Origin of the sequence: Zoogloea sp., assembly GCF_041914405.1 — a bacterium.
Taxonomy (GTDB): Bacteria; Pseudomonadota; Gammaproteobacteria; order Burkholderiales; family Rhodocyclaceae; genus Zoogloea.
In genome coordinates this window covers 1-57,671 of the sequence record NZ_JAYSDK010000014.1, presented here as the reverse complement: position 1 = coordinate 57,671, position 57,671 = coordinate 1, and the positions used below count along the sequence as shown (strand labels likewise).

At 61.3% G+C, this 57,671-nt stretch carries 49 protein-coding genes and 2 tRNA genes (1 of these 51 running past the window's edge); 32 read left to right on the top strand and 19 right to left on the bottom strand.

Going from position 1 to position 57,671, the window contains the following annotated elements; all coding sequences use genetic code 11:
* From ACE3RX_RS10580 to ACE3RX_RS10565, 4 genes are all read left to right on the top strand, one after another.
* Positions 1–249, top strand: the final stretch of a protein-coding gene (locus ACE3RX_RS10580) for a DUF2189 domain-containing protein (RefSeq protein ID WP_374483138.1). 552 nt of this gene lie to the left of the window's left edge; only the last 249 of its 801 coding nucleotides appear in the window; its start codon lies off the left edge, out of view; it ends in the stop codon at positions 247–249.
* A gap of 138 nt (positions 250–387) precedes the next feature.
* Positions 388–1,095 (top strand): SIMPL domain-containing protein, encoded by a 708-nt coding sequence (locus tag ACE3RX_RS10575; RefSeq protein ID WP_374483136.1) that lies wholly within the window; start codon positions 388–390, stop codon positions 1,093–1,095.
* On the top strand, positions 1,092–1,529 hold the full coding sequence (gene dtd, locus ACE3RX_RS10570; protein WP_374483134.1) for a D-aminoacyl-tRNA deacylase: 438 nt from the start codon (positions 1,092–1,094) through the stop codon (positions 1,527–1,529). The genes ACE3RX_RS10575 and dtd overlap by 4 nt, the downstream gene beginning before the upstream one ends.
* Positions 1,480–2,055 (top strand): C40 family peptidase, encoded by a 576-nt coding sequence (locus tag ACE3RX_RS10565; RefSeq protein ID WP_374483132.1) that lies wholly within the window; start codon positions 1,480–1,482, stop codon positions 2,053–2,055. Before dtd ends, ACE3RX_RS10565 begins: the two co-directional genes overlap by 50 nt.
* Positions 2,056–2,074: 19 nt before the next feature.
* On the opposite strand, the gene hemB is transcribed toward ACE3RX_RS10565, so the two are convergent.
* Entirely contained in the window at positions 2,075–3,040 is a 966-nt protein-coding gene (gene hemB / locus ACE3RX_RS10560; RefSeq protein ID WP_374483130.1) for a porphobilinogen synthase, read from the bottom strand.
* A 420-nt stretch (positions 3,041–3,460) separates the two neighbouring features.
* On the opposite strand from hemB, the gene ACE3RX_RS10555 reads away from it, so the two are divergent.
* The 12 genes from ACE3RX_RS10555 (at position 3,461) to ACE3RX_RS10500 (ending at position 16,507) form a co-directional block, all read left to right on the top strand.
* Positions 3,461–3,541: transfer RNA gene (locus ACE3RX_RS10555), tRNA-Leu, on the top strand.
* Between the two features lie 136 nt (positions 3,542–3,677).
* A tRNA-Arg gene (locus ACE3RX_RS10550) sits at positions 3,678–3,752 on the top strand.
* Positions 3,753–3,936: 184 nt separating this feature from the next.
* Positions 3,937–5,181: a tyrosine-type recombinase/integrase gene (locus ACE3RX_RS10545; RefSeq protein WP_374483128.1), complete on the top strand. Its 1,245-nt coding sequence runs from the start codon at positions 3,937–3,939 to the stop codon at positions 5,179–5,181.
* A gap of 116 nt (positions 5,182–5,297) precedes the next feature.
* The gene (locus ACE3RX_RS10540) at positions 5,298–6,038 is read left to right on the top strand and encodes a hypothetical protein (protein ID WP_374483126.1); all 741 of its coding nucleotides are present in this window, start codon (positions 5,298–5,300) and stop codon (positions 6,036–6,038) included.
* Between the two features lie 143 nt (positions 6,039–6,181).
* Positions 6,182–6,412, top strand: coding sequence for a hypothetical protein (locus ACE3RX_RS10535; protein WP_374483124.1), 231 nt, complete (start codon positions 6,182–6,184; stop codon positions 6,410–6,412).
* A gap of 277 nt (positions 6,413–6,689) precedes the next feature.
* Positions 6,690–6,989 (top strand): hypothetical protein, encoded by a 300-nt coding sequence (locus ACE3RX_RS10530; protein ID WP_374483122.1) that lies wholly within the window; start codon positions 6,690–6,692, stop codon positions 6,987–6,989.
* Positions 6,986–10,081: a DUF927 domain-containing protein gene (locus ACE3RX_RS10525; protein WP_374483120.1), complete on the top strand. Its 3,096-nt coding sequence runs from the start codon at positions 6,986–6,988 to the stop codon at positions 10,079–10,081. The genes ACE3RX_RS10530 and ACE3RX_RS10525 overlap by 4 nt, the downstream gene beginning before the upstream one ends.
* Positions 10,082–10,629: 548 nt before the next feature.
* Complete coding sequence (locus tag ACE3RX_RS10520; RefSeq protein ID WP_374483118.1) at positions 10,630–11,229, top strand: hypothetical protein; 600 nt, start codon at positions 10,630–10,632, stop codon at positions 11,227–11,229.
* A gap of 326 nt (positions 11,230–11,555) precedes the next feature.
* Positions 11,556–11,960 carry a hypothetical protein gene (locus ACE3RX_RS10515; RefSeq protein ID WP_374483116.1) on the top strand — a complete coding sequence of 135 codons (405 nt, stop codon included), beginning with the start codon at positions 11,556–11,558 and terminating at the stop codon, positions 11,958–11,960.
* A gap of 578 nt (positions 11,961–12,538) precedes the next feature.
* Positions 12,539–12,814, top strand: a complete 276-nt coding sequence (locus ACE3RX_RS10510) for a hypothetical protein (RefSeq protein ID WP_374483114.1) — start codon at positions 12,539–12,541, stop codon at positions 12,812–12,814.
* A complete protein-coding gene (locus ACE3RX_RS10505) occupies positions 12,811–13,053 on the top strand; it encodes a hypothetical protein (RefSeq protein WP_374483112.1) in 243 nt (80 codons plus the stop codon). The genes ACE3RX_RS10510 and ACE3RX_RS10505 overlap by 4 nt, the downstream gene beginning before the upstream one ends.
* A complete protein-coding gene (locus ACE3RX_RS10500) occupies positions 13,037–16,507 on the top strand; it encodes a tape measure protein (RefSeq protein WP_374483110.1) in 3,471 nt (1,156 codons plus the stop codon). The genes ACE3RX_RS10505 and ACE3RX_RS10500 overlap by 17 nt, the downstream gene beginning before the upstream one ends.
* On the opposite strand, the gene ACE3RX_RS10495 is transcribed toward ACE3RX_RS10500, so the two are convergent.
* Positions 16,473–16,907 (bottom strand): hypothetical protein, encoded by a 435-nt coding sequence (locus tag ACE3RX_RS10495; RefSeq protein WP_374483108.1) that lies wholly within the window; start codon positions 16,905–16,907, stop codon positions 16,473–16,475. The two genes, ACE3RX_RS10500 and ACE3RX_RS10495, sit on opposite strands and share 35 nt — an antisense overlap.
* A gap of 355 nt (positions 16,908–17,262) precedes the next feature.
* On the opposite strand from ACE3RX_RS10495, the gene ACE3RX_RS10490 reads away from it, so the two are divergent.
* From ACE3RX_RS10490 to ACE3RX_RS10475, 4 genes are all read left to right on the top strand, one after another.
* Positions 17,263–17,472, top strand: a complete 210-nt coding sequence (locus tag ACE3RX_RS10490; protein ID WP_374483106.1) for a hypothetical protein — start codon at positions 17,263–17,265, stop codon at positions 17,470–17,472.
* A 94-nt stretch (positions 17,473–17,566) separates the two neighbouring features.
* Entirely contained in the window at positions 17,567–18,142 is a 576-nt protein-coding gene (locus ACE3RX_RS10485) for a hypothetical protein (protein WP_374483104.1), read from the top strand.
* Positions 18,135–18,545 (top strand): hypothetical protein, encoded by a 411-nt coding sequence (locus ACE3RX_RS10480; protein WP_374483102.1) that lies wholly within the window; start codon positions 18,135–18,137, stop codon positions 18,543–18,545. Before ACE3RX_RS10485 ends, ACE3RX_RS10480 begins: the two co-directional genes overlap by 8 nt.
* Positions 18,542–20,131, top strand: a complete 1,590-nt coding sequence (locus ACE3RX_RS10475) for a YfjI family protein (RefSeq protein ID WP_374483100.1) — start codon at positions 18,542–18,544, stop codon at positions 20,129–20,131. Before ACE3RX_RS10480 ends, ACE3RX_RS10475 begins: the two co-directional genes overlap by 4 nt.
* A gap of 228 nt (positions 20,132–20,359) precedes the next feature.
* On the opposite strand, the gene ACE3RX_RS10470 is transcribed toward ACE3RX_RS10475, so the two are convergent.
* The 3 genes from ACE3RX_RS10470 to ACE3RX_RS10460 are packed head-to-tail and all read right to left on the bottom strand — an operon-like array spanning position 20,360 to position 22,560.
* A complete protein-coding gene (locus tag ACE3RX_RS10470) occupies positions 20,360–21,013 on the bottom strand; it encodes a hypothetical protein (protein ID WP_374483098.1) in 654 nt (217 codons plus the stop codon).
* 3 nt (positions 21,014–21,016) lie between these two features.
* Positions 21,017–21,418, bottom strand: coding sequence for a hypothetical protein (locus ACE3RX_RS10465; RefSeq protein WP_374483096.1), 402 nt, complete (start codon positions 21,416–21,418; stop codon positions 21,017–21,019).
* A gap of 50 nt (positions 21,419–21,468) precedes the next feature.
* The gene (locus ACE3RX_RS10460) at positions 21,469–22,560 is read right to left on the bottom strand and encodes a hypothetical protein (protein WP_374483094.1); all 1,092 of its coding nucleotides are present in this window, start codon (positions 22,558–22,560) and stop codon (positions 21,469–21,471) included.
* Between the two features lie 787 nt (positions 22,561–23,347).
* Between ACE3RX_RS10460 and ACE3RX_RS10455 the strand changes: the two genes are divergently transcribed.
* Positions 23,348–24,694 carry a Fic family protein gene (locus tag ACE3RX_RS10455; RefSeq protein ID WP_374483092.1) on the top strand — a complete coding sequence of 449 codons (1,347 nt, stop codon included), beginning with the start codon at positions 23,348–23,350 and terminating at the stop codon, positions 24,692–24,694.
* Between the two features lie 366 nt (positions 24,695–25,060).
* On the opposite strand, the gene ACE3RX_RS10450 is transcribed toward ACE3RX_RS10455, so the two are convergent.
* Positions 25,061–25,831 carry an MgtC/SapB family protein gene (locus tag ACE3RX_RS10450; RefSeq protein ID WP_374483090.1) on the bottom strand — a complete coding sequence of 257 codons (771 nt, stop codon included), beginning with the start codon at positions 25,829–25,831 and terminating at the stop codon, positions 25,061–25,063.
* Positions 25,828–26,442: a GTP cyclohydrolase II gene (gene ribA, locus ACE3RX_RS10445; protein WP_374483243.1), complete on the bottom strand. Its 615-nt coding sequence runs from the start codon at positions 26,440–26,442 to the stop codon at positions 25,828–25,830. Before ribA ends, ACE3RX_RS10450 begins: the two co-directional genes overlap by 4 nt.
* Positions 26,443–26,743: 301 nt before the next feature.
* Between ribA and ACE3RX_RS10440 the strand changes: the two genes are divergently transcribed.
* The 4 genes from ACE3RX_RS10440 (at position 26,744) to ACE3RX_RS10425 (ending at position 33,156) form a co-directional block, all read left to right on the top strand.
* A complete protein-coding gene (locus ACE3RX_RS10440; RefSeq protein ID WP_374483088.1) occupies positions 26,744–27,088 on the top strand; it encodes a copper-binding protein in 345 nt (114 codons plus the stop codon).
* A gap of 113 nt (positions 27,089–27,201) precedes the next feature.
* The gene (locus tag ACE3RX_RS10435) at positions 27,202–28,437 is read left to right on the top strand and encodes a TolC family protein (RefSeq protein WP_374483086.1); all 1,236 of its coding nucleotides are present in this window, start codon (positions 27,202–27,204) and stop codon (positions 28,435–28,437) included.
* The gene (locus ACE3RX_RS10430) at positions 28,434–30,008 is read left to right on the top strand and encodes an efflux RND transporter periplasmic adaptor subunit (protein ID WP_374483084.1); all 1,575 of its coding nucleotides are present in this window, start codon (positions 28,434–28,436) and stop codon (positions 30,006–30,008) included. The genes ACE3RX_RS10435 and ACE3RX_RS10430 overlap by 4 nt, the downstream gene beginning before the upstream one ends.
* Positions 30,009–30,021: 13 nt before the next feature.
* Positions 30,022–33,156 carry an efflux RND transporter permease subunit gene (locus ACE3RX_RS10425; protein ID WP_374483082.1) on the top strand — a complete coding sequence of 1,045 codons (3,135 nt, stop codon included), beginning with the start codon at positions 30,022–30,024 and terminating at the stop codon, positions 33,154–33,156.
* A gap of 169 nt (positions 33,157–33,325) precedes the next feature.
* Here ACE3RX_RS10425 and lon read toward each other — a convergent pair whose 3' ends face one another.
* From lon to tig, 4 genes are all read right to left on the bottom strand, one after another.
* Positions 33,326–35,743: an endopeptidase La gene (lon, locus tag ACE3RX_RS10420; RefSeq protein WP_374483080.1), complete on the bottom strand. Its 2,418-nt coding sequence runs from the start codon at positions 35,741–35,743 to the stop codon at positions 33,326–33,328.
* An 86-nt stretch (positions 35,744–35,829) separates the two neighbouring features.
* Positions 35,830–37,101, bottom strand: coding sequence for an ATP-dependent Clp protease ATP-binding subunit ClpX (gene clpX, locus ACE3RX_RS10415; RefSeq protein WP_374483077.1), 1,272 nt, complete (start codon positions 37,099–37,101; stop codon positions 35,830–35,832).
* Positions 37,102–37,139: 38 nt separating this feature from the next.
* Positions 37,140–37,784 (bottom strand): ATP-dependent Clp endopeptidase proteolytic subunit ClpP, encoded by a 645-nt coding sequence (gene clpP, locus ACE3RX_RS10410; protein ID WP_374483075.1) that lies wholly within the window; start codon positions 37,782–37,784, stop codon positions 37,140–37,142.
* Positions 37,785–37,805: 21 nt separating this feature from the next.
* Positions 37,806–39,107 (bottom strand): trigger factor, encoded by a 1,302-nt coding sequence (gene tig / locus ACE3RX_RS10405; RefSeq protein ID WP_374483073.1) that lies wholly within the window; start codon positions 39,105–39,107, stop codon positions 37,806–37,808.
* Positions 39,108–39,494: 387 nt separating this feature from the next.
* Between tig and ACE3RX_RS10400 the strand changes: the two genes are divergently transcribed.
* From ACE3RX_RS10400 to ACE3RX_RS10390, 3 genes are all read left to right on the top strand, one after another.
* On the top strand, positions 39,495–41,417 hold the full coding sequence (locus ACE3RX_RS10400; protein ID WP_374483071.1) for a PrkA family serine protein kinase: 1,923 nt from the start codon (positions 39,495–39,497) through the stop codon (positions 41,415–41,417).
* A 65-nt stretch (positions 41,418–41,482) separates the two neighbouring features.
* The gene (locus ACE3RX_RS10395) at positions 41,483–42,751 is read left to right on the top strand and encodes a YeaH/YhbH family protein (protein ID WP_374483069.1); all 1,269 of its coding nucleotides are present in this window, start codon (positions 41,483–41,485) and stop codon (positions 42,749–42,751) included.
* Entirely contained in the window at positions 42,748–44,283 is a 1,536-nt protein-coding gene (locus tag ACE3RX_RS10390) for a SpoVR family protein (RefSeq protein ID WP_374483067.1), read from the top strand. The genes ACE3RX_RS10395 and ACE3RX_RS10390 overlap by 4 nt, the downstream gene beginning before the upstream one ends.
* On the opposite strand, the gene ACE3RX_RS10385 is transcribed toward ACE3RX_RS10390, so the two are convergent.
* Positions 44,280–45,560: a hypothetical protein gene (locus tag ACE3RX_RS10385; RefSeq protein ID WP_374483065.1), complete on the bottom strand. Its 1,281-nt coding sequence runs from the start codon at positions 45,558–45,560 to the stop codon at positions 44,280–44,282. The genes ACE3RX_RS10390 and ACE3RX_RS10385 overlap by 4 nt on opposite strands.
* Here ACE3RX_RS10385 and ACE3RX_RS10380 point away from each other — a divergent pair.
* From ACE3RX_RS10380 to ACE3RX_RS10365, 4 genes are all read left to right on the top strand, one after another.
* Entirely contained in the window at positions 45,540–46,535 is a 996-nt protein-coding gene (locus tag ACE3RX_RS10380) for a DnaJ C-terminal domain-containing protein (RefSeq protein ID WP_374483063.1), read from the top strand. The two genes, ACE3RX_RS10385 and ACE3RX_RS10380, sit on opposite strands and share 21 nt — an antisense overlap.
* 25 nt (positions 46,536–46,560) lie before the next feature.
* On the top strand, positions 46,561–47,823 hold the full coding sequence (locus ACE3RX_RS10375) for a U32 family peptidase (RefSeq protein ID WP_374483061.1): 1,263 nt from the start codon (positions 46,561–46,563) through the stop codon (positions 47,821–47,823).
* Between the two features lie 94 nt (positions 47,824–47,917).
* Complete coding sequence (gene rpmE, locus ACE3RX_RS10370; protein ID WP_079435088.1) at positions 47,918–48,136, top strand: 50S ribosomal protein L31; 219 nt, start codon at positions 47,918–47,920, stop codon at positions 48,134–48,136.
* 89 nt (positions 48,137–48,225) lie between these two features.
* The gene (locus ACE3RX_RS10365) at positions 48,226–49,866 is read left to right on the top strand and encodes an ArnT family glycosyltransferase (protein WP_374483058.1); all 1,641 of its coding nucleotides are present in this window, start codon (positions 48,226–48,228) and stop codon (positions 49,864–49,866) included.
* Positions 49,867–50,040: 174 nt separating this feature from the next.
* Here ACE3RX_RS10365 and ftsB read toward each other — a convergent pair whose 3' ends face one another.
* The 7 genes from ftsB to ACE3RX_RS10330 form a co-directional block, all read right to left on the bottom strand.
* The gene (gene ftsB / locus ACE3RX_RS10360; protein ID WP_374483056.1) at positions 50,041–50,316 is read right to left on the bottom strand and encodes a cell division protein FtsB; all 276 of its coding nucleotides are present in this window, start codon (positions 50,314–50,316) and stop codon (positions 50,041–50,043) included.
* Positions 50,317–50,363: 47 nt separating this feature from the next.
* On the bottom strand, positions 50,364–51,653 hold the full coding sequence (gene eno, locus ACE3RX_RS10355; protein ID WP_374483054.1) for a phosphopyruvate hydratase: 1,290 nt from the start codon (positions 51,651–51,653) through the stop codon (positions 50,364–50,366).
* 92 nt (positions 51,654–51,745) lie between these two features.
* Positions 51,746–52,585 (bottom strand): 3-deoxy-8-phosphooctulonate synthase, encoded by an 840-nt coding sequence (gene kdsA, locus ACE3RX_RS10350; protein WP_374483052.1) that lies wholly within the window; start codon positions 52,583–52,585, stop codon positions 51,746–51,748.
* Positions 52,586–52,596: 11 nt separating this feature from the next.
* Complete coding sequence (locus tag ACE3RX_RS10345) at positions 52,597–54,231, bottom strand: CTP synthase (RefSeq protein ID WP_374483050.1); 1,635 nt, start codon at positions 54,229–54,231, stop codon at positions 52,597–52,599.
* 122 nt (positions 54,232–54,353) lie between these two features.
* Positions 54,354–54,902 (bottom strand): hydrolase, encoded by a 549-nt coding sequence (locus tag ACE3RX_RS10340; RefSeq protein WP_374483048.1) that lies wholly within the window; start codon positions 54,900–54,902, stop codon positions 54,354–54,356.
* Between the two features lie 10 nt (positions 54,903–54,912).
* Positions 54,913–56,892 carry an acetoacetate--CoA ligase gene (locus ACE3RX_RS10335; protein ID WP_374483046.1) on the bottom strand — a complete coding sequence of 660 codons (1,980 nt, stop codon included), beginning with the start codon at positions 56,890–56,892 and terminating at the stop codon, positions 54,913–54,915.
* A 67-nt stretch (positions 56,893–56,959) separates the two neighbouring features.
* A complete protein-coding gene (locus tag ACE3RX_RS10330; protein WP_374483045.1) occupies positions 56,960–57,388 on the bottom strand; it encodes an acyl-CoA thioesterase in 429 nt (142 codons plus the stop codon).
* Positions 57,389–57,671: the final 283 nt, after the last annotated feature.

The following is a 57,671-nucleotide window of genomic DNA, read 5'->3' as shown; positions in this document are numbered from 1 at the left end:
GCGGTCAGCGTGGTCTCGATTCCGCTGATGCTAGACCGCAACCAGGATGCGATCACCTCGATGATCGCCAGCATACGGGCTCTGGCGCTCAATCCACTGCCGCTGCTCATCTGGGCCGCCCTGATCGTCAGCCTGACTATCCTGGGCTTTCTCAGCTTCCACCTCGGACTCGTTGTACTGATGCCCATCGTGGGACATGCCACCTGGCACGCCTACCGCCAGCTGGTGGAGCCGCTGCCACGCAATTGACACGGGATCCATGTGCTTTTCAGCGACACTATCCGGCCTCACCCAGGCCGGATAAGCACATGGGCTTTGCCAAGCGAGCCGGCCTGTGGCGAAATAAGCAGAACTTTTCCTGTTAAGTCATGCCCGGAGAGCATCACCGTGCGCAAAGCCATTTTCTTTTCAACAAGTCTCGCCCTGCTCCTTGCAGGCACTGTCGTCCACGCAGCGGAGAGTAGCACCGCCCCTGCGCTGCCGACTGCGGACATCTCGGTGGAGGCGAGTCGCGCCGCCCCCAATGACCAGTTCCGCGCCCAGGTTTATTACGAAACCAGCGAGGCGAGCCCTGCCGAACTTGCCCGCAAGGTGAACTCAGTCATCGCACAGGCGCTTCAGACTGCCCGCAGCTATCCGGCTGTGAAGGTTCGCACTGGCAACAACATGACCTACCCGGTCTATGGCAAGAACGTGCGCAACATCGAAGCCTGGCGGATGCGCTCGACGCTAAACCTTGAGGCCAACGACGCGCCCGCCCTGTCCGAGTTGCTCGGCAAGCTCCAGCAGAGCATGGTGATCGGCGGGCTTAATGCCGCCCCCTCGGCCGAAACCTGGAAGAAGATCGAAGACCAGGCCATCGTCGATGCCCTCACCGCCTTCGAGGCCCGGGCGAAACTGGTCGCCACCAGCCTCAGCAAAAAATGGAAGATCAAGCACGTGTCGGTCAACACCGGTGGCATCCAGCAGAAGCCCATCATGCCACTTGCCCGCAGTGCCGGCCTGATGGCCGCTGAAGCAGTGGCAGCGCCAATCGAAGCCGGCGACAGCACGGTCAGCGTTTCAGTAAACGGCCAGATCGAACTGCTGGAATGATTGCGCTGATTCAACGTGTCCTCGAAGCCAGGGTAACGGTCGGGGAGCGCTCCGTCGGCGCCATCGGTCCCGGGCTACTGGCCCTGATCGCAGTGGAAAGATCCGACACCTCGGCAAACGTTACCCGCATGGTCGAACGTCTGCTGGGCTACCGCGTCTTTCCCGACGACGAAGGACGGATGAACCGCTCGCTGATAGACACCGGAGGCGGCCTGCTACTCGTGTCCCAATTCACGCTGGCAGCCGACACAGCCAAGGGCACCCGGCCGAGTTTCACTCCGGCGGCCGCGCCGGATGTTGCCGAAGAACTGTTCAATGAAGTCGTGGCCCTGGCCCGCAGCCGTCATGCTTGCGTGGAAACCGGTGAGTTCGGGGCCGAGATGAATGTATCCCTTGTCAATCATGGCCCGGTTACCTTTCGCCTCACCGCCTGAGTGGGCGCGCCCCGGCCTGCTCTTCGCTCTGGCCGTGCTCGCAGGCTGCAGCCAGACACCGCAACGCCCGGCGGACTCATCCTCAGCGTACTCACGCCACTCGTCCCCGACAGCCCGTAACTGGATCACACTTCCGCAGCAGGCCGACGCTCAGGAAGTCGTTCTTTACGCCCTCGGGCTGCTCGACACCGGATACCGCTTCGGTGGCAAGAACCCATCTGCCGGCCTCGACTGTAGCGGAATGGTCAGCTATATCGTCGAGCAGGTCAGCGGACGGAAACTGCCTTACAACGCGGCCGGTATCGCCGAGCGTACCCGCCCCATCTCATCGGGAGCGATCCAGCCCGGCGACCTCGTGTTCTTCAACACCCTTGGGCGCGCGTATTCCCACATGGGCATCTATCTCGGCGATGGCAAGTTCATCCATGCTCCGAGCAGCAAGGGCAAGGTCCGTGTCGACCGTCTCGACAGCCGCTACTTCGCGGAACGCTTCGAAGGTGCCCGGACCCTGATGCCGGAGGGCTGACGCCTTCCGGCCCCGGCGCTCACTGGCACTCTTTCAGCCAGCGGGCCGCATCCAATGCGTAATAGGTGAGGATGCCGTCAGCACCGGCCCGCTTGAACGCCAGCAGGGCCTCCAGCGCGCAAGCTCGCTCATCCAGCCAGCCATTAGCCACCGCCGCCTTCAGCATCGCGTACTCGCCGCTCACCTGGTAGGCGTAGGTTGGTACCTGCAACTCGGCCTTCACGCGCCGCACGATGTCCAGATAAGGCATGCCGGGCTTAACCATGAACATGTCGGCACCTTCGGCGATATCGAGGGCCACCTCACGGATGGCCTCGTCGGAATTGGCCGGATCCATCTGGTAGGTGTATTTGTTGCCCTTTCCCAGATTGCCGGCCGAGCCGACCGCATCACGGAACGGTCCGTAGAAACTCGACGCGTACTTGGCCGAGTAAGCCAGGATGCGCGTGTAGATCTGCTGCGCGCCATCCAACTCAGCACGGATACGGGCGATACGGCCATCCATCATGTCTGAAGGCGCCACCACGTCGGCCCCCGACTGGGCGTGGCACAGCGCCTGGCGCGCGAGAACCTCCAAGGTCTCGTCGTTGAGCACGTAGCCGTTTGCGTCGATGAGGCCGTCCTGCCCATGAACCGTGTAAGGGTCGAGAGCCACGTCGGTAATCACGCCCAGTTCGGGAAAACGACGCTTCAGTTCGCTGACGACGCGGGGCACCAGACCATCGGGGTTGAAGGCTTCCTCCGCCCCCAGGCTCTTCTTGCCGTCCTCGACGACGGGGAACAATGCCAGCGCCGGCACGCCAAGCTGCACGGCCTCTTCAGCAACACGCAAGAGATTGTCGAGCGACATGCGCGCCACGCCGGGCATCGATGCCACCTGCTGCGTGACGCCCTGCCCTTCTAGAACAAAAACCGGATAGATCAAATCGTCGGCCGACAGCCGATTTTCACGCATGAGCCGACGGGAGAAATCATCCTTGCGCATGCGACGCATCCGGATACCCGGAAATACTGACTGAACTGGGCTCATAAAGATCTCAAGTACTTACATCTAGAAACGAAATGCCGCAGGAACTTTCTCCACCGGCCTCTACACTAATTAACAGATGGTGCTGAACCGTCTCCCGCTATACCTCCCTGAGCGGGTGCCTTGAGCAAGCAAGGCATTTTTTGACCCCCGGCGCTCCCCTTGCCGGGGGTTTTTTATTCCACCAGCACCAAGCGCGCCATGCTGCGCATCTGGACGGAAGGAATTCTAAGCCCAAGCCCCCGGGCTGACATCCCGCGATGCAACCCCAGGTGCCCCAGCGCGCTCGAAGTGTGGTGTTTTCAGAACACGCCAGCCACCGGAAGACTCGAAAGACTGGCAATAGCACCGCGCTGCCTTTACAATGCGAGCCCTTCAGCGGACGTGGCGGAATTGGTAGACGCACCAGATTTAGGTTCTGGCGCCATTGGCGTGAGAGTTCGAGTCTCTCCGTCCGCACATCAAACCCAAACGAGGCTGTCAGCGCCCGACGTCGGGCCGAGGCGCTTGGTGAGCAGGACATCCTCGTCCGCTTGTCGATACACGCCCATGGGCATGGCGCATCGCCGCACAGCAAGCTAGAATGCCGCCCTCGCTCTCCGTAGTTCAATGGATAGAACGGGCGCCTCCTAAGCGCCAGATACAGGTTCGATTCCTGTCGGGGGGACCAGACTACTGGTTCAGGCAGTCTCAAGCAGCATCAGAAACACACGAAAAGGCCCGCGGTTGCGGGCTTTTTTGTTTTCGGGGCGTATCATCCGATATCAGGAGCCCCCACCCAATCGCACGCATTGTGGGGGCTTTTCTAGGGGCCTTTTTGAGGCCCCCAGCATTCAGCGACAAAAAAGGCCCCCATGTCCCTGACTGATACCGCTATCCGCAAGGCTCTTCCGGCCGAGAAGCCGTACAAGCTCTCCGACGAAAAGGGGCTTTTCCTCCTCATAAATCCCAACGGCTCCCGGTACTGGAAGCTCAAGTACCGGTTTGCCGGCAAGGAAAAGAAGCTCGCCCTCGGCGTCTATCCGGAAGTCTCCCTGAAGCTCGCCCGGCAGAAGCGCGACGAAGCACGCCGCCTGCTGGATGCCGGCACCGACCCCAGCGAAGCCCGCCGCACCGAGAAGATCGCCCGCAAGGTGGCGGCCGACTCTTCCTTCGAAGTCGTCGCCCGTGAATGGCACGAGAAGCAGAAAGGCGAGTGGGTGGAGACGTACGCGGCCAAGGTGCTCACATCCCTGGAGCAAGACCTCTTCCCGAGCCTTGGGCGCCGCCCGATAGCCGAAATCAGCGCCGCCGAAATGCTGGCCACGCTCAAGAAGGTCGAAGCCCGTGGTGCCCTGGAGACCCTCAAGCGTGTCCGCCAGCGGGCCAGCGACATTTTCCTGTACGCCATCGCCACCGGCCGGGTGGAGAACAACCCGGTCACTGGCCTGCACAAGGCCCTGAAGACCGCATCGGTAAAGCACCGGCCCGCGCTGCACTCAACGGGGATGCATGAGTTCTTCATCCGCCTCGATGCCGTCCGAGTCACGGTTCAAGTGAAGCACGCCATCACGCTACTTGCGCTCACCTTCCTCCGGCCTGGCGAGTTGCGGGGTGCCCGCTGGGAAGAGATCGACCTCGATGCCGGTACCTGGATTGTCCCGGCCGAGCGGGACCGATCCCGCGGCTTGGTGGGCATGAAGATGAAGGAAGAGCACACCGTCTCCCTCTCCACTCAGGCGGTAGCCATACTGCGGGAGATGCAGAACATCACGGGCCATCGGGACCTGGTCTTCCCGAACCGCAACGACCCGAAGCGCCCCATGAGCGACGGCACCATCAACAGTGCGTTACGGGCCATGGGATACGCCGGCGACGAAGTAACGGGCGCCGGCTTCCGAACCACCGCAACAGGCGCGCTGCTTGAAATGGGCTGGCGTCCGGAAGTCATCGACCGGCAGTTGGCGCACCGGGAGCGAAAGGAAGTGTTCGGCGCCTACTCGCACCAGGCGGAGTATCTCGCCGAGCGTCGGAAGATGATGCAGCAGTGGGCGGATTGGCTCGATGCGGCAAAGAGCGGCGCCAAGGTCATCCCCTTGCACGGAAGTGCCGCCGCATGATCTAAAAATCAACCGAGCAGCACGCCGCGCCTAGGTCGGCCAACCGAAAACGGGGACACCTTCGCCCCGCTGGCGCGGCACCTTGTTGAAGGGGCACAGGAAGGAGTGCGGGTGTGATGACCTCAATTCAACGGCGTGTGGCATGGCAGGAAGCCCGTCAAAAACTGAATATCTCGAGTCAGGATGCTGACTGGCCAGAGTGCCTTGGTCTGAGGATCATCGGAGGCCTGTACGACCCAGGACACTCCGAGATATTAGAGAACGTCCTGCGCACAGCAGCTGATCGCGGCGAACTAGTCGTGTCTCGAGAAATTCGACAAGTAACCAGAACCGTTCAAGCAGGTGGCAAGGTAAGGGGGCATTTCGTTGGATTCGAGCGCGTCCCTCACCACTACGCCCTTACGGAATCTATCGAGGTGCCCATAGAGATCGTCACCGCTCACGCTGCTGACGTGGCACGCTATCTGGACGGTAGTGGCCTAGACCTGCCCCCTATTCTTCTGGCTTGGCTATCCCCTTTCCTTGGGCAAAAGGAACAACCTGCAAAGCCAGTCAAGAAGCTGGTAACCAAGTTAGAACAGTTCCACAACCTGCTGTCCCGAATTGAACAAGCATGGCTTTCTTCAGGGCGTGAGCAGATTGATAGGACGGACTGGCCGGGCACCAGTAAAGAACTGTGCGCTTTGGCCGGGCGATTGCTTCCTGAGACCTTCGGGAACGCCAACCCCGACAGCTTCTACAACAACTATTCGAAAGCAGCGAAGTTGAATTTCCACGGGGATGCAGGAGTAAGTGCCATCTATGCCGAACTATTTCCAGCTGAATCCCAAGCCGCACGGCGGACAGATGCCGCCTGAGCTTCTTAGGGAATCATCCTTTTTCCTTGTAAATGCACAGGATAGAACAGGATACAACTGAGCCTTACCCTGTTTTACTCAGCTGACTCGTTGAAAATGTGTGATTAGTGTTCGTGTCGCTCCCACTTTGAGGCGACACGAACATGAACCTTCGCATCATCCATTCCCCCCGTGATCTGGGGACGTCTGAGCTGGCAGTTCTGCTTCAGTCCAAAGGCTTGAGCGTCAAGCCTGCCAGCATCCGCCGTGCCCACTGCATCAAAGGCGAATACCTGGGTATCACCCCTCGCAAGCTCCCCAATGGCCGTTTGATCTGGCCGGGCGAAGCCGTGCGGCGCTTGCTCTCTGTCGAAGCACACGGGGGTGAAAAATGAAAAGGACCACCCCCTTCTCAACCTCGGTGGGCCCCGCTCTGCACGTTCCCGCGTTGGGCGCGGCGCCTGTCCCTGATGCGCTCCGCAACTTCGATGCTCTGCCCGACTCGGCCTATGTGCGTTTGCCGACCACGTCGGCTCTTTTCCAGATCTCACCAGCGACAACTTGGCGTTGGTCCAAGGCTGGGCGAATCCCTGCGCCGCGACGTTTCAGCGAGGGCGTGACAGCTTGGAACGTCGGCCAACTGCGTAAGGCGCTCCGCGGGGAGGCCTGGCAATGAGCATGTTTACGTTCCAGTCCGAAGATGACCGCATCCATGAGGTAGCTGTTGAATACGACGATAAACGCGGTGGTTGGTGGCTCGCCGGGCTCGGTTTCGATTTCTTCGCGCACGCATGCTTTGATTGCTTCGAAGCTAACGTGAAACGGGAAGGCAGTGATCTCGAGCTCAATATCAGGATCTCCCTGGCGGAATCCGGCACGAACGTCACTGAGGACGTGTTTGCATCCAAGTGCCTGAAAGAACTCGGGCGGTACTGGGATCTCTTCGGTGATCTGGAGGGCGACGCACCATGACCCTCTCCAGGTCCTTTGATCTGAACTCGATCCTCTCCCAGTTCCGTGCCGCTGCGGCCAGCCGAGGCCTGCTCCTGCCGGATCAAATCGACGCCACTGGCAAGCTGTACCGGTGCGAGCTGTCCGGAGGCCCAAAGGGCAAGAAGGACGGGGCCTATCTGCTGCACCTAGACGGCATTCCGGCTGGTGGCTTTCAGAACTTCAAGGATGGCCTTGAGTGGGAAAACTGGCGGGCCGACATCGGCCGCCAGCTCACGCCCGAAGAAGAGGCCGCCCACCGCACCCGCATGGAAGCCCAGCGGCCCGAACGGGAAGCCGAAGCCAAGGCCAAGCGCGACAAGGCCCGCCGGAAGGCAAACGGGATCTGGAACAGTGCCAAGCCGGCCCCGGACGATCATCCCTACCTGGTCCGCAAGGGCATCCCGTCCTATGGCCTGCGCGTCGGCACCTGGTCTAAGTGGTTGGAAGTCCGTCCGGATGAATGGGACGAGGTACGCATCCCCAACGCTCTGCTGGTGCCGATGCGCAGCCCGTCCGGCACGCTGCACAGCCTGCAGGCGATCTACGCCGACAAGGTGGACGGCCGGGACAAGGACTTCCTGCCGCACGGCGAGAAGCGCGGCAAGTTTCACCTGTACGGTGTGATCCTTCCTGATCAGCCCCTATGCATTGCCGAGGGCTGCGCCACCGCGGCCAGCCTGCACCAGGTAACCGGTTGGCCGGTTGCCGTGGCCTTCGACGCCGGTAGCCTGGAACCGGTTGCCCGCGCCCTGCAGGAGGCCTATCCGCAGGCCCGCTTCATCCTGTGTGCCGACGACGATGCCTTCGGCCACTGCCAGGCCTGCGAGGCGCCGGTTCGGGTAGCCCATGGCGACACCTGTCCGAGCTGCGGAAGGCCTCACAAATGCCGCAACGCGGGCCAGATCCGGGCGCATGAGGCTGCCCGTGCAGTCGGCGGCGTTGTCGCTCTCCCTGAGTTTGCCGACCCGAAAGGACGTTGGGCGGGCTACCAGGAAGCTGGCAAGGCTTCGACCGACTTCAACGACTTGGCAACCAGTACCCGCGAGGGTGAAGGCCCGGCCGCAGTGCGCCGCATCCTCCACGCGGCAGCGGCTGCGCTCCCAGCCCTACAGGGCGATGAAGTCCAGGTCGATGTGCCCACGCCGGCCACCGATGTGGAAAGCGCCACCAGCGCCCCGGAAACGGAGTCTGAGCCCCCTACGGACGAGACGTCCAAGCCCGCGAAGCGCGCCCGCACCAAAGGCAAGGGCAAAGCCGGCGCCATGCAGACGCCTGTACAAGGCGGCGAGCTGTTCGAACTGCGCGACGGCAACGAAGGCCACGGCGTCTATCGGCTGAAGGTGGAACGGCGTGGCGAGGGCTGGGAACAGGTCGAGCAGTTCGTCTGTGCCCCATTGGAGATCACCCACTTGGTACGCGATGCGAAGGGCGAAGGCTGGTGCCGGCTCGCCACCTTTCAGGACCACGACGGCCGGCGCCGCCGGGTTCTGGTCCCTGACGAGATGCTCGAAGGCGACGGCGCCGCACTCGCGCGGCTGCTGCGCGCCCATGGCTTGTTCATTGGCGACAACAAGGGCGGCCTCCTGAAGATGTACGTTAACCGGTCGAGGCCGGCACCGCGGGCACGCCTCACCGGGCGGATCGGGTGGCATGAGGATGTGTCGGAGCCCGGCCGCTGGTCGTTCGTCCTCGGCGGAGACCATGACCCGCTGTCAGCTTCGGGGGCCGAACTGTGGTTGCACCAGGCCAACGGCAGCGGGCATGCCCAGTTCAAGCATGCCGGCACGTTGGCTGACTGGCGCAACAACGTGGCCGCGCTGGCGGTGGGCAATTCCCGGCTGGCCTTCGCCCTCTCAACGGCCTTTGCCGGTGGCCTGTGTTGGCTGCATCCCAACGTGCCCGGCGGCTTCCACTGGGCCGGGGGTTCGTCCCTGGGCAAATCCGGCCTGCTCTATGCCGCGGCGAGCCTGTGCGGCCCGAAGGAGTACCGCAAGACCTGGCTGCAGACCGGTACTGCCGTCGAATGGCTGGCTGCCGGCCACTGCGATGCGCCGCTTCTCCTCGATGAACTCAAACAGGCGGGCAACCCCCGTGACGTGGCCCAGGCCGCCTACATGCTCACCAGCGGCCAGGGCAAGGGCCGCGGGCAGGCAGCCGGTGGCCTGCGGGAAACGGCGGCGTTCTCGCTGCTGTTCCAGTCGAACGGAGAGCTCGGCCTGACCCAGTTCCTCGAGGAGAATCAGGAGCGCGCCTACGCCGGCCAGGAGGTTCGGTTCTGTGAATTGCCCGCCGATGCCGAGGCCGGCTTCGGATGCTGGGAAACCCTGCACGGCCAGCCCGATGGTGCCCGCTTCTCGGAACACCTCCAGCGCAATGCGGCGCGGTACTACGGTACCGCATACCCCAAGTTTGTCGCGACGGTGATCGAACACCGAGCGGAGATGCCTGCCCAGTTCGAACAACTACGCGCCAACTTCGAGCAGCGCGCCCTTTCGGACAGAGCTGGAGGCCAAGCGATCCGTGCCGCAACCCGATTTGCCGCAGTGGCCTACGCCGGGGAGCTGGCCACCGAATGGGGCCTGACCGGATGGCCCAAAGGCGAAGCGGTGCTGGCCAGCATGCGCATGTTCAAGGACTGGCTGCGTGCCTTCGGCGGCGAAGAGAACCGTGAGCCGCGGAAGATGTTCGAGCAGGTACAAGTCTGGATACAGGCCCATGCCGGGGCTCGGCTGGAGGATCACCGACGCCCCAGCATCGTGGATACCCATGCTCCCCGGACAATGAACCGCGCCGGTTGGAAACGACCTACCAAGGAAACAGCCAGCCTCAATGAGCCGGATCACATCTTCGAGTATCTGGTGTATCCCGAGGTCTTCAAGCGCGAGCTGTGCAGCGGTTTCGACCCTCTCCAAGTGGCCAAGGAACTGAGCAAGCGTGGGGCTCTGAGAGTCTCTGTCGATGGTGGCAAGACACGCTTTCAGACCAAATTTCGCGAACCCGGTGCAGAGCGTGCAGGCTGGTTTTACCTGCTGACACCCCGCGTGCTGGAGGGCTTTGACGATGGGTGTTGACTGGTCCCTGATCGTGGATAAAGCCCTGGATGTGCATGCAGCCCACACCAACGGACCCAAGCTGTTCCCACAAAAGGTGGGAACAGCTTCTGGGGGAGTGGGAACAAAAACGGACGCCTATCCTATTGATTATAAAGAACTCGACATTGCGTGTTCCCACGTTCCCACTGTTCCCCTCGATTTTGAAGAGCTCAGGCTTGGGCAAACAGGAAATAGCAGAGCATCGTCATTTAAAGAGCCGGTTGGGGATGGGGTTGAAGGGCCTTCTGCGCCAGTACAGATCGAGGTCAAACAAGCATGTCGAACATGTGCCCATCTGCGCCGACCGGGCCTGTCCGAAGGCTACTGCAGTGCCCGCGACGATCTCCCCCTGGCCTACGGCCCGGGTCACCCCCTTCGACGCTGCCCCGATGACCGCGGGGCGCACTGCCCGGTGTTCGAGCGGGGGCCCCTGTAGGGAAAAAGTGCATAAGGGTACGGAGAGCCTCGATTTTGATGTAGGCAGCGCCTCCCGAAGTTACTGAAATCTTGACCAATGGCATGACGAGATGACGACCAAGCCAAACGATGCGGAAAACGGCCAGTTGCCCGGAGCACCGTCAACTTCACTGCTGCCCTTCGAGCCGGAAGACCTGGCACAGGGGCTCAGGGTCAGCCAGGCTGATTTTGCCCGGATGTGCAAAGTCAGCCGCCAGACCGTAAGCACCTGGGTGAAGAAGGGCAAGATCCGATCGGTCTTTCCGGATGGAACTATGGATCCACGCCAAGCTGCCCGCGAAGTCATCCGCAACACCGACCCTGCGCGATTGCGCGCCAAGGTATTCAAGGTGGCAACCGAAGATTCGGTGCAGCTCCGAAGGCGCGTAGTCGATCTTGAACGGCAACTGCGGGCCTCCCAAGAGCAGGCCACCTACCACGCCGAACGTCTGCATCGTTTTGTCGAGGTGCTGACCCAGGATCGGGCGAAATCCATTGTGAACGCAGGCCTCGAACGGTTTGCCGCGGAAATCAGCCTCAGCCTGGAGATAGCCACGTGGTATCTCAGTCGGTCCGATGTGGAGAGCCCTGGAATGACGGAAGACGAGTCGGCCGACAGTTCTGCTGGCCCCGGCCCCTTGTTTGATCACGATGAGCAGGCCGATGCGTAAAAAAGCCGTGGGAATACTGGGAACAGTGGGAACGCCTCCTGAGAAGTCAGGCACAGCACGGCTTCAGGAGCATTCATAGTGTTCCCACTATTACTTTTTAGAGTGGGAACAGTGGGAACAATAGGCCTCCATTGGAGGCAGTTCTATCTGCCCCTCTGGCATTCGGCTGACGTCTGCCTTTCGGGCTCGCAGTGATTGCGCGATGGCGTCTGAATCATGCCCCACCCGGTTTTTTGGTGGCGAGGGCCGGTGGTAATCGGTCATCTGGCAAGGGCCCTTCCGTTCCATATACTGGCTTCACAGCCTCCTCTCTAGATCGAGCAGCCATGCACTACACCACTGGATTCATCGAAGAACTTGGCGTCCGCTTGGGGACTGAAGCTACCGTGCGCCTCCTAGCCCTTCATGGAGGGAGCGCCATTCGCGTCCCTCCACAGGCCACCCTTGACCATCCACTTTGCCGGGTCCTGGGGGAAATCCCTTTTGACCGACTGGTGGACACCTGGCCGGACCACGTCATTGAAATCCCCAGTGCCGACGAAATCATTGACGGTTACCGACGTATTCGCTCCATTGCCCGCTTGGCTCGTGCCGGTATTTCTGCTGTAGAAATTGCTCGAATGCTCGCCATCAAACAGCGGCAAGTGATCAACCTCGCACATGAAGCGCTTACCCTGAAACTCTTGGACGCGGCACACCTTGATGCAATCAAGGGCGATCACCCGACCTAGACCCCTCGCTGTGCGCTGATCTGCGGCGTCACAAGCCGGTGCCAGCGCTCGTGGCAGCTACGGCAAAGGTATGACTGCGGCCACGCGGCAGCTTCCGCACCAAAAAGCGCCCATGGCGCCCAGTGATGCTCCTCCGCCCCTTCCTGCCCGCACACCTGGCAGGCAGGTCTCGACCGCGTCGGTCTGATCTCCCTGGGCTCCAGGCCGGCGGCCCGTACGGCCTTGGCACTCACGAAATGCTGGGTTCTGCTGCCACAGTGGGCGCACACGAAAAGGTAGGTAGTGTGCCCACCGCCATTGATGCACTTCCGAATTTCCCAGTCGGTCCAGTCGCATGTCTTGCAAGGGACATCGCGCCATTGAAGCTGATGCTGTGCCATAGCGTTTCCCCTCTCGAAAATAGATGCTTCCATTGAAGAGCAGGCAGCTGGATGCGGCCATGTGTGTTTTTCTCGCGGAATCGATGAGGCGCTGAAACGTAAGACTGGGCAGCGTTTCCCCGATGCAATCCATCCACAGGCGACGAACCATAGCAATTCATATCGTTTGGTCTTGTTCCATCACAAGTGATACAGACCATGCACGATCAATCGAACCCCTCGGGGGCACAGGCCCGAACGTCCTCTACCCTGCCGCCGCATATCGCGGCGCTGGGTGACAGCCTTCAAGATCTGCTGAGCCCCAAGGATCTGGCGGCACCTCCGTTCAACATCTCCACTGCGGCCTTCTACGCCTGGAAGCGGCAGAACCGTCTCGGCTTCGGGGATCTCGTCATCAAGCTCGGGCGGAGCAACCGCATTCGACGCCTCGATCTGCTGCTTTGGCTTGAAAGCCGGAAGGGAGTACGGGCATGAGCACGCAATACGAACTTCTGACCATGGATGAAGCCACGCATGCGGCGGTGAGGGACTACGTCCTGACCCTTGCTCGTGAATTGGCTGCCGGGCCCCATCCGTTCCGCATGGCCATTGGCCAAGTGATGGCCGGTGATCCGGATGCGTTTGTCCAGCTGATCGTGGCGACGGTCGAAGACATCGTCGGTTCGAAGACTGTTCCAGTCATCAAGGAGGTGGTCCGTGGCAATAGCCTATGATCAGACCGTCAAACTGACGATCTCCGCGCAAACCGAGGGCGACGAGAAAGTCCTGGCGCTCGCCCAACAGATTGAAGCCCTCGGCAAAGAAGGTGGCGAAGCCGCGCCGAAGTTTCTGGCGCTGGCCGATGAACTGAAGATCCTGGCCAGTCAGAAGGTCCGAATCGATGGGCTGGAAACCGCCATCTCCGGCGCCAAGCAGGCTTGGGGTGCCTTTCGCGAAGCCCGCCAGGAGGTGGAGACCCTGGATAAAGCCCTTGCCGATGCGAAGGGCGCCGGTGCGAGCCGGCAGGCAATTTCACTGCTTCAAGGTGAGCTGAAATCAGCCAACCGGGAACTGGCCTCCGCCGAGAAGGCGTGGACACGTCAGAAGGATGTGCTCGACTCCGCCCGCAGCTCGGCAGCGTCTGCTGGCGTCGATACCAAGAACCTCGCTGCCGAGCAGGCCCGCCTGACTTCGGCGCTCACCAGTGCCAGTCAGGCTGCAGCGGAACAGCAATCCGCCTTTGAGGCGCGCAAGGCCGCAATGGCCGCCCAGATGGCCGAGGAAGACCGTCTCGCCCAGATCGTCGAGATGAACAAAACCCGCCAAATGCTCGCCGCGCAAGAGTTGCTGGAGGTGGAGAAGCGGGCCTATGCGGAAGCACAGGCAGCCGCTGCCCGGGCGACAGCCCAGCGGGCGGAAGAGGCGGCAGCCGTGGAGGCCTACGCCAACCGGACGAAGAAGGCGTTGTCCGACGCCTTCTCCACGGCGGGCGTGCGCAGCACCGCAGCCATTGAAGCCGACATCCTGCAGGTCAATCAGGCCCTTCTGAAACTGGCCTCCAACGCCAAGGTGTCGGGCACCGATTTCGACCGTGCCTTTGCTGCAGGCCAAGCGCGGATCGAGGTGCTACGGGCCGAAATGGACTCCACGGGGGGCGCCTCCGCCCGCCTTTCCGCAACGACCAAGACGCTGTCCGGCGAGTTCGCCGGGCTGGTGGCGCAACTGGGCGGGGTCTATCTGGCCTTCCAGGCTGGCGGCCTGTTTGTGACAGCCAACGCCCAGGCCGAGAGCTTTGCCCGGACCATGACGCTGCTCACCGGCAACGTCGAGAAGGCCACGGCGGAAATGGAATATGTCCGAGCGGCGGCAAACCGGTTGGGCATCGACGTCAGCGAGGCATCCAAGTCCTATGCGCAGCTCACCGCCGCCACCAAGGGTACGGCCCTGGAAGGCGACGGCGCCCGCCGGGTCTTCGAAGCGGTTTCTGGTGCGATGGCGACCCTGGGCAAGAGCAGCGCTGAAACCAACGATGCCCTGCGCGCGGTCAATCAGATGGCCAGCAAGGGCACGGTCGCGATGGAGGAGCTGAAGGGACAGCTCGGTGAGCACCTGCCTGGTGCCATGAAGGCGGCAGCCAACGGCGCTGGCCTGACGGTGGCCGAGCTGACCAAGATGGTCGAGAGCGGAAGCGTGCTGGCCGAAGACCTGCTTCCGGCCTTGGCCAAAGGCCTGACCGACATGTACGGGGTCGGCAAGGCCAACAACGATACCTTTGTGGCGCAGTGGGCCCGCCTCAAGAATGCGATCACCGACACCATGCAGGTCATCGGTGATACCGGGCTATTCCGTGCGCTCGTCGTGGTGATCGAACAGGTGGGGATCGCCATTGGCGGGCTGACCGGCGCCTTTGTCCTGCTGGGGAAGACGTTCGGCATCACTGCCGGCGCCATTGCGACCTTCGATTGGAAGCACCCCATCGATTCCATTGCACGATGGAAGGAAGCAGTCAGCCAGGCTGCCGATGAGGTACAAGCCAAGCTCGACAAGCAGAAGAAGGCGGTTCAGGGCGCTGCCGACGCGCAGCAAGCAGCCGGTACTGCAGCCGAGGAGGCTGGAAAGAAGGCCGTGGCGTCATCCAGCAACTGGTTGCAGGTGGAGAACGCGTACACCCAGGTCGAGCAGGCCAGCAAGAAGCAGATCGACAATCTGAAGACCTTGAGTGAGGCCCGCGATGCGGAAGCCGCTTCCCTCAAGGCTTTCGCGGATACCTTCGGCACCCAGGTCGAGAAGCTCGACGCAGCCACGGCAGCGGCCAAAACCCATGAAGAAGCCTTGCGGGCGCTGGATGCGCAGGTTCGGGCGGACCTGGAGATTGCGAAATCCAAGTTGGCTGCGCTTGAGCAGGAGCGGGATTCCGACGGCAAACTGACGGAGTCCAAGGAAAAACTGCGGGAGACGCTGCAGAAGACCATCGAATCGAAGCAGGCCGAAGCCGACAAGACCACCCAAGCCACCGCAGCGGCTCATTCGGCCACGCTGCAGGCCGAGGCGGCGAACTCGGTGTATGCCGACCACGCCAAGCAGGTGTATGCCCTGCGCGACGCCTGGCAGGCGGCCGAAACTGAGTATCAACGCCTGTCGGCCCTCAACGCTCAGGGCGTCAATGTCTCAGCCGAGCTGAAGGCCGCCGACGAGGCCCGGGCGAAGGCCTTGCTGTTGTACCGGGATGCCCTGGCGGATGCGACCGCCGCCGCCGAGCGCCATGTCGCCGCGGAGAAGAGCGCGGCAGGCATCCAGCAATCGGCCCTGCAAAATGACCTGTACCGGGCCAACACGATTCTGGAGGTCGCCAAGCAACGGGGCAACGAGAAGGAAATCGCTCAGGCTCAGATCGCCGTCTGGCGCATCGAACTGGAAATCAGCGAAGCGCAGGCCGTGGCCGCTAAGAAGGAGGCGGAAGCCATGGAGATCGTCGCCAAGGCCAAGCGGGCAGAGCTGGAAGCCTCTGGCGGCCTGACCGAAGCCAAGAAGGCCGAACTGGATCTGATGGAAGCCAATGTGCGGGCCAAGCAGTTGGAAGCCGAGAAGTACGATCTGGTCGCGGACCGCATGCGCAAGCTCTCCTATGAGACCAATGAGCTGAAATCCAGCTTCGGCGATTTGTCTTCGTCCGCCGATCAGGCGGCCGCATCGGCCGATCGTGCGGCAGCCAGTTACGACGGGCTGGCGTCATCGATTCGTTCCGCCGGCCAAGCCAAGGATGGCTTCGTGCGGAATACCAACGGTGAGGTGGTCACAACCGGGCCCAACGTGCCCGCCCTTGCCGTCCGGAACACCCAGACCCCCGAACAGGCCCGGGTTTTCGAAGAGGTCTTCAACTACTACTACCAGAAGGCCTCACAGGACCCTTCGAACTACTCGTCGCTGCAGGGCTTGCAGTATGGCGCCATCGAGCAGCAGGCAGCGGCCGCCGCCGCGGCAGAGGCCCAGAGAAGGACGGCAGCAGCGGCCAGCAGCACTGCGGCAAGCAATCAGCCCGCAGTAAGTACCCCAACTCGCAGCACCAGTGCGCCAGTGATCATGAATGTGAATCTGGGGAGCATTGGAACCAGGACGCTTAAGCTCGATAGCTATGAGACCGCCAACGCTGTCGTCAGCGTTCTCCAGGAGTTGGCGAGGGTGTCGTGAACGCCTCATCGATCTGCAGTTTGTCGATGAGATGGAAGAAGGCTTCGGCCTCCGCGTCGGTTGGTACCTTGTCAGTGTTGATCATTGCCCGGGCGGTGGCACAGACAGCCATTCGATAGTCAGGGAGGCGATCAACGAGCTGTCGTACGGAGTACCGAAACTGACCGGAGGTCGGCTCCGGCATTTTTCTGACTTCACGCATGCACGCCGCCTCCAGTTCCGGAGTATCCATTCGATGCCCTGCCACTCGCTTGAAGAACAAGGCAAGCAAACGCTTTTCGGCCTCCCTGAATGCCCGATCGGCCTTCGCCACAAAGATGAGCGCCCGAAGTGCATGGAAGTGCTGATTCATGATCGAACGCACTTCGTTGGCGAACACATCCCGATCGTCTGGGCGCATGGCCTTCCTCCTTCGCTGGAACAGTTCGATTTTATGCCTCAAGAGTACATGCCAAACGATTCCGGAAATTTTGCTCTCGGGCTTGACGTTCGTGCACGACCGGGCAGATACTCCCACCATCACCTAAACAGTGGTGATCGGGCGTAGGAACCCGGAATTCACAAGGCCGATGAGGCCGCGTTCGTCGCGGCTTTTTCACGTCGGTTGCATGGTTGCGCCTGTCCAATGGCGGGCCGTGCGGGGCAGCCGTAAGGCTGGCCGGTTCCTTGTGTCCGGTATTCCTACCCCCGCACGGTTCCGCCGCCCCTGTAGGAAGGGGCTGCGGAGAAACAAACCGCACACAAGGAGCATCACCATGCATTTCAACCATGCAGGCACCACTGCGCCGGCGCACATCCCTACGCCGGCACTGACTCTCATTTGCACGCTCAGCTTCCTTGAAGCCAAGCTTCGTGACAGCTGGCAACTGGCCGAACAGGAAACCGACCAAGGCCGAGCCTTTTACCTGGGGCGTGTGAGCGCCTTCGAGTTGGCCCTCGACGAACTGCGGGAGGCCTGCAAATGAGCGCCCGAACCCGTTTTACCCTTTACCGCACCCTGCGCTATCTTGCCGGCCCGGCGATGGCGTTCCGCCTGACCTTTGTCAGGAGGGTCGGAAAATGATCAAAGTGCGCCCCAAGACGATCAGGAAATTTGAGGCGGTGACCAAGCTCAAGCCCCAATTCCTCGGTGAGCCGCCCATCTCCCTGAAGCGAAAAGCCCGCGGCAAGTGCGCGATCCGCAACCTGTCCTTCGTCGCAGGGCCTCGAACCGTGTCTGATGCGCCGTTCTGGAATGTTCCCCCTACTGGGGGCTACGTCGGCGGGTATGAGACGGGTGAAGCCATGGCGCTCGAGTTCCTCAAGGCGATGCGGGAAAACGAGGATGGGGTTGTCTATTTCTGGCTGACCGCCGTCGTTGGTGCCTTGATGGTTCGCTATGAACAGGAAGGCGGCGTCGCCATGGCAAGGCGTAAAGTCACCGAACAAAGTCCGCGGTTTAGTGCGTTACGGGGCCAATACGTCGGCTTCTTCAATCTGCTGTCCCGTTGGCTGTCTGCTTCGGCCAAGCATTTGGGCACTGACCTGGATGATCTGACCGAGAAGGAATTGCTGCTCCGCGCCAATGCAGGACTTGGCTTTGATAGCGCGGCTTACGAGGCATTCATGTATCAATGGGGAAACCACGATGAGTAATCCCCGAAGTGATCCCCTCGTTCCCGCCTGGCGCTGCTCCCCGGGCCGACGCCTGCCGGCCTACGCCCGCGACCTAGCCGACGCCCGTGCGCGGGATCTGGTGCCCAGCCAGCGCCAGGTGGTGGTCTTCCTCGACCACTGGCCGGCTGGGCCGGTCACCGGCCTGGGTCCGGCGATCTGCTGCCCGCCGGGCTTTCATCCGGCCCGCCTCGATTGGCGTTACCTGGCAGCCCTGTCGGTGCTGGTGGTGCCGCCACCGGCGCCGGACGGGGTGCGCCTGCGCCATCTGCTGGCCGAGCTGGTGTCGGCACGCCCCAAGCGGCTGATCCTGCTGCGGCCGGGCGGCACGCCGGCGGCAGAGTTCATCGTCAGCGAGGCCCACGGGCAGGAGGTGCAGCCATGAAGGCACCGCCACCCTATGAGCCGGCCCGCCTTGAAGAGCGGGCCGCCCTGGCCCCGGCGCTGGGCGATCCCCGCACCTGGCCGGTCGCCTCCTGGCCCGATCCCCTGCCGCTGCCGGAAGGCCTCGCGCCGGTCGCCCCGTTCGACTACGCGCTGTTGCCGGATCGGCTGCGGCCGTGGGTGCAGGACGTGGCCGACCGCATGCAGTGCCCGCCGGATTTCGTCGCCGTGCCGATGGTGGCCGCCGCCGGTAACCTGATTGGCCGGCGCTGTGCTATCCGTCCCCAGGCCCGCAGCGACTGGCAGGAGTTTCCCAACCTGTGGGGCTGCATCGTCGGGCGCCCCGGCATGATGAAGAGCCCGGCCATGATGGCAGCCCTGGCACCCATCGTGCGTCTCGAAGCCCGTGCGCTCGAGGAATGGACGCAGGCCCAGGGGCAATGGCGAGCCGAAGCCGAGATCGCCAAGGCTCGGGCCGAAGCCCGCAAGTCGGAAGCGACCCGCGCACTCCGCAAGGACCCGAATGCCCTGGTGGACGTGGCCAGCTTCCTCACACCCGATGCGGATGAAGCCCCGATCCTTCGCCGCTACACTGTGGCCAGCGCGACCGTGGAAGCCTTGGCCGAGAAGCTCATCGAGAACCCCCGCGGTTTGCTGGTGGTCCGCGACGAGCTGCCCGGCTGGCTCGCCGGCCTGGACCGGGAAGATGCCGCCGAGCTGCGTGCCTTCCTGATGACGGGCTGGAACGGCAAGGACGGCTGGACCTTCGACCGCATCGGCCGCGGCCATCGGCGTGTGCCGGCAGTGTGCCTGGGCGTAATCGGCGGTGCCCAGCCCGGCCCCCTCGGGGAATACCTGCGCGCCACGCTGCGTGGTGGGGCATCGGATGACGGCATGCTGGCCCGCTTCGGCCTGCTGGTGTGGCCGGAGACCGGTGGCACCTGGAAGAACGTGGACCGCTACCCGGATGGCCCTGCCAAAGACATGGCCTTCGCCGTGTTCGACGAGCTGGACGCCCTCGATGCCCTGGCCCGCGGGGCCGAACAGGAAGGTGAGGACGGCCTGCCCTTCCTGCGCTTCGATCCGGAAGCCCTGGAAGCCTTCACCGATTGGCGCACCGGCTTCGAAGCCGGCCTGCGCTCGGGCGAGCTATACCCCGCCCTGGAATCCCATCTGGCCAAGTACCGCAAGCTGGCCCCCGCCCTGGCCCTGACCTTCCACCTTGGGGACGGGCACAGCGGCCCGGTCGGCCTCGCCTCGACACTGCGGGCTCTGCATTGGGCCGTGTATCTGGAAACGCACGCCCGGCGGTGTTACGGGGTTGCCCAGGGCAGCGAGGCAGATACGGCCCGGCGGATTCTGGAGCGGATCAGGAAAGGGGATCTGGCGCGGGAAGGGTTCGGCACGCGGGACATTCAGCGGGCGTGCTGGTCGGGCCTGTCGGACCCCAAGCGCGTGGCGGAAGGGCTTGGGCTGCTGGTGGAACTGGGACACCTGGAGGAGTGGCAGGAGCCTTCACGTACCAAGCCGCGGGTGCTGTTTGTGGTCAATCCGAAGTCGGTGCCATCGGCTGCCGCTCGGCACTGAGGATGAAAATTTCGGCCCATGTGCGCCTGAGCCGCACTGACAAAACCGACAGATCCTAGATGTGTCAGTTTTGTCAGTGCCTGTCTGAGACGTATTGGGGAAAACGAACGACCCGTGCAGACCATGCACCGGTCGGTGCCTTGTTCTAATGCGGGAATCTCCCCACAGCCTGCTCCAACCCCTGTTCATGCGTAGTGACTCTCATTCGCAGGGGCAGGACTGAATCCATCAGGTAGTCACTCGATCAGTAGGGTTGTGGTGCAAATGAACGCCCATGTGCCTAACCGTGTAGGGTAGCCCGCTTGAGCTATGAACATGCGTAGTTTGGAATCTAAAAGGGGACTTACTGCAAGGACAATCCGACACGTTGAGCTGCTCAAAACTATCCGGGTCATCGATCTGCTCAACATGGTCACGCCAGTTCTTGAAGATAACTGCAGCCTTCGCCCCCTTGATGTAAACCAAAACACCACCGTGAGACTGTCCGTGCCCCCCAGTCGAATACCGATCACACAGCTGTCGCATCCCGCCCTCCAGAGTCGAAGGCCCTGAATCCAGCTTTGCTTCGCCCATCCAATGAAAATCGGGCTGCCGCCCTTCCACAAAAAAATCAACGTGGCCGTTCTTCATTGGATCGTGGTCTGCGTGGTACATCAACTGGTTGAGTGACTGAACCAAACCCATTGTGATGTCGTCTTCGGACTTGTCATGGAGAAAGTTCTTTGACAACTGCATTTCCGAAAGGAGGTTATCCAAGTCCTTGTAGAGGATAGTTACGAACTCCTCATAAGTCCTAGCAGTGCATCGCTCGATGAATCTTTCGATCCGCCAGTCCCCAGGAGCCATGGCTACGAAAGCACGCAGTTTGTCCTCATCCAGCACTCGTTATCCCCTGCATTCCGGCGCAAATCTTGCCGGAGTCGTCGGCTTGAAATACACCAGCACCCGATCTTCGAAATCACTCAGTAGCTCTCCGGTAACCGGATGTCCCAACACGTGACTCTTCCGTGCCTCGGCGATCTCGGAACTCGAGATAGGGTGGTATTCACCGTCCTCGTCCACGAATTCAAAATTCATCTCCAGTACTTGTGCATTAGCACCGCACAGGTACTGGACGGCCAACATCAAAGCCCTGTCGCTGTTTGGCTTCGTCGTATCTTTCAAGAGACTAAATGTCAGATGCAACCTGTCCGGGCGTGGCTGGCTACAGATAAACCTAATGATGGACCCGCACACGCGCGCGATTTCAGGCTCGGCTGGGCCGAACAATTCTTCGATTTCACGCATGATTGTGTCCATCCTGTTCATGGGGTTTCAGCTATGACAAGCAGCATTAGTTAGGCGTTGCTCTCGGACTGGGTCTCCGTTTGTGCGGGAAGACACGCGAGCAGTGTGTCAAGCACCTGATAATAGTCTTCCGCACAAGCACAATCCCAGACTCTGGCAAGGTCTAAATGGGGTTGCTGCACGCTAACGAGGCGAGAGTCACCCTCAAGTGACAGCGTTGGCGTTGCATACCCTCCTGGGGAGCTAAATACGGCAGTGACGCTCCATAACTGAAGGTTAGCAACCGCTCCCTCGCCTGCACGGTGATAATTATCATCCCGAACATCTTGCGTGCGGTGACGACCGCGGTTCGCGTTGATGTAGCCTCCTTCGTTTACATGGCCGAGGCGCTGCACAGACCAATCATCCCCCTGATAGAGCGGTCGCAGTGCCGGCCAGAGATTCAGCGGAAGTTGATCAAGCAGAACATCCACCCCCAGAACCTCCCGCGCACGCTGGTTGAACTTGGTGCGCAGCCCTTCCCGGAGACTAATGATCTCCCGCTCGGAAACGCCTTTGGCCAAATCGATCCGCATCTCCACCAAGCCACTGGCTGGCGTTACGGTGATGCTATCGAAGACTGGAGACACGAAATTCCGCCTCCCCACCAGTTCGACGAAGCCTTGATCTCTCAAAGCATCTGAAATGGACTCCGGAGGAAGTGTTTCCTCCTTCGAGGTCGTTCTCCTAGAGCCCAGGACAAGCGTTTTTCGATTGCCCAGATCGTGCACGTAGGTCGGGATACCCAGCCGAAGCCCTCTGAGCTCTTGGTCCGGGAGAGGCAGCGGATAGAGGGCCCGATAGGGGCTGTCCGGATCGACGAACTCCTCTAGTCGGTCGAAGAGTTGTCGCGCAACATCTCGATCGATGGCCCATAGCGTAACAGCCTTCTGGGCGTACAAGATGTTTTCGACATAGATGCCCTTGAGCTCATCAAGGGTGTCAGCAGCCAGCAGAGAATTGTTCAGCAGCCACTCCAGCTTGAGCTTCGTTCCAGGCCAGCCTTGGCCGATCACGTCCAAACTGTGCTGTCGAAAGGCATTTGCAAATATGGCGTATGTATTTCGAGTCTCAATGGCTTTCAGCAGCTCGTCCTTGTTCAACGCTTCCTTCCCCCCTCTGATTTCAAAAAGGCACGACACCGAACCGTCCGTAGAACCTCGCTTCCGAAACCATGACCTCACACTGAGGCAGCCTCATCTTGCATCCAGGATATACTCCGTAATCAGGGCTGCTGCCGTGGAAAGCTTGTCAATCTGGACTCTACGATGCGTGTGTATGCAGTTAAAGTAATCCTAGGAGCCAAGGTTGCAGGGCGCAATGACGCAAGTCACTTTCGGCTGGAGGGATCACAGCCTGAGTCCAGCTCGTCCTCCTAGGCATTGATCGAGGGCTGAGGGAGCCGGGGAAGCCTTCGGGCGTCGGCGCAAGCGAGATGACGACAAGATTCAGTCGCGCACTTGCATGGGGTGCAAGGTCATGTAGGCCCATGTCCCGCATCCTGGAGATGGGCGGTACTGGGATCGAACCAGTGAGTCCCTTTGAAGGAAACGCCCCCAGCAAGCTGCCGTCAATGTCCGGCTATCGCAATGACTTGTATATCTGTTTCGCTAGAGAACGGTTCGGTGCATCAAGGTGGTCGCTGGGCTATTGGTGCTGCGTTGTTCTCAGCCATGCCCGCTTGCCTCATGGTCCTGTGAGAACTCTCCCGACCGAGGGAATGCCTGGAGATCGTAGCACCACTGACACCTGGAATCCCAATCAGTGCTCCACTGCATTGGGATGCATGGAGCTACTAATTAATACATAAATTAGTAGCTTATTGCTACCTGAAGCGCTGGATCTGGCATACACTAACCGCTACTAAAACATACACAAATTAGTAGCCACATGAAGATTCCCCTCTCGCCTCCAGACCCGACAGGTTTCCTGGCGAAGCTTCAACCCAATAAGCTCGCTCGACTGATCGAACTGCAGGAGGCCACAACTTCAGGGCGCTATCTGCACTGGGATGAGCTTCGGCACCGGCAACCGCCAGAAGGCTTCTCCTCGGAAGAATGGTGGCTGTCGATCTGGTTGGCGCGAACTCCTCTCCTCAAGCTCCTGCCACTGCTGGACCGCCATGGACAGCCATTCAGGTTTGCCGTACCGGAGGCGGTGCAGATCCATTTGCACCACATCGACCGGGATGCCGCTGGTCAGATCCAGGCGCCAGCCAGCGCCCCAATCCATGAGAATCGTGAACGCTACCTGTTGCATTCACTGATCGAGGAAGCAATTACTTCCAGCCAGTTGGAAGGTGCTTCAACGACCCGGCGGGTAGCGGAAGCCATGCTGCTGGAAGGACGCCGCCCAAAGGACCGCAGCGAGGCGATGATCTTCAACAACTACACCGCGATGGAGCACATCCGGAGCCTGCGGGATCAGCCCATCACCCCGGAACGCATCTTGGAGCTTCACCGGATGCTGACCGCCGACACGCTAGACGACCCTTCCGATGCCGGGCGCCTGCGGCAAAGCGACGACGTGAAAGTGGTGGATAACCGGAGCGGCACGGTTCTGCACGATCCACCGCACTGGGCTGAACTTCCTTCACGCCTGGAGCGCCTGTGTGCCTTTGCAAATGCAGACGAAGGGAGTGCCCCTTTCGTGCATCCGGTCGTGAGAGCCATTCTGTTGCACTTCATGATTGGCTACGACCACCCTTTCGCGGATGGCAACGGGCGCACCGCTCGTGCGCTGTTTTACTGGGCAATGGCCCGGAGTGGCTACTGGCTGATGGAGTTTCTCTCCATCTCCCAGTTTCTACGCCAGGCGCCGGCCCAGTACGTCACCGCCTACCTGCACACGGAAACCGATGGAGGAGACACAACCTACTTCATTCTCCATCAGCTCGGCACGATCCGTAAGTCCATCGAAGCGCTGTACGCCTACCTTGCCCGCAAGACCAACGAACAGAAAGATGCCCAGCGCCTGCTGGCTGGCTCACCGGCGCTTCGTGGACGACTCAACCACCGGCAGATCACTCTCCTCACCCACGCTCTTCGCAATCCAGGCGAGGCGTATCGAGTCAGTGCACATCAGCAGTTTCACAGCGTGGTTTATCAAACGGCCCGAACCGACCTGCTTGAGCTGGAGGCCTTAGGCTTCCTCGACAAGTTCAAGCAAGGGCAATCCTTTGTCTTCTACGCCCCGGAGGATCTGAAAGAGCGCATTGAGCGTGCGGCGAAAAGATGAGGACGGGCTAAGTTACATTCTTCGAGCAACGCCGGGCCTGTCCTGGCGTTTTGTTTTCTGGAGCTGGTACGAACTTTCGCGCAAGTTCAAAAGGCTTCAGTCGGGAGAGAATCTTTGTAGATTCGCAGGACGAGTAGATGCTGAATTTTGCTGTCACCTCACAGACGTGACGGTATTTTTGTCGGTATATTTCTTTTTTTGTTTTTTTAAAACTATATAAATCAGTAGTTAAGATTTTAAATTAAATTCCTGTCGGGGGACCAGACGACTGGTTCAGGCAGTCTCAAGCAGCATCAGAAACACACGAAAAGGCCCGCGGTTGCGGGCTTTTTTGTTTTTGAGGCGGCGCCTGCCACATTCTCGCCGTCAGTTTCGCGCGTAGGAGAGATGAAATTCTTCGATGCCGTCGAAATGCCGCAACTCCGCAGACAAAGTGGCAATCGACACCGCTGATTCCTTGTTGAGGGCGACTGCCACGTAACGCCACTCTTCGCAGTCATTGGAGCGGTGGATCTGGATGGACCCCGTAGCAACTTCATAGCCCCGCGCACGGGCGATTGATGACAGTACCGCCTCATTGGGATGGAAGCCCGCGCGGAAGCGCAGCACGATTGAGACCGCGTGGCGGGAAGGTAACCATTTCTCCAGCCGCGAAGCCCACATCATCAACGCAGCGGAAAGCAGCGTCAGCAGGATTGCCGCCGAATAGAAACCGATGCCCACCAGCACACCGATCGCCGACGAGGACCAGATCGACGCCGCGGTGGTCAGGCCGCTGATGTTGAGGCCCTCCTTCATGATCACGCCCGCCCCCAGGAAGCCGACGCCTGATACGATGCCCTGGATGACCCGCGTGGGGTCGGGTGGTGCATGTCCGATCAACTCCGCCAGCGCATTCCCGCCGTACCACGATCCCGGATAGCCGACGATCACAGTAAGCGCACAGGACGCCATGCAGACCAGCCCGTAGGTCCGCATCCCTGCGGCCCGGCCATGGTAACTGCGCTCGTAGCCCACCACCAGACCGAGCAGCAGCGCCCCAAGCAGATTGGCGAAAACGATGAGATTGACCGCGATCTCTTGTGCCGACCAGTAATGCGCAAACAGTTCGGCCACGGTCGGCGACGCGACGTTCATGCCCGCTCGGACGTGAGCAGATGCCCTAGTTTGCGGCGCTTTGTGGACAGGTAGCGCTGGTTCCAGCAGGTATTGCCGACCTCCAGCGGAACACGCTCGACAACCTCAATGCCAACGTCGATCAGGGCGGCAACCTTACGCGGATTGTTGGTCATCAGGCGCAGTGCCCCGACACCGAGATGTGCCAGCATGGGCTTGCACAACTCGTAGCTGCGCATGTCGGCCGGAAATCCGAGGGCGGTGTTGGCCTCGACGGTATCCGCGCCGCCATCCTGGAGTTGGTATGCGCGGATCTTGTTGATCAGACCGATGCCGCGTCCCTCCTGGCGGAGATACATGAGCACGCCCCTGCCCGCCTTGGCGATCCGCCGCAGCGCTTCTTCCAGTTGGGCGCCGCAATCGCAGCGCTGGCTGAACAGCGCATCGCCAGTCAGGCATTCCGAATGGACGCGGGCCAGCACCGGCTCGCCGTTGGCAATGTCGCCCAGGGTCAGGGCAACGTGCTCCTTGTCGGTGCGTTCATCGACGAAGCCGTGGAGTTGGAACTTGGCCCACTGCGTGGGTAATTCGCAGGAGCCGACATACGACAGTTGGGGGGCTATTTCACTCATTCTGGGACGGATCTTGAAACACAAAGGTTGAATCGGCGTGCCGATACCTGCACTGTAACCCCACTCGACGATTTGAAACAGAAGTGTGACGGCAAACCACTTTTGCCGGTCGCACAACAATGAGTGGCAAATCCGGCCGCGCGGCGCGCCAAACATTACAAAAAAGTAATCCCGGAGACAGCTTCCCGTCGGCGTTACCTAGTCACAATGGGTCATCCTTTTCCAGTGAAAACCATTTGTCCAGACGACTGACTCCTTCGCCAGCCAGCCTGCGACAGCCTTGACCCAGGAACGACATTTCATGAAGACCGTGCTCTCGATGACTCTGGCAGCCCTAGTCGCAGCAACAACCATGCCGACGTTCGCGGCCAATGAAAAGCCTCAAACGGCCGATGCGCACCATCACGGCGGACAGGCCGCGGCGCCGGCTGCGCTAACGGAAGGCCTTGTGAAGAAAGTGGACAAGACAGCCGGACGCGTAACCCTGTCCCACGGCCCGCTGCCAAACGGCATGCCGGCGATGACGATGATGTTCCGCGTAAAGGATCCCGCTTGGCTTGACCAGCTCAAGGCCGGCGACCAGATCCTCTTCGCGGCGGAACAAGTAAATGGCGTGATGACCGTCGTCGAGTTGAAGCGCAAGTGAGCACGCAATCCGGCATCGCCAGATTGCGAGGCGCGCCGGACCTGGTCCCAAGGATTTTCCGGGAGCAAACAATGAGAACGCGAATACCATCTCGCGCCAAGAGGCTTCTTGTCGTGCTGCTATGTGCCATCGGTGTGAGCGCGCAGGCGCAGGAAGCGCTTATCGGCGGCGATGTGGAGTCCCTGCTCGCCTACGCCCGCGAGCGCAATCCAGACTACGCGGCCATGCGCCTGGAGGCCGACGCCGCGGCCGAGCGGGTGACTCCGGCTGGCGCCCTGCCCGACCCGAAGCTGCGCACCGAGCTGCGCGACATCACCCGCATGGGCGACCAGAATCCGGCCCTGCTGCCAGCCCAGGTCGGCAGCACACGCTACCTGCTGATGCAGGATGTGCCCTGGCTGGGCAAACGGGATCTCAAGCGGGAGATCGCCGAGCTCGACGCCCGCAGCGCCAGCGGCCGGGCCAGCGGCACCTGGGCCGAGTTGTCCGCCCGCATCAAGACTGCCTACTCCCAGCTCCAGTACGTCTCCCGCAATGAGCAGCTGACCCGCGAGATCCTCGACCTGATGGTGCGCCTCGAGAAGATCGCCCAGGTGCGTTACGCCGGCGGTCTGGCCGCCCAGCAGGACGTGATCCGCGCCCAAGTCGAACAGACCAGCATGAAGAGCGAGCTGATCGCACTGCAGAACGAACACCGGCAACTGCAGGCACGGCTCAACACACTGCTGGCCCGGCCCAGCACCGCGGCGCTGGCGCAGCCCCAACGTCTGCGCCCACTGCCAGCCGCCGCCAGGCTCGATCCAGCCACGCTCGAAGAACGTGTGCGGGCGCGCAACCCGCAGATCTTCGCCGACGAGGCGCGCATTCTGGCCGCCGAGAAGAGCCGCGAACTCACCTACAAGAACCGCTACCCGGACTTCACGCTGGGCATCTCGCCGATCCAGTACCAGGGCGCCGTTCGGGAATGGGAGTTCATGGTCGAGCTGAACCTGCCGCTGCAGCAAGGCGCACGCCGCGCTCAGGAGCGGGAGTCGGAGGCCATGTTGTCCGCCGCCCGTGCCCGCCGCGACGCAACCGCCAATCAGGTGCTCGGCGAGCTCGCAGAAAATCTCTCTGGGCTTGAGTCCGCCCGCCAGACCGAAACGCTGACCACCACCAGCCTGCTGCCGCAAGCGGAGCTCAGCTTCAAGGCCGCCCTCGCCGGCTACGAAAACGGCAAAGTGGATTTCGCCACATTGCTCGACGCTCAGCGACAGATCAAGCAGGCCCGCCAGAGCAGCATCAAGGCCCAGGCCGAAGCACAGCTGCGCCTTGCAGAAATCGAACGCATTCTCGGAGAAGACCTATGAAAGCAGGCGCAGGCATTGCCGTCGGCCTCGCCGTCGCCCTCGCTGCCGGTGGCGGCTATTGGTTCGGGCAACGCCCCTCGGCCGGCCCGCAGCAGACGAGCAGTCCGGTCGCTGCGGTGCCGACGGACGGCGCGAAGAAGGAACGCAAGCTGCTGTACTACCGCAATCCGATGGGTCTGCCGGACACGTCGCCGACACCCAAGAAGGACCCGATGGGGATGGACTACATCCCGGTCTATGAAGGCGAAGCGGACAACGAGCCAGCCACCGCCGGGACGGTAAAGATCAGCACCGACAAGGTCCAGAAACTCGGCGTGCGTACCGAAGCCGCCGAACTGCGCAGCCTCGACCGCACGGTGCGTGCTGCGGGCCGGGTCGAGATCGACGAGCGGCGCAGCTTCGCGATCTCGCCCAAGTTCGAGGGCTACGTCGAGCGTCTGCACGTGAATGTCACCGGCCAGCCGGTCGCCAAGGGCCAACCCTTGTTCGAGGTCTATAGCCCGGAGCTGGTTTCTGCCCAGCGTGAATACGCCATCGCCGCCCAGGGCGTCGAAGCGCTCAAGGATGCAGGCAGCGAGGCCCAGAGCGGCATGAGGCAGCTTGCCGAATCTAGTCTGCTGCGCCTGCGTAACTGGGACATCTCGGAAGAGCAGATCCGCGCCCTCGCCAAGTCGGGCGCCACCAAGCGCACGCTCACCTTCCGCTCGCCAGTGGCTGGCATCGTCACGGAGAAGAAGGCCCTGCAAGGCATGCGCTTCATGCCGGGCGAGGCCTTGTATCAGGTCGCCGATCTGTCGTCCGTATGGGTGGTCGCCGACGTGTTCGAGCAGGACATCGGGCTGATTCGCAACGGCAGCCCGGCCAAGGTACGCATCAACGCCTATCCGGACAAGGTCTTCGAGGGCAAGGTGAGCTATGTTTATCCGACCCTCAATGCTGAGACGCGGACCGTGCCCGTCCGCGTGGAACTCCCCAATCCCGGCCTGCAACTGAAGCCGGCGATGTTCGCGCAGCTGGAGCTGCCGGTCGGCGGACGGCAGCAGGTCGTGACCGTGCCGAACTCGGCGGTCATTGACAGCGGCACGCGCCAGATCGTCCTCGTCGCCCACGGTGAAGGCCGTTTCGAGCCGCGGGAGGTGAAGCTGGGCAGCCGCAGCGAAAACCACATAGAGGTCCTGCAAGGCATCAAGGCCGGCGAACAGGTCGTCGTCGCCGCCAACTTCCTGATCGACGCGGAGAGCAATCTCAAGGCCGCGCTGGACGGCTTCGGCCATGCCGACCACAACGCCAAGCCTGCAGCCGCACCCGTCGGCCATCGCACAGAAGGTACGGTAGAGGGGCTAGACCCGAAGGAGAACACCGTCACCCTCAGCCACGATCCGGTGCCCAGCCTCAAGTGGCCGGCGATGACCATGGACTTCAAGCTGGCCAATCCCGCTCTGCAGCAAAGCCTCAAGCCCGGTGCTCGGGTCAACTTCGAGTTCGTCGAACGCCAGCCGGGGGAATGGGTGATCACGACGGTCAAGCCGGTCGATACCGCCCCCGCAGCCAAGGCCCACGCCGGACACTGACAAGACGCTCCCCATGCTCGCCAAGCTCATCGACTGGTCGGGGCGCAATCGCTTCCTGATCCTGCTCGCCACGCTGTTCGTCGCCCTCGCCGGCGTCTTCGCGGTGCTGCGCACGCCCATTGATGCCCTGCCCGACCTCTCCGACGTGCAGGTCATCGTTTACACCGAATACCCCGGCCAGGCGCCGCAGGTGGTCGAGGACCAGGTCACCTACCCGCTCACCACGGCCATGCTGTCGGTGCCCAAGTCAAAGGTGGTGCGAGGCTTCTCCTTCTTTGGCGCCTCCTTCGTCTATGTGATCTTTGAGGACAGCACCGACATCTACTGGGCCCGCTCGCGGGTCCTCGAATACCTCAACTTTGCCGCCGGGCGCATGCCCAAGGGCGTGACGCCGCAGATCGGGCCGGACGCCACGGGTGTCGGCTGGGTCTATCAATACGCGCTGATCGCCAAGGAGAAAACGCTGGCCGAGCTGCGCACGATCCAGGACTGGTATCTGCGCTATCAGCTGGCCAAGGCCCACGGCGTCGCCGAGGTGGCCTCCATCGGCGGTTTCGTGCAGACCTACCAGGTCACCGTCGATCCAGTGAAGCTGCGCGCCTACGGCATTCCGCTGATGAAGGTGGCCCAGGTGATCCGCGACTCCAACCGGGACGTGGGCGGCCGCGTGGTGGAGATGGCCGAGACCGAGTACATGGTGCGCGGCAAAGGCTATCTGCGCGGCAAGGACGACATCGGGGCACTGGTCGTCAAGGCCGAAGGCGGGACGCCGGTGCTGGTGCGTGACATCGCCCGCGTCGAACTGGCGCCGGACGAACGCCGCGGCCTCACCGAACTCAACGGTGACGGCGAGGTGGTGGCCGGCATCGCGATGGCCCGTTACGGCCAGAACGCGCTGGAAGTGATCCACAACTTGAAGGACAAGATCGCCGAGATCGGCCCCGGCCTGCCGGAGGGCGTGTCGGTACAGACCGTCTATGACCGCTCCGAGCTGATCCACCGCGCCATTGAAACCCTGAAGAGCACGCTGATCGAGGAGTCGCTCATCGTGGCACTGGTCTGCGTGGTCTTCCTGCTCCATGTGCGCAGCGCGCTGGTGGCGATCCTGATGCTGCCAGTAGGCGTGCTGATGGCCTTCATCGCGATGCGCCTGCTGGGCATGAACTCCAATCTAATGAGCCTCGGCGGCATCGCCATTGCGATCGGCGCGATGATCGACGCCGCCATCGTGATGATCGAGAACGCCCACAAGCACCTGGAGCGCCTGCCCGAGGGACACACCACCGCCGAGCGCTTCGAGGCCATGCTGGCGGCCTGCAAGGAGGTCGGCCCGGCGCTGTTCTTCTCGCTGCTGATCATCACCGTCTCCTTCCTGCCGGTGTTCACGCTGGAAGGCCAGGAAGGTCGCCTGTTCTCGCCGCTGGCCTACACCAAGACCTTCTCGATGGCGGCGGCTGCGATGCTGTCGGTGACACTGGTGCCGGTGCTGATGCTGCTGTTCATCCGCGGCAAGATCATGCCGGAGGCCAAGAACCCGGTGAACCGGACGCTGATCTGGCTGTACCGGCCGATCATCGCCGCCGTGATGCGCTGGAAGAAGCTGACCATCGCGCTGGCCGTGCTCACCCTGGTCGTGTCGGTCTATCCGGCGTCACGCCTGGGTTCCGAGTTCATGCCGACGCTGAACGAAGGCACCCTCCTCTACATGCCCACGTCCCTGCCGGGCATGTCGATGACCAAGGCCGCCGAGCTGATGCAGACCCAGGACAAGATCATCAAGAGTTTCCCCGAGGTGGAGTCCGTGTTCGGCAAGGCCGGCCGCGCCAACACCGCCACCGACCCGGCTCCGCCGGAAATGTTCGAGACCGTCATCAACCTCAAGCCCCAGTCCGAATGGCGGCCGGGCATGACCACCGACAAACTGATCGCCGAGCTCGACCAAGCCCTGCAATTCCCCGGCGTCGCCAATGCCTGGACGATGCCGATCAAGGCGCGCACCGACATGCTGTCCACGGGCATCCGCACGCCGATCGGCATCAAGGTCTTCGGCAAGGAGCTGGACGAGATGGAGAAGCTGGCCAAGCAGATCGAGGCCGTCGTGAAGACCGTGCCCGGCACCACCAGCGCCTTCGCCGAGCGCATCACTGGCGGCTTCTACCTGGACATCGAGCCGGACCGGGAACAGTTGGCCCGCTACGGCCTCGCCGTCGGCGACCTGCAGGACGTCATCGCCAGTGCGCTTGGTGGCGAGATGGTCACCACCACCGTCGAGGGCCGCGAGCGCTTTGGCGTGACGGTACGCTACCCCCGCGAGCTCCGCTCCGATCCCCAGCAGATCGCCAGCCAGGTTTTGGTGCCCGCGATGGGCGGCGCGATGGTACCGCTGGGCCAAGTTGCCCGCGTCGGCATCGCCAAGGGTACGCCGGGCATCCGCACCGAGAATGCGCTGCTGTCCGCTTACATCTACGTGGACATCCGCGACCGGGACATCGGTGGCTATGTGGCCGACGCGAAGAAGGCCGTCACCGATCAGGTCAAGTTTCCGCCGGGCTACTACGTGAGCTGGAGCGGGCAGTTCGAGTACATGGAGCGGGCCATCGAGAAGATGAAGATCGTCATCCCGATCACGCTGCTGACCATCTTCGTGCTGCTCTACCTCAACTTCCGACGCATCACCGAAACGCTGATCGTCATGCTGTCGGTACCCTTCGCGCTGGTCGGCGGCATATGGCTGATGTGGCTGCTCGGCTACAACCTGTCCGTCGCAGTGGCAGTCGGCTTCATCGCGCTGGCCGGCGTCGCGGCAGAAACCGGCGTGGTGATGCTCATCTACCTGGACCACGCCTGGGAAGCCCTGAAGGCGCGCTGCCGTGCCGACGGCCGGGTGCCCAACGTGGGCGACCTGTACGAAGCGGTGATGGAAGGCGCCGTTGAACGCGTGCGCCCGAAGATGATGACGGTCGTCGCAATCATGGCCGGCCTGCTGCCGATCATGTGGAGCACCGGCACCGGCTCGGAGGTGATGAGCCGCATCGCCGCACCGATGGTCGGCGGGATGCTCTCCTCCACAGTGCTGACCCTTGCAGTGATCCCGGCGATCTACGCGCTGGTCAAGCAATGGCGGCTAGTACGGGGGCTGGAGAACTGAAGACCAGCCCGCGGCCGTCACGCTTCGGGCCGCTGCCGTAAATACCGCGAGAAACAAAAGCAGCAAAAAGCAAAAGACCTTGAGCGACGGCAAGCCGCTCAAGGTCTTTCTTATCGATCCGAAAGCCTGCATCAACCCAATGGGTCGATGCAGGAAACAGATAAGCCGATTAGTGCTTCACCACACCACCGTTGTCCGGGGTTTCCGCCGGAGCGGCAACGGCCACCTCGGCAGCCGGCACATCCGGCAGCGGCTCTGGCTTGCGCTCCAGCGCATGCTCGAGCACCTGGTCGATCCACTTGACCGGGATGATTTCCAGCTCGTTCTTGACGTTGTCCGGAATGTCGGTCAAATCCTTGACGTTCTCCTCAGGGATCAGCGCGGTACGGATACCACCACGGACAGCAGCCAGCAGCTTCTCTTTCAGGCCACCGATAGGCAGCACTTCACCACGCAGGGTGATTTCGCCAGTCATCGCCACATCGCAGCGCACCGGAATACCGGTCAGCACGGACACCAGGCCGGTGCTGATTGCGATGCCGGCCGACGGACCGTCCTTGGGAATCGCGCCTTCCGGCAAGTGAATGTGGATGTCGGACTTCTGGTAGAAGTCCTCCTGGATGCCCAGCGACTTGGAGCGCCGACGTACCACTGACAGTGCCGCCTGGATGGACTCCTGCATGACCTCGCCGAGCTTGCCGGTGGTCATGATCTTGCCCTTGCCCGGCAGTGCCACAGCTTCAACGGTCAGCAGTTCGCCACCCACTTCGGTCCAGGCGAGACCGGTAACCTGGCCAACCTGGTTTTCCTTCTCCGCAACGCCGTAGGAGTACTTGCGTACCCCCAGGTACTTGTCGAGGGTCTTGGCATTGACGACCACCTTGGCCTTGCGCTTGCCGAGCACCAGCGCCTTCACCACCTTGCGGCAGACCTTGGACACTTCGCGCTCCAGACCACGCACACCCGCCTCGCGGGTATAGAAGCGGACGATGTCGCGGATCGCGTCTTCGGTAACCGACAGTTCCTCACGCTTGATCCCGTTGTTCTTCATCTGCTTCGGAACAAGGTAGCGCTGGGCGATGTTCACCTTCTCGTCCTCGGTGTAGCCGGACAGGCGGATCACCTCCATCCGGTCGAGCAGCGGCGCCGGAATGTTGAGGGTGTTGGCGGTAGCCACGAACATCACGTCCGACAGGTCGTATTCCACTTCAATGTAGTGGTCAACGAAGGTCGAGTTCTGTTCCGGATCGAGCACCTCCAGCAGTGCCGAGGACGGATCGCCACGGAAATCCTGGCCCATCTTGTCCACTTCGTCGAGCAGGAACAGCGGGTTGCGCACCGCAACCTTGGACATGTTCTGCAGGATCTTGCCCGGCATCGAGCCGATGTAGGTACGACGGTGACCGCGGATCTCGGCCTCGTCACGGACGCCGCCGAGGCTCATGCGCACGAACTTGCGGTTGGTGGCACGGGCCACCGACTGGCCGAGAGAGGTCTTGCCGACACCCGGGGGGCCGACGAGGCACAGGATTGGCGCCTTCAGCTTGTCAACACGCTGCTGCACGGCAAGATATTCAAGGATGCGTTCCTTGACCTTCTCGAGGCCGTAGTGCTCTGTGTCCAGCACCTTCTCAGCCTCGGCCAGATCCTTGCTGATGCGCGACTTCTTCTTCCACGGCAGGCCGACGAGGGTCTCGATGTAGTTACGGACCACGGTCGCCTCGGCCGACATCGGCGACATCAGGCGCAGCTTCTTGAGCTCGGCCTGGGCCTTGGCAGTGGCTTCCTTGGTCATGCCGGAAGCCTTGATCTTCTTCTCCATCTCCTCGAGATCGGCGCCGTCCTCGCCCTCGCCGAGCTCCTTCTGGATGGCCTTGACCTGCTCGTTGAGGTAGTACTCGCGCTGGCTCTTCTCCATCTGGCGCTTGACGCGGCCACGGATGCGCTTTTCGACCTGGAGGATGTCCAGCTCGGTCTCGAGCTGGTTGAGGAGACGTTCAAGACGCTGACCGGCATCGAACATCTCGAGGATTTCCTGCTTCTGCTCGAGCTTCAGCGGCAGATGCGCGGCGATGGTGTCGGCGAGCCGACCCGGCTCCTCGATACCCGACAGGGAGCTGAGGATTTCCGGCGGAATCTTCTTGTTGAGCTTAACGTACTGATCGAACTGGCTGATGATGGCCCGGCGCATTGCCTCGACCTCGTTGTTCGGCACATCGGCCAGCGGCATCGGCTGGGCCTTGGCGACGAACAGGGTTCGCAGGTCTTCGACGGACACCACGCGGGCACGCTGCACACCTTCCACCAGCACCTTCACGGTGCCATCGGGCAGCTTGAGCATCTGCAGGATGTTGGCGATACAACCGAGATCGTAGAGGTCTTCCGCCGACGGCTCGTCCTTCGCAGCGGACTTCTGAGCCACCAGCAGGATGCTCTTGCCGGCCTCCATGGCGTTCTCGAGCGCCTTGATGGATTTGGGGCGCCCCACGAACAGCGGGATCACCATGTGGGGAAACACCACTACGTCGCGCAGCGGCAGCAGCGGGAGTTCGATCTGTTCTTCGGGGAGGTCAAGCGTGCTCGACATGATTATTCCTTTAAAGGCACTAAGGCCCCATATGGGGCCCTAGCGACATCAATTCAAGCAGTCCTGCGAAAAACTTCTGCTTGATGTCAGTTGGAGCCGGAGACCTTGGGTTGATCGGCGTAGATCAGGATCGGTTTGGCGCTGCCATCGATCATGCCTTCATCGATCACGACCTTGGAAACATTTTCCATGGAAGGCAGTTCATACATCGTATCCAACAGCGTGCCCTCGAGAATCGAGCGCAGGCCGCGGGCACCCGTCTTGCGTTTCAGCGCCTTGCGGGCAATCGCCTGCAGGGCCGCCGGACGCACTTCGAGTTCGACGCCTTCCATCGAGAAGAGTTTCTGATACTGCTTGATCAGCGCGTTCTTCGGTTCTATGAGAATCTGGATCAGTGCTTCTTCGTCCAATTCCTGCAGTGTCGCGACCACAGGCAGACGGCCGATCAGTTCGGGGATGAGGCCGAACTTGATCAGGTCACCCGGTTCCACTTCACGCAGGGATTCGGACAGATCCTTGTTCTCACGGCTCTTCACTTCCGCGCCGAAGCCGATGCCGACCTTCTCGGTACGGTTGCGGATCACCTTGTCGAGGCCATCGAAGGCGCCGCCACAGACGAACAGGATGTTGGTGGTATCCACCTGCACGAAATCCTGGTTCGGGTGCTTGCGACCGCCCTGCGGCGGAACCGACGCGATGGTGCCTTCGATGAGCTTCAGCAGGGCCTGCTGCACGCCCTCGCCGGACACATCGCGGGTGATCGACGGGTTGTCGGACTTGCGGGAGATCTTGTCGATCTCGTCGATATAGACGATGCCCTGCTGGGCCTTGTCCACCTCGTAATCGCACTTCTGCAGCAGCTTCTGGATGATGTTCTCGACGTCCTCACCGACATAGCCTGCCTCGGTAAGGGTCGTCGCATCCGCCATCACGAAGGGCACATTGAGAAGGCGTGCCAGGGTCTGGGCGAGCAGCGTCTTGCCGGAACCCGTCGGGCCGACCAGCAGGATGTTGCTCTTCGACAGCTCGACCTCATCGTGGGTCTTCGACAGATGACGCAGCCGCTTGTAGTGGTTGTACACCGCCACCGAGAGGATGCGCTTTGCCGAAGCCTGGCCGATCACATACTGGTCGAGGATCGCACTGATCTCCTTCGGGGAAGGCAGCTCGCCCTTGACACCCTTGGCACCACCGGTGTCTGCAGTAATCTCATCGCGAATGATGTCGTTGCAGAGCTCGATGCACTCATCGCAGATGAACACGGACGGACCCGCGATCAACTTGCGGACCTCGTGTTGGCTCTTGCCGCAGAACGAGCAATACAAGAGCTTTTCACCGCTTGTTTTCTTGTCCGCCATTACTGCCCTTTCTCTCTGTACTTGAAGCTAGAAGACCATCAAACCACGTCGTTGCGGCTGGTCAGGACCTTGTCCACCAGGCCGTAGCGGACGGCTTCTTCCGAAGACATGAAGTTGTCCCGATCGGTATCACGCTCGATCTGCTCGACGGACTGGCCGGTGTGCTTGGCCAGCATGTCGTTCAGCTTGGCGCGCAGGGACAGGATCTCGCGGGCATGGATCTCGATATCCGAGGCCTGCCCCTGGAAACCGCCCAGCGGCTGGTGAATCATAATCCGCGAGTTGGGCAGCGAAAAACGCTTGCCCTTCTCGCCGGCCGCCAGCAGGAAGGCGCCCATGCTTGCAGCCTGCCCGATGCACAGCGTGCTGACATTGGGTTTGATGAACTGCATGGTGTCGTAGATCGCCATCCCTGCGGTGACCGAACCGCCGGGGGAGTTGATGTAGAAAAAGATGTCCTTGTCCGGATTTTCCGACTCAAGGAACAGCAGCTGGGCAACGATCAGATTGGCCGTTACATCATTGACCGGACCAACCAGGAACACCACCCGCTCCTTGAGAAGACGCGAGTAGATGTCGTACGAGCGCTCGCCGCGACCGCTCTGTTCGACAACCATCGGAATCAGGCCGAGGCCGACCGGATCCCAGTCAGTACGAGAATTCGGGGGTGTAAAGGGATTCATTTGCCGTCGCTTTCCGCGGGATTAAGCCGCATTACCCATCAAGTCGTCAAAAGAAGTGGCGACATCGGTCGTCTTGGCATTGCTGACGACCCACTCGACCACGTTGTCCTCGATCACCAGAGCCTCGGCCTGGGCCAGACGCTGGGGCTGCGAGTAGTACCAGCTCACGACCTCGCTCGGGTCTTCGTAGCTTGCTGCAAAATCTTCAATCACGGCACGGATCTGCTCGGGCTTGGCCAGCAAGTCCTTGCTCTTGACCAGTTCGGACATGATCAGACCCAGCTTGACGCGACGCTCAGCCTGCTCGGCAAACCAGGCGGGCTCGATCGGCAGGTCCTTGGTCTTCATGCCACGAGCTTCGAAATCCTTCTTGGCGTTTTCAGCCAGCTGATGGGACTCCTGCTCGACCAGCGCCTTCGGCACTTCGATCGGATGGGTCTCGATCAGCACGTTCATCACACGCTCCTTGAGCTTGGCCTGCACACGGCGCTTCACTTCGCGCTCCAGGTTGGCCTTCACTTCTTCGCGCATCTTGGCCACATCACCGTCGGCAACGCCCAGGGACTTGGCGAACTCCGCATCGATCTCGGGCAGCTTGGGCTCCTCGACCTTCTTCAGGGCAACTTCGAACTGCACGGTCTGGCCAGCCAGGTGGGCTGCGTGATAGTCAGCCGGGAAGGTCATGTCGAAAGTTTTGCTCTCGCCGATGTTCAGGCCCAGCACCGCGGTTTCGAAGTCCTTAAGCATCTGGCCGCCGCCGATCACGAACGGGAAGTCGGTCGCCTTGCCGCCGTCGAACTCGACACCATCTTTGCGGCCGGTGAAGTCCACCGTCACGCGGTCGCCGTCCTGGGCAGCACGCTCGGCCGGCACAAAATTGGTGCGTTGCTTGCGCAGCACGTCCAGGGTCTTGTCCACTTCGGCGTCACCGACGGTAAGTTGGGGACGCTCGACTTCCTGGGCGCTCACGTCAGCAATCACGACTTCCGGGTAGACCTCGAAGACGGCGCTGAATTCCAGCACGTCGGTGGCGGTGCTTTCCTTCGGCTCGATGCTTGGGTAGCCAGCGACGCGCAGGCTCTGTGCGCGGATCTGTTCACCAAGAGCCTTTTCAACGGCAGCGCCGATAGCCTCGGAGCGGGCCTGCGGGCCGTAGGACTGGGCGACTAGACGGTACGGCACCTTGCCCGGACGGAAGCCCGGCATCTTGACGGTACGAGCCATCTGCTTCAGACGCGCCTCGACATCCTTGTCGATTTCGGACAGCGGCACGGACATGTCGATACGGCGCTCGAGCGCGCTCACGGTAACCTGGTTGCTCATGAAAAGATAATTCCCTGATCGTTCTTGACAAAAACGCTCCGCAAACAGGACAGACAACACTTAGCAAAACCTGTGCCGTCTATTTCATCCCGTCGGACGGAGTCGTCGGAAAAACCTTTAGTCTAACACAGGGCTTCGCTCCATCCGCAGCCCCCGCGCCAGTGCTTGGCTTTAGGGCGACAGATGTGAAAAACTGCCCCACGCAATACGGAACTCCATTTATCTTTCTGCTATCACATGGAATGAAATGGCCGTGTCCGTCAGCCTCCACGGCAAATGCGACAAGCTTCACGAGGTGCTCAAGTATCTGCGTCATCAACCGTATGTCCCGTACATACATGGCGACCCCGGCGCCCCGGTCCGGGTCTGTGCCCCAGGAGACCTTAGATGAGTATCTTTACCAGCTTCCAGGCCCGCTTCGAGTCCGCCAAGGAAGAGGAAATGTCGATCCAGGAATACCTGGAACTGTGCAAATCCGATCCCATGGCCTACGCCACGTCCGCCGAACGCATGCTGCAGGCGATCGGCCAACCGGAGCTCGTGGACACCCGACTCGATCCGCGCCTGTCGCGCATCTTTTCCAACAAGATGATCAAGATCTATCCCGCCTTCCGGGACTTCTACGGAATGGAGGAGTCGATCGAGAACATCGTGTCGTATTTCCGACATGCCGCGCAGGGGCTGGAGGAAAAGAAACAGATTCTCTACCTGCTGGGCCCCGTGGGCGGCGGCAAGAGCTCCCTGGCTGAGAAGCTTAAGAGTCTGGTGGAGAAGATCCCGTTTTATGCCATCAAGGGTTCGCCCGTGCATGAGTCGCCACTGGGCCTGTTCAGTTCGGTCGAGGACGGGGCGATCCTGGAAGACGACTACGGGATTCCGCGGCGCTACCTCAATACAATCATGAGCCCGTGGGCGGTCAAGCGCCTGCATGAGTTCAATGGCGACATCACCAAGTTCCGCGTCGTGAAGCTGCGTCCCTCCGTGCTGCGCCAGATCGCCGTCGCCAAGACCGAGCCGGGCGACGAGAACAACCAGGACATCTCCTCCCTTGTCGGCAAGATCGACATCCGCAAGCTCGAGCAGTATTCCCAGGATGATCCGGACGCCTACTCCTACTCCGGCGGCCTGTGCCTGGCCAACCGTGGGTTGCTTGAGTTCGTGGAAATGTTCAAAGCGCCGATCAAGGTGCTGCATCCGCTGCTCACTGCCACCCAAGAAGGCAACTACAAGGGCACCGAAGGCTTCGGTGCGATCCCCTTCGACGGCATCGTGATGGCCCACTCCAACGAGTCCGAGTGGATGGCCTTCCGCAACAACCGCAACAACGAAGCCTTCCTCGACCGCATCTATACCGTGAAGGTGCCGTACTGCCTGCGGACGTCCGACGAGATCCGAATCTACGACAAGCTACTGACCCACAGCTCCCTGTCCCACGCTCCGTGCGCACCGGACACCCTCAAGATGATGGCCCAGTTCGCGGTGCTGTCACGCCTCAAGGAGCCAGAGAACTCGAGCATCTTTTCCAAGATGCGCGTCTACGACGGCGAAAACCTGAAGGACACTGACCCGAAGGCCAAGAGCTATCAGGAGTACCGCGACTACGCCGGCGTGGACGAAGGGATGAACGGCCTGTCCACCCGCTTCGCCTTCAAGGTGCTGTCCAAGGTCTTCAACTTCGACCACCGGGAAGTCGCGGCCAATCCGGTGCACCTGATGTATGTGCTGGAACAGCAGATCGCCCAGGAGCAGTTCCCGCCGGAAAACGAATCCCGCTACCTGGCCTTCATCAAGGAGTTCCTCGCCCCGCGCTATGCGGAGTTCATCGGCAAGGAAATCCAGACTGCGTATCTCGAGAGCTACAGCGAGTATGGGCAGAATATCTTTGACCGCTACGTCACCTACGCCGACTTCTGGATCCAGGATCAGGAATACCGTGACCAGAACACCGGCGAGATCCTCGACCGCAACGCCCTCAACGACGAGCTCGAAAAGATCGAGAAGCCGGCCGGCATCAGCAACCCGAAAGACTTCCGCAACGAGGTGGTCAACTTCGTACTGCGTGCGCGCGCAAAAAACAGCGGCAAGAACCCCAGCTGGACCAGCTATGAAAAGCTGCGGGCCGTCATCGAGAAGAAGATGTTCTCCAACACCGAAGATCTGCTGCCAGTCATCAGCTTCAACGCCAAAGCCAGCGGCGACGAACAGAAGAAGCACCAGAACTTCGTCAATCGCATGATCGAAAAGGGCTACACCGAGAAGCAGGTACGCTTGCTGTGCGAATGGTATTTGCGCGTGCGCAAGTCGTCTTGATCGTCCGCTCGCCGGCTGCCCTGCAGGGCGGCCGGCGGTGAACGCCAACAATTCGGGAGGCTCGAATGGTTCGTATCATCGACCGCCGGTTCGACAGCAAGAACAAGAGTGCTGTAAACCGGCAGCGATTCATGCGCCGCTTCAAGAACCAGATCCGCGAAGCCGTGGCCGACGCCATATCCGGTCGCTCCATCAAGGATCTGGACAACGGCGAGAGTGTCACCATTCCGTCAAAGGACCTGTCGGAGCCACAATTTCACCATGGTCGTGGCGGTATCTGGGAGAACATCTTCACCGGCAACGACCAGTTCTCGTCGGGCGACCAGATCAACCGGCCGCAAGGCGGCGGCGGGGGTGGAACCGGCAAGGGCAAGGCTAGCAAGGATGGTGAAGGTGAGGACGATTTCGTCTTCAACCTGTCCCGGGAAGAATTCCTCGATGTGTTCTTCGACGACTTGGCCTTACCCAACCTCGTCAAGACCCAGCTTGCCCGCATCCACGAGTACAAGAGCCAGCGCGCTGGCTTCACCAACGACGGCACACCGGCCAACATCAACGTCGTCCGCTCCCTGCGTGGCGCGCTCGGACGCCGGCTGGCGCTTTCGTCACCCTACCGCGGTCAGTTGCGGGAACTGCAGAAGCAACTGGATGATCTGCTCCAAACCCGCAGCGAAGACGATCCGGACGTTCTCCAGCTAAAGGACGAGATCGGAATCCTGCGCGCCAAGATCGAGGCGATCCCCTTCATCGACACCTTTGACCTGCGCTACAACAACCGGATCAAGGTGCCCAAGCCAACCACCCAGGCAGTGATGTTCTGCATCATGGACGTGTCGGGCTCGATGGACGAGGACAAGAAAGCGACGGCCAAGCGCTTCTTCATGCTCCTCTACCTGTTCCTCACGCGCACCTACGAGCATATCGAGGTGGTGTTCATCCGCCATCACACGATCGCCAAGGAAGTAAACGAGGAAGACTTCTTCCACTCTCGGGAATCCGGTGGCACGGTTGTTTCCAGCGCGCTGGAAATGATGAAGGACATCCTCCACGCCCGTTACCTGAACGGCGCCTGGAACGTGTACGGCGCCCAGGCTTCGGACGGCGACAACTGGGAAAACGATTCGCCGCACTGTCGGGAACTGCTCGCAGACACCATCCTGCCCTTCGTCCAGTACTTCGCCTACATCGAGATCACGCCGGGCGAGCCGCAGAACCTGTGGCGGGAGTACGAAAAGCTGGTCGGCACCCACCCCAACTTCGCCATGCAGCACATCGAGGGCCTGCCGGACATCTATCCGGTGTTTCGTGAATTGTTCAAGAAGAAGCTGGCATGAGCACGAAAAGACAGAAACGAAAGCAGCCCCTGCCCTCGCCCGGCGAATGGACCTTCGAACTGATCGAGGCCTATCACGCCGAGATCGACCGCGTGGCCAAGAATTACGGACTGGACACCTACCCCAACCAGATAGAGCTGATCACCTCCGAGCAGATGATGGATGCCTACTCGTCGGTAGGCATGCCGGTCAATTACCACCACTGGTCCTTCGGCAAGAGCTTCCTGCAGACGGAAAAGAGTTACCGACGCGGGCAGATGGGGCTCGCCTACGAGATCGTCATCAACTCCAACCCCTGTATCGCGTATCTCATGGAAGAAAACACCATGACGATGCAGGCGCTGGTGATCGCCCATGCGGCCTATGGCCACAACAGCTTCTTCAAGGGCAATTACCTGTTCAAGCAGTGGACCAACGCCGACGCGATTATCGACTACCTGATCTTCGCCCGTAACTACCTCACCGAATGCGAGGAGCGCTACGGGGAAGAAGAAGTCGAACTGCTGCTCGATTCCTGCCACGCCCTGATGAACGTCGGCGTCGATCGCTACAAACGCCCGGAGAAGCTGTCCCTCAACAAGGAATTGACCCGTCAGCGTGAGCGCGCGGAATACCTGCAGAGCCAGGTCAACGATCTGTGGCGCACCCTGCCGACACCCCACGTCAAGGCCCAGGCCGTCGAAGAGAAGCGCTTTCCTTCGGAACCCCAGGAAAACCTGCTCTATTTCATCGAGAAGAACGCCCCGCTACTCGAACCATGGCAACGGGAGGTGGTTCGCATCGTCCGCAAGGTCGGCCAGTACTTCTTCCCTCAACGCCAGACGCAGGTCATGAACGAAGGCTGGGCCACGTACTGGCACTACACGCTCATCAATACCCTGTACGACGAGGGGCTGCTGGCGGACAACTTTATGCTGGAGTTCCTTCACTCCCACACCAACGTCGTCTATCAACCAAGCTACAACGAGCCTTGGTACCACGGCCTCAACCCCTACGCACTGGGCTTTGCGATGTGGCAGGACATCCGCCGGATCTGCGAGAGCCCCACCGACGAGGACCGCTACTGGTTCCCCGACATCGCGGGGAGCGACTGGCGCGAGACCTTCGACTTCGCAATGCGCAACTTCAAGGACGAGAGCTTCGTCGCCCAGTTCCTGTCACCCAAGGTCATGCGCGACTTCCGCCTGTTTGCCATCCTGGATGACGACAAGGAGGCCAAACTCAAGGTGTCGGCAATCCACGACGAGGAAGGTTACCGCCGGGTCAGGGAAATCCTCTCCGACAACTACAACCTGGGTAGCCGGGAACCCAACCTTCAAGTTTGGAACGTGGACCTGCGCGGTGACCGTTCGCTGACCCTACGCCACCAGGCCTATCAGCGCCGCCCACTCAGCAACGACGCGGACGAAGTGCTGAAGCACGTCGCGCGCCTATGGGGCTTTGCTGTGCGCCTGGAGGTCGCCCGCGACGACGGCTCCGTCGAGATCCTGCAGGAGTGCCGCCAGGACCGGCGCAAAACAAGTGACGCTTAGGGCTGGAATGCACCGGGCACGGTCGGCAAGCTGACCGGCAGTGCCCGACTGTGCGCGGGGTGCTGATACTCACGCGTGGGAACGAGAGAGACATCGTCGGCGCGGCCTGGATCAATGCTTCTGAAATCACTGTCGGGCTTAGGCCGGAATACCTCCTCCGTCAGACGTGAGCCTGTTTCGATGCCATAGACGTGCCGGTTGCCCGAGGTCAGCGGAAAGACGCTTGCGCGCCAGGGCAGCTGCCGATCGTGCATCCTGTGCGCGCCCTGGCGGATCCGCCCCTCGACACAGTACAAGCCCGAACAGGCGCTCACGAGAAGGTTGTTGAAAGCTTTCACGGACACTCGCCCGGGCGACCAGATGGATAGAAACTCGCCACCATCCGGCAAGTCATCCATCAAGGTGTTGCTGGACAGAAAGACCGCATTCCGCCCATAGATCAGCCCCTCGGCACCGAACGAGATCATTCGTTCGTTTTCCGTGCGTGCCGACTGCTGCACCAGATTGCCGATCAGGATCACCTCACCGCCGTTGGGGAAGTCCAGCTCGTAACTGGCCCGACCGTCCTTCTCATCAGTCAGGCGGCTGTACTCGATCAGACTGACCTTGGCACGACTCTTCAGCAAGTGCCCCACCAGGCCATGGTGAAAATAGCTGCCCCGCACCTCCAGCCGCGCAATCCTCCCGGCATACAGGAGGTGGCTCAAATGAGGCCTCACCAGAACACCATGGGCAAATTCCGAGTTCTCGACGATCAAGACTAGAGAACCCTGATTGGCAGTCAGGATACCCATCTCGTTGTCTTCGAAGAGACAGTTACGTACAGTCAGCCTCCCGCGTTCGTGACGAATGCCCGACCCGTTACGGTCGGGCGCACGCGCGCCTCGAAAGACGATGTTCTCGACGAGGACATCCTCACCACGAATGACCCAGATGCCTTTGCCCTCGGCACTCCGACCGACAGCCGAGACCACGGGACGCCCGCCGATGCCGCGGATTGTCAGGCGGCTCTGGGGCCACACGGCCACATCGCCGCTATAGTTCGCAGCGACAATCTCCACGACATCACCATCCCGGGCCATGCGGGCTGCCTCGGCAATGCTACGAACCGCCTCATCAGGCCCCACTCGCAAGGTAGCAGCGCCAACCGTAGCGCAGCCCAGCAGCAGCGCGCCGAGCAGCAAACACCTGATCACACTCCCCATCCACACTCCCTTGTCGCCCCTCAACAGGCCTTCGCCGATTAGAATATCGAAATGCCCGCCGTAAACTTCCATGAAATACTCGGTGTCGCTCCGGACGCGACCGCCGCCGAGATCAAGCGCGCCTACAAACGCCTCGCCATGCGCTGGCATCCGGATCGCAACCCCGCGCCGGAAGCCCACGAGGAGTTCCGCCGCGTCCGGGAAGCCTTCGAGCGCCTGACCCGACCGTCCGCCTTCGAGGAGATGGACGACACAAGCCCGGAAACGCCTGATGCTACACCGGCACGGGGCGAAGATCGCCGCATGGACATCTTTGTCGACCTGCTGCAGGCGGTTCATGGCAGCACGATTTCGATCACCCTCGATGGGCAGATGGACTGCGACGACTGCGATGGCAGCGGCCAGCGCAATTACGGGCGCACCACCATGTGCGCCCACTGCCACGGCAGCGGACGAATCCGTGGCAAGACAGGGCTCAAGCCCTGTCCGCACTGCCACGGCAAAGGCTTCACCACCGATCATCGCTGCGCGAGCTGCGACGGAAGAGGCTGGCACCCGACCGATCGGCAACTGGCGATCAGCCTGCCACCGGCAATGCTGCCCGGAGATGAACTCCGGATTGGCGGGCAAGGGGGGAGCGCACCCGAAGGTGGCCAGCCAGGCGACCTCTATCTGACGGTCCGAACCCGTCCTCACCCTCTGTTCCGTCTCGATCGACACGACATCCACGTGACCGTGCCAGTCAGCATCTTCCGGCTCCTAGCCGGCGGCACCATCGACGTACCCGGCCTGGACGGCCTGCAGGAGATCCTGCTGCCGGAAATTGCCGGCACGCAGCCGATCCGCGTCCCCAAGGCCGGCTTTCCCGCCCGTGGCCGCAGGCACGCCGGCGATCTGGTGATACACCTCGAACCCCAATACCCTTGCTTCCTGAGCAAGGAACAAAAAGCCATGCTAGAAATGGCAGAACAGGTTCTTCAGCACCAACTCGACTCCCAGAGCCCTACGCTGGCCCAGTGGAAAGAAGTGCTGGAGAGCCATCGCTGAAACATCGCCCCAACCAGAATCCCCAATGCCTCAGAAACACCCGGAACTGCTCGCTCCCGCCGGCTCGCTGGCCATGCTCGACACTGCCTTCGCGTTTGGCGCAGACGCCATTTACGCAGGCCAGCCACGTTACTCCCTGCGCGTCCGCAACAACGATTTTGGCGACCTACCGGTCCTGGCCGACGGCATCCAGCGGGCCCGCACGCTTGGCAAGCGCTTCTATGTCGTTGCCAACATCTATCCCCACGGCGCCAAGATCAAGACCTTCATCAAGGACATCGCCCCGGTCATCGCCCTCAAGCCCGACGCACTGATCATGTCGGACCCCGGTCTGATCCTGATGGTCCGCGAGAACTTCCCGGACATGCCGATCCACCTGTCGGTGCAAGCCAACACCGTTAACGCGGCGGCCGTGCGCTTCTGGAAGATGGCCGGGATCTCGCGGGTGATCCTGTCCCGCGAACTATCCCTCGATGAGATCGCCAGCATCCGCCAGGACTGCCCCGATACCGAACTCGAAGTCTTCATTCACGGCGCGCTGTGCATCGCCTACTCCGGACGCTGCCTGCTGTCGGGATATTTCAATCACCGGGATCCCAATCAGGGGACCTGCACCAACTCCTGCCGCTGGGATTTCAAGACCCATGAAGCAAAGAACTGCGGCGCTGGCGACGTCCATCTGCTCGAGGAACCCCATAAGCGCCCCGGCGAGTACATGCCTATCGAAGAAGACGAACACGGCACTTACATCCTGAACTCCAAGGATCTGCGCGCCATCGAGCATGTACAACGCCTCACCGAAATCGGCATCGACTCCTTCAAGATCGAAGGACGCACGAAAAGCCCCTACTACGTCGCGCGCACCTGCCAGGCCTACCGTCAGGCCATCGACGACGCCGTTGCCGGCCGCGGCCTCGACCCGGTCTTGCTCGGCCAACTCGAGGGACTCGCCAACCGCGGCTACACAGATGGCTTCTACCAGCGCCACACCCCTCATGAAACACAGAACTACCTGCGTGGCCACTCGGAGTCAAACCGCAGCATCTACGTTGGAGATGTGATCGCCTACGACAGCGAACGGGGTCTCGCCGAGATCGCCTCCAAGAATGCATTCGCCGTCGGCGATCGCCTGGAACTGATCCATCCGCAGGGCAATCGGGAAGTCAGCATCACGCGCCTGGTCACCGCCGACGGCACCGAGCTCCAGCGTGTACCGGGCAGCGATCACCGAGCTTGGCTCCCCCTCCCGCCGGACAGTGTCGGCGCCTTCGTGGCCCGCTTCCTGTAGGAAGGAGGCAATCTTGCAGAAGGCACTGAAATAGTTCAAAATGGAAAGCTTCCGGGTGGCCAAATTCACCACCCAAGTACACAAAGGACCCGCGATGAAAGCCGATACCCATCCTAATTACACCGAAGTGCAAGTGACCTGCTCCTGCGGTCACGTCTTCACCACCCGCTCCACCATGGGCAAGCCCCAGTACCACGTGGAAGTCTGCTCTGCCTGCCATCCCTTCTACACGGGCAAGCAGAAGATCGTTGACACCGCTGGTCGTGTCGAGCGCTTCCGTCAGAAGTACGGCTCCGTTCAGCGCCTGGGCTAATTACCGAGCTTTATCGGTAACACCCGAAAAAAGGCAGCTGCGGCTGCCTTTTTTATTGCCTGCAACCAAACCGATCGATCTGCCAGCCCATGTCCGACGCCAGCTCACGCTTTTCCCTGCCGACCCCACTGCAAGGATGGTCGCTGCTCGCTCTGCTCGCCATCTATCTGCTGGTTGGCACAACCGGGCACCTACCCTGGCGGGGCGACGACCTCACCCACTTGGGCCCGATCCACGCCATCCTGAGCGGTGGCGGCTGGCTGATGCCGGAGATTGCCGGAGAGGTCTATCGGGAAAACCCACCGCTGTATTACTGGCTTGGCGCCGGGCTGGCAAGACTCCTTGGCGGCCTGCTTCCCGAACATGACGCGGCGAGACTCGCCAGTACGGTATTCACCGCCACCACCCTGTACTGGACAGGCCTGGCGGCTCGGCGCATGTATGGCCCTGGCAGCTTTGCCGCAGCCATCCTGCTCGGGCTTGGCGCCCTCGGGCTCGTGGTGCACGCCCACGAAACCCAACCCATACTGGCCGAACTCGCCGGCATGGCCCTGTGTTACGCCGGCCTCGCCGAACAAACCCAGCGCCCCTGGCGGGCAGCCCTACAAACTGGCGTTGGTAGTGGCATCGCATTTCTTGCCGGCGGACTTTCCGGCCTCGTTCTGACAACGCCGCTCATTCTACTGAGCCCAGCACTCTGCCCGGCCCACCGGTGCCGGATCGGACTCCTCGGTACACTGCTGAGCCTGGCCATCACCACCATGATTGCGGGAGCTTGGCTGGCGGCCGTGGCAGTCAACTATCCGGGTGAGCTTGCCCTCTGGTGGCGTGACGAGTACGCCAGCATCCGGCCACACCTGAGCAATCTGGGTGCGTTCAACAAACTGATCCAGCTACTCGGCTGGTTCTCCTGGCCCTTGTGGCCAATCGCCGGCTGGGCCGTATGGCGCAACCGCCAGCAACTGTGGCTTGGCGCGCCGCAATTGATACTGCCCATCCTTGCAAGCATCCTGGCCATCCTGTTCACAGCACTCACCGGCAGCATCCGCCCGGCCAACATGCTGCCCATCCTGCCGCCACTATGCCTGCTGGCCGCATTTGGCGTGGAAAGCCTGCGACGCGGCGCCGCCAACGCCTTCGACTGGTTCGGCGTCATGACCTTCATCTTCTTCGGCCTGCTGGTTTGGCTAGGATGGAGTGCGCTGCACTTCGGCTGGCCTCCGGGACTAGCCCGACAGGTTGCACGGATCGCCCCCGACTTTCCGGCGGATTCGGTCCTTGGCGGTGCAGTGATTGGCGCCATTCTGAGCTGCGCCCTACTTCTGCTGCCCATACTGACCCGTCGCGGCACGATGCGCGGTACAACCAACTGGGCGCTGGGCCTGACACTATTGTGGTGCCTCGCAGTCACCTTGTGGCAGCCCTGGTTCGTGTACACCAAGAACTACCAGCCCGTCGCCAGCGAACTCACCAAGGCGCTGGACGGACGCAGCTTCAACTGCATCAAACGTGCAGGCCTCGGTGATACGCAGCGCGCAGCGCTGGACTATTTCTCCAGCATCCGGACCGTCAGCTACCGCAGCCAACAGCAGTGCGAGCTGCTGCTCACCTACAGCACCGCCAGCAACTCACCGAGCATTGCCAAGGAAGAATGGCGCCCCATCTGGCAACGGCGCCTTGGCGGTGGTCGGAAGACGGAAATATTCAGGCTCTATCAGCGTAACCACTGAACCGGCACCAAGGTCTGGCAGCATGCGCATCTCCGTGGGCTTCGCCTGGCACGGGCGCCATAGAGGCAAGATTTCGCTGCCATGAAATTCATGCTGGGGAGCTGACGGCAACGAACCGATGCATTGAGGCATTACGCGACATAGGCGGTCGCGCGAGCCCTCAATCGGGAGAAACTATTTCTGCGGAGGAGTCTGGACGAAGATCTCGTCCGGCTTGGTCAAACCCAGCTCAAAGCGGGCACGCTCTTCCACGGCCTCGTAGCCGGATTTCAGATCACGCACCTCGGCCTCCAGGCCGGTGTTGCGCTGCTCTAGCTTGCGATTGCCGTCCCGCTGGGCGGTAAGCTGCTGCTCGACCTCCCAGACGCGCAGCCAGCCTCCCTTGCCGATCCAAAGCGGATATTGCAGGACAACTACCAGAAGGGCGAGAACAATGGCCGGCCAGCGCATGAAAGGACGGCCCGACTGCATTGCACAGCCGGGCAGGAGAAGAGTGATTAACGGGAACGCAGGTTATAGAACGCGGAAAGGCCCGGGTAGAAGGCGGTCTCGCCGAGATCTTCCTCGATGCGCAGCAGCTGGTTGTACTTAGAGATACGATCGGAGCGGGACAAGGAGCCGGTCTTGATCTGCATCGCGTTGAGACCAACGGCGATATCGGCAATCGTGGAGTCCTCGGTCTCGCCGGAACGGTGGGAGATAACCGCGGTGTAGCCGGCGCGCTTGGCCATTTCGACCGCAGCGAAGGTCTCGGTCAGGGTGCCAATCTGGTTGATCTTGATGAGGATCGAGTTGGCGATGCCCTTGTCGATGCCTTCCTTCAGGATACGGGTGTTGGTGACGAAGAGGTCATCGCCGACGATCTGCACGCGCTTGCCCAGACGGTCAGTGAGGGTCTTCCAGCCAGCCCAGTCACCTTCGGCCATGCCGTCTTCAATCGAGATGATCGGGAACTTGTCGGCCAGCGTAGCGAGGTAATCGGTAAAGCCTTCGGAAGTGAGCGACAGGCCCTCACCCACCAGCTCGTACTTGCCGTTCTTGTAGAACTCGGAAGCGGCGCAATCGAGGGCCAGCACGATGTCACGACCCGGCTCGTAGCCGGCGTTGGAGGTAGCCTCGAGGATCAGGTTGAGGGCTTCTTCGGTACCGGAGACGTTGGGGGCGAAGCCGCCTTCGTCACCGACGGTGGTGGGGTAGCCCTTCTTGTCGGTGATCTTCTTCAGGTGATGGAAGATCTCAGCACCGGCACGCAGGGCTTCGCGGAAGCTCTTGGCGCCCACCGGCATGATCATGCACTCCTGAATATCCAAGGAGTTGTTGGCGTGAGCACCGCCGTTGATGACGTTCATCATCGGAACCGGCAGGGACATGCCGCCGGAGCCGCCGAAGTAACGGTACAGGGGCAAGCCGGCCTCTTCGGAAGCGGCCTTGGCCACAGCCATGGAAACAGCCAGCAGTGCGTTGGCGCCCAGGCGGGACTTGTTGTCAGTGCCGTCGAGATCGATCAGGGTCTTGTCGATGAAGGCCTGCTCTTCAGCATCAAGGCCGATGAGCGCTTCGGAAATTTCCGTGTTGACGTTTTCAACAGCCTGCAACACGCCCTTGCCCAGGTAGCGGCCAGCATCGCCATCGCGCAGTTCGATCGCTTCGCGGGAACCGGTGGAGGCGCCGGACGGAACGGCCGCACGGCCCAGCACGCCGGATTCCAGCAGCACATCGGCCTCAACGGTGGGATTGCCACGGGAATCGAGAACCTCGCGGGCAATGACATCAACAATGGCGCTCATTAACTTCCTCTCTTATTTACTGAATTGAAACCGGCGGCAATGATACCGTCTTGAGCCGCAAAGCCGAAAATTACTATGGGATAATTGCGCAATCAGGCGCGCAGCTCCTCGAAGCCCTGAGCCTTGACGAGCGCATCAATGCCTTTCAAGGTCGCTAGCAGCGCCTTCATCTTCGGCAGCGGCCAAGCATTGGGGCCATCGGAGAAGGCCTTGGCTGGATCAGGATGGGTTTCCATGAACAGGCCGGAGATACCGACGGCCACTGCGGCACGAGCCAATACCGGCACGAACTCCCGCTGGCCGCCTGAAACGGTTCCCTGTCCTCCGGGCAGTTGCACCGAGTGGGTGGCGTCGAACACCACCGGACAGCCTGTCTCGCGCATGATCGCCAGCGAGCGCATGTCGGACACCAGGTTGTTGTAACCGAAGGACGCACCACGTTCGCAGACCATGATGGTGTCCGCCCCACCGTTGGCCTCCCGCGCCTTGTCGACGACGTTCTTCATGTCGCCGGGCGCCAGGAACTGGCCCTTCTTGATGTTCACCGGCTTGCCGGACGCTGCCACGGCGTGGATGAAATCCGTCTGGCGACACAGGAAGGCCGGCGTCTGCAGCACATCAACGGCGGCCGCCACGTCGGCAACCTCGTGCTCGGCATGTACGTCGGTCAGCACGGGCACGCCAAGCTTCTCGCGGACTTCGGCCAGGATCGCCAGCCCCTTCTCCATCCCCAGCCCCCGGTACGACTTGCCGGAACTGCGGTTGGCCTTGTCATAGCTGGACTTGTAGATGAAGGGGATTGCCAGTTCGGTACAGATCTCCTTCAGCTGAGCAGCCGTTTCCAGCGCCATCTCACGGGACTCGATGACACAGGGTCCGGCGATAAGGAAGAAGGGTTTGTCGAGGCCGACATCGAAGCCGCAGAGTTTCATGTTGCGTCCTTTCAGGCGTTGCGCTGATACGCCAGCGCAGCCTTCACGAAGGCGGTGAACAGCGGATGGCCGTTACGCGGATTGGAGGTGAACTCCGGGTGGAACTGACAGCCAACGAACCACGGGTGCACGTCAGACGGCAATTCGATCATCTCACACAGATCGGTTCCCGGCGCACGACCGGCAACGCGCAAGCCCTGCTCTTCCAGCTTAGCGAGCAGCGTGTTGTTGACTTCGTAACGGTGACGATGACGCTCGGTGACGTCGGCACTCCCGTAGATCTCTCGAGCCAGGGAACCATCGGCAAGATGACAGACTTGGGCACCCAGACGCATGGTGCCGCCGAGGTCGGAATCCTCACCACGCTTCTCGACCTTGCCGGACGCATCCAGCCACTCGGTAATCAGGCCGATGACCGGGTAATCGGTGTGCTTATCGAACTCGGTACTATGGGCGCCGTTCATACCGGCCACGTCGCGAGCGAACTCGACCACTGCCAGCTGCATGCCCAGACAGATGCCCAGGTAAGGCACCTTGTTCTCGCGAGCGTAGCGGATCGCCGCGATCTTGCCTTCGGTGCCACGCCGGCCGAAGCCGCCCGGCACGAGGATGGCGTCCATGCTCTTGAGCACGCCACAACCATCCTTCTCGATATCCTCGGAGTCGATGTAGTGGATGTTCACCTTGCTGAGGGTGTGCATCCCTGCGTGATTGAGTGCCTCGATCAGCGACTTGTAGGACTCGGTCAGGTCCACGTACTTGCCGACGAAGGCGATATCGATGTTGTGCTGCGGATTCTTCAGCGCGTGGACAAGACGCTCCCACACCGACAGATCCGCCGCGCGGGCCAGGATGCCCAGCTTGTGGCAGACGATCTCGTCGAGCATCTGGTCGTGCAACATGCCCGGGATGCTATAGATCGAGTCGGCGTCGAGGCACTCGATAACGGCTTCCGGCATCACATTACAGAACAACGCGATCTTGCGGCGCTCGTCGGCCGGCACCGAACGGTCGGCACGGCACAGCAGGATGTCAGGCTGGATGCCGATTTCGCGCAGTTCCTTGACGGAGTGCTGGGTCGGCTTGGTCTTCAGCTCACCGGCGGTCGGGATGTAAGGCAGCAGCGTCAAGTGGATGAAACAGGTGCCTTGGCGCCCCTCCTCGATGCCCATCTGGCGGATGGCTTCAAGGAACGGCAGGGATTCGATATCACCAACGGTGCCGCCCACTTCGACGATCGCCACGTCGGCGCCTTCGGCACCACGCTTGACGTAGGTCTTGATCTCGTCAGTGATGTGGGGGATGACCTGTACGGTCTTGCCGAGATATTCGCCGCGCCGTTCCTTCTTGATCACCGCCTCGTAGATCTGGCCGGTGGTGAAGTTGTTGCGCTTGCTCATCTTGGCGCTGGTAAAGCGCTCGTAGTGGCCCAGATCCAGGTCGGTTTCGGCACCGTCTTCGGTCACGAAGACTTCGCCGTGCTGGAAGGGGCTCATCGTGCCCGGATCGACGTTGATGTAGGGATCGAGCTTGAGGTGGGTAACCTTGATACCCCGGGATTCGAGAATTGCCCCGAGAGAGGCGGCGGCGATGCCCTTGCCCAGAGAGGACACGACACCACCGGTAACAAAGACGTATTTGGTCATGACACGGGGGACTTCTGGAAAGGGGAATGATAGCCGATCACCCCCCTTCTCTTCAATCGGTAAGACCGTATCGCCGCAGCCAAGCGGACATGAGAAGCGCGCCTACACCCTCATTATCCGGCTCAATTATCGCGGATGAAGTCCCGGTTGATCTCGCGGAACTGCGCCGTGGCGCTCCGCCTCAACCACTCGAAGGCCACCATCTCGCGGCTCACGATATCGACACCATGAGCGCGCATGCGCTCCAGAGCCAGCGCCTTGTCCAGCGGCTTGCGGGACCCCACCGCATCGGCCACGACAAAGACCTCCTTGCCCTGCCAGCGCAGTTCAAGCACCGTCTGCTGAACGCACACATGGGCTTCGGTGCCAACGACGATCACCTGCCGCCGCGCCTCGACCTCAGTCCCGCCGAGACAACCGTCCGAGACACACGAAAAATGGGTCTTCTCAACGAAGCGTGCCTCAGCGAGCACGGCCTTCAAGTCCGCCGCCGTCGGCCCCAGACCCGCCGGATATTGCTCCGAAACCACCACAGGCACACCCAGGCGACGAGCCACCCCCGCCAGCCATATGCAGTTGGCAAGGATGGCCTCGCCATCGTGGATCGCCGGGAGCAGCCGCTCCTGCACATCCACGACCAGCAGCACCGCCTTGTCCGCAGTCATTAACATGCCACTCCCCTCAGGACTGCAGTTCCGGGCGGTTCCGGAAGTATTCCAGCGCTGCTGGATTGGCAAGCGCCTCCACGTTCTTGACAGGCCGGTCATGCACCACCGCACGCACCGCCAGTTCAACGATCTTGCCACTCTTGGTGCGCGGAATATCCTCGACCCGTACGACCTTGGCAGGCACATGACGCGGCGTGGCGTTGTCGCGGATCGTGCGACGGATGCGGTCAATCAGCCCATCCTCCAACTCCACCCCTTCCCGCAACTTGACGAAGAGCACCACCCGCACATCGGTCGGATTCTGAGGTGGCCAGTCCTGGCCAATGACCAGGGACTCGACCACCTCGTCGAGCTTTTCGACCTGGCGGTAAATCTCCGCCGTACCGATGCGCACACCACCCGGATTGAGGGTTGCGTCAGACCGCCCGTAAATGATCAACCCGTCGTGGGCGGTGATCTCGGAATAGTCGCCATGGCACCACACACCGTCAAAACGCTCGAAGTAGGCAGCCTTGTACCGGGCGCCGTCCGGGTCATTCCAGAAACCGACGGGCATCACCGGGAACGGACGCACGCACACCAGCTCACCCTTCTCGCCACGAACCGGACAGCCTCCATCGTCGAACACGTCCACAGCCATTCCCAGGCCCTTGCACTGGATCTCGCCAGGCCAGACAGGCAATACTGGATTGCCGAGAACAAAGCAGGAAACGATGTCCGTCCCACCCGAGATCGACGACAGACACAGATCCGACTTGATGTCCCGGTATACGTACTCAAACCCCTCTGGCACCAGCGGGCTACCTGTCGAGAACATCGCCCGGAGACGGCTCAGGTCATGGGTCTCACGGGGTTTGAGACCCGCCTTGGCAATCCCGTCGATGAACTTCGCGGATGTACCGAAATGGGTCATGCCTTCGGCCTGGGCGTAGTCGAAGAGAATCGTGCCATTGCCAAGCATCGGCGAGCCATCGTACAGCAACAGGGTGGCGCCGGACGCCAGCCCCGACACCAACCAGTTCCACATCATCCAGCCGCAAGTGGTGAAGTAGAAGAGTCGGTCGCCTGGCTTCAAGTCGCCATGCAGGCGATGCTCCTTGAGGTGCTGCAGCAGGACACCCCCCGCACAATGAACGATGCATTTGGGCACACCGGTCGTACCCGAGGAATACATGATGAACAGCGGATGAGAAAAGGACAGCCTCGCAAACGGAATCTCGGTGACAGCCTGGAATGGCTTTACAAAGTCGGACAGCAGGCGAGCGTGATGAACATGGGAGAGGTCATGTTTCGCGTGCACGTAAGGCACCACCACCACGCGTTTCACCGACGGCAGGCCGTCAGTGATGGCCGCCAGCCGATCCAGGCAGTCCACCACTTTCCCATTGTAGTAGTAGCCGTCAACCGCGATCAGCACCTTAGGCTCAATCTGGCCGAAACGGTCCAGCACGCCTTGCACGCCAAAATCCGGCGATGCCGACGAGAAGATCGCGCCGATGCTCGCTGCTGCCAGCATGGCCACCACCGTTTCCGGCAGATTGGGCATCCATGCGGCAACGCGATCGCCCTGCTCCACGCCTAACTCCCGCAGCGCGGCGGCAAAACGGGCCACTTGACGATACAGATCTGCGTGGCTCAGGCGATTCTTGACCCGATCTTCGCCCCAGAACACCAGCGCATCGCCCTCATCTCGGCTGCGCAAGAGGTTTTCGGCAAAGTTCAAGCGCGCTTCTGGAAACCAGCGCGCTCCGGGCATCCGTTCACCATCCTCCAGCACCACAGCCCCCTGCTCTCCCCGTACCTCGCCGAGCTCCCAAACGGACGCCCAGAACTCTTCCGGCTCATCGATGGACCAGGCGTGCAGGGCTGCGTAATCGGGAAGTACTCGCCCCCAGCGTTGCTCGACCCCCTTTGCAAAGGCCGTGATGTTGGCAGCAGCGACCCGCGCCGCATCCGGCGTCCAAAGCGGGCGGTCTGCAGGCGTATAACTCATGATGTCTCTCCTCGTTTTTCTTATGGAGGCCGGATCTTTGTCCAGCCCGTTCCGGAAGGTGCCGCAATTAGCTTACCTTGGCACGCAGTGCATCGGGGAGTGACACTGACTTGCCGGTACGTGGATCCATCCACACCACCTTGGCAGAGCCCTCCGCATACAGCCGATCGTCGCCTTCAACGTAAAGCTCATACCAAGTCATCACGCTGCTTCGGCCCGGCTCACCCGCATAGAGATGCACGACAACAGTTGCCGGATAGTTCACCGGCACCATGAAAGTACAACTGGCATTGATGATGACGGCCCCGGCCTCTGCCTCCGGGCTCACCGCATACCCTTCGCCCTCCAGCCATTCGACCCGGGCCTGCTCGAAATAGCGAAAATAAACGGTGTTGTTTACGTGACCGTAGTAATCCATGTCACCCCAACGCACCGGAATTCGGGTCGTCAGCAACAGTTTGCGGGGGGAGCTTGATGCAGGGATCTCGGTAGCCATGACGTTTTTGTCTCCGGTGAATTAATTATGGACCTCGGCAATCCGGACGGACGGACAAGCCACTCGCCCAAATCCGTCCGGGCAATGTAACATACGGCACCGTATGCTGCGAAAACCCTGAGCTTGCCCATTCCGGGATTGCCCGGCGTCCAGCGGGCAGGTTACGCTTCGCGGTTTACGGTTGAACACCACAACAAATCGAACGGCTCTCAGGAGGAGGCAGCAATGGAACGCGATTCCATGGAATTCGACGTCCTGATCGTAGGCGGCGGCCCGGCGGGCT

Excerpts from the sequence above, each read along its gene's own strand:
- ACE3RX_RS10390 (WP_374483067.1), top strand. The coding sequence starts at position 42,748 with ATGAGCACGAAAAGACAGAAACGAAAGCAGCCCCTGCCCTCGCCCGGC.
- ACE3RX_RS10465 (WP_374483096.1), bottom strand. The coding sequence starts at position 21,418 with ATGCGTGAAATCGAAGAATTGTTCGGCCCAGCCGAGCCTGAAATCGCG.
- dtd (WP_374483134.1), top strand. The coding sequence starts at position 1,092 with ATGATTGCGCTGATTCAACGTGTCCTCGAAGCCAGGGTAACGGTCGGG.
- ACE3RX_RS10365 (WP_374483058.1), top strand. The coding sequence starts at position 48,226 with ATGTCCGACGCCAGCTCACGCTTTTCCCTGCCGACCCCACTGCAAGGA.
- kdsA (WP_374483052.1), bottom strand. The coding sequence starts at position 52,585 with ATGAAACTCTGCGGCTTCGATGTCGGCCTCGACAAACCCTTCTTCCTT.
- ACE3RX_RS10425 (WP_374483082.1), top strand. The coding sequence starts at position 30,022 with ATGCTCGCCAAGCTCATCGACTGGTCGGGGCGCAATCGCTTCCTGATC.
- ACE3RX_RS10480 (WP_374483102.1), top strand. The coding sequence starts at position 18,135 with ATGAGTAATCCCCGAAGTGATCCCCTCGTTCCCGCCTGGCGCTGCTCC.
- ACE3RX_RS10565 (WP_374483132.1), top strand. The coding sequence starts at position 1,480 with ATGTATCCCTTGTCAATCATGGCCCGGTTACCTTTCGCCTCACCGCCT.
- ftsB (WP_374483056.1), bottom strand. The coding sequence starts at position 50,316 with ATGCGCTGGCCGGCCATTGTTCTCGCCCTTCTGGTAGTTGTCCTGCAA.
- ACE3RX_RS10455 (WP_374483092.1), top strand. The coding sequence starts at position 23,348 with ATGAAGATTCCCCTCTCGCCTCCAGACCCGACAGGTTTCCTGGCGAAG.
- tig (WP_374483073.1), bottom strand. The coding sequence starts at position 39,107 with ATGAGCAACCAGGTTACCGTGAGCGCGCTCGAGCGCCGTATCGACATG.
- ACE3RX_RS10450 (WP_374483090.1), bottom strand. The coding sequence starts at position 25,831 with ATGAACGTCGCGTCGCCGACCGTGGCCGAACTGTTTGCGCATTACTGG.
- ACE3RX_RS10440 (WP_374483088.1), top strand. The coding sequence starts at position 26,744 with ATGAAGACCGTGCTCTCGATGACTCTGGCAGCCCTAGTCGCAGCAACA.
- rpmE (WP_079435088.1), top strand. The coding sequence starts at position 47,918 with ATGAAAGCCGATACCCATCCTAATTACACCGAAGTGCAAGTGACCTGC.
- ACE3RX_RS10525 (WP_374483120.1), top strand. The coding sequence starts at position 6,986 with ATGACCCTCTCCAGGTCCTTTGATCTGAACTCGATCCTCTCCCAGTTC.
- ribA (WP_374483243.1), bottom strand. The coding sequence starts at position 26,442 with ATGAGTGAAATAGCCCCCCAACTGTCGTATGTCGGCTCCTGCGAATTA.
- ACE3RX_RS10375 (WP_374483061.1), top strand. The coding sequence starts at position 46,561 with ATGCCTCAGAAACACCCGGAACTGCTCGCTCCCGCCGGCTCGCTGGCC.
- lon (WP_374483080.1), bottom strand. The coding sequence starts at position 35,743 with ATGTCGAGCACGCTTGACCTCCCCGAAGAACAGATCGAACTCCCGCTG.
- ACE3RX_RS10490 (WP_374483106.1), top strand. The coding sequence starts at position 17,263 with ATGCATTTCAACCATGCAGGCACCACTGCGCCGGCGCACATCCCTACG.
- ACE3RX_RS10510 (WP_374483114.1), top strand. The coding sequence starts at position 12,539 with ATGCACGATCAATCGAACCCCTCGGGGGCACAGGCCCGAACGTCCTCT.
- ACE3RX_RS10380 (WP_374483063.1), top strand. The coding sequence starts at position 45,540 with ATGCCCGCCGTAAACTTCCATGAAATACTCGGTGTCGCTCCGGACGCG.
- ACE3RX_RS10545 (WP_374483128.1), top strand. The coding sequence starts at position 3,937 with ATGTCCCTGACTGATACCGCTATCCGCAAGGCTCTTCCGGCCGAGAAG.
- ACE3RX_RS10340 (WP_374483048.1), bottom strand. The coding sequence starts at position 54,902 with ATGTTAATGACTGCGGACAAGGCGGTGCTGCTGGTCGTGGATGTGCAG.
- ACE3RX_RS10395 (WP_374483069.1), top strand. The coding sequence starts at position 41,483 with ATGGTTCGTATCATCGACCGCCGGTTCGACAGCAAGAACAAGAGTGCT.
- ACE3RX_RS10520 (WP_374483118.1), top strand. The coding sequence starts at position 10,630 with ATGACGACCAAGCCAAACGATGCGGAAAACGGCCAGTTGCCCGGAGCA.
- ACE3RX_RS10485 (WP_374483104.1), top strand. The coding sequence starts at position 17,567 with ATGATCAAAGTGCGCCCCAAGACGATCAGGAAATTTGAGGCGGTGACC.
- ACE3RX_RS10495 (WP_374483108.1), bottom strand. The coding sequence starts at position 16,907 with ATGCGCCCAGACGATCGGGATGTGTTCGCCAACGAAGTGCGTTCGATC.
- ACE3RX_RS10335 (WP_374483046.1), bottom strand. The coding sequence starts at position 56,892 with ATGAGTTATACGCCTGCAGACCGCCCGCTTTGGACGCCGGATGCGGCG.
- clpP (WP_374483075.1), bottom strand. The coding sequence starts at position 37,784 with ATGAATCCCTTTACACCCCCGAATTCTCGTACTGACTGGGATCCGGTC.
- ACE3RX_RS10475 (WP_374483100.1), top strand. The coding sequence starts at position 18,542 with ATGAAGGCACCGCCACCCTATGAGCCGGCCCGCCTTGAAGAGCGGGCC.
- ACE3RX_RS10330 (WP_374483045.1), bottom strand. The coding sequence starts at position 57,388 with ATGGCTACCGAGATCCCTGCATCAAGCTCCCCCCGCAAACTGTTGCTG.
- eno (WP_374483054.1), bottom strand. The coding sequence starts at position 51,653 with ATGAGCGCCATTGTTGATGTCATTGCCCGCGAGGTTCTCGATTCCCGT.
- hemB (WP_374483130.1), bottom strand. The coding sequence starts at position 3,040 with ATGCGCAAGGATGATTTCTCCCGTCGGCTCATGCGTGAAAATCGGCTG.
- ACE3RX_RS10430 (WP_374483084.1), top strand. The coding sequence starts at position 28,434 with ATGAAAGCAGGCGCAGGCATTGCCGTCGGCCTCGCCGTCGCCCTCGCT.
- ACE3RX_RS10345 (WP_374483050.1), bottom strand. The coding sequence starts at position 54,231 with ATGACCAAATACGTCTTTGTTACCGGTGGTGTCGTGTCCTCTCTGGGC.
- ACE3RX_RS10515 (WP_374483116.1), top strand. The coding sequence starts at position 11,556 with ATGCACTACACCACTGGATTCATCGAAGAACTTGGCGTCCGCTTGGGG.
- ACE3RX_RS10540 (WP_374483126.1), top strand. The coding sequence starts at position 5,298 with ATGACCTCAATTCAACGGCGTGTGGCATGGCAGGAAGCCCGTCAAAAA.
- ACE3RX_RS10530 (WP_374483122.1), top strand. The coding sequence starts at position 6,690 with ATGAGCATGTTTACGTTCCAGTCCGAAGATGACCGCATCCATGAGGTA.
- ACE3RX_RS10385 (WP_374483065.1), bottom strand. The coding sequence starts at position 45,560 with ATGGAAGTTTACGGCGGGCATTTCGATATTCTAATCGGCGAAGGCCTG.
- ACE3RX_RS10505 (WP_374483112.1), top strand. The coding sequence starts at position 12,811 with ATGAGCACGCAATACGAACTTCTGACCATGGATGAAGCCACGCATGCG.
- ACE3RX_RS10400 (WP_374483071.1), top strand. The coding sequence starts at position 39,495 with ATGAGTATCTTTACCAGCTTCCAGGCCCGCTTCGAGTCCGCCAAGGAA.
- ACE3RX_RS10535 (WP_374483124.1), top strand. The coding sequence starts at position 6,182 with ATGAACCTTCGCATCATCCATTCCCCCCGTGATCTGGGGACGTCTGAG.
- clpX (WP_374483077.1), bottom strand. The coding sequence starts at position 37,101 with ATGGCGGACAAGAAAACAAGCGGTGAAAAGCTCTTGTATTGCTCGTTC.